Genomic DNA, 57,671 nt, shown 5'->3' with positions numbered 1-57,671 from the left:
CGGTAGTAATCAGAAAAAAGTATGTACAAAGGATAGTTTATCTGTCGGTATCTAAATTTTTATATTAAAAAATTAATATTTTCATTATGTTATATTCTTGTGACTGGTTTGGTTTATATTTATGGCTGCCTGCTTGAATCTGTCTGAAAATAAAACCTTTAGTTGAGCCAAACTTAAAAAGAATACCCTCTGAACCGGCAAAATTATATAGAATACCGCATGTGCAGCAAAAATGCTGGGTATGAATGTAGAAAGGAATGAAATATGAGTTTACCTGATGTAGCCTCAGCGCATCGTGAAGAATTGCAGGATTTTGAACGTGCAATTTTAGCCAGTCAAACACAGATTGAATCATGGTTTCGTGCTCAATGGCGACATCACCACGCTCCTTTTTACGGTTCTGTGGATATTCGTAACAGCGGATATAAATTAGCCAGCATAGATATGAATCTGTTTCCGGGCGGATTTAATAATCTGAATCCCGTTTTTCTTCCGCTGGCATCAGTAGCAGCACAGGATGCCGTAGAACGTGCCTGTGCAGATGCACAATCAGTTTTACTGATCCCCGAAAATCATACGCGCAACACTTTTTATTTACAAAATGTCTATGCGCTGTATTCTATCTTGCGCCATGTCGGATTAGATGTTCGTATCGGAACCCTGAATCCTGAGATTACAGAGGTTACCACGCTGGAAACAGCGCTGGGTGATCACATTACGCTGGAACCGGTACAGCGACAGGGCAATCTTTTACAGCTGGCCGACGGTTTCACCCCTTGCATGATTCTCCTGAATAATGATTTATCTGGCGGTGTGCCGGAAATATTGCAGGGTTTGGAGCAAACATTATTGCCTCCGTTAAAAGCAGGGTGGACTACAAGGCGTAAAAGTACACATTTTCAGGCCTATAATCAGGTAGCTTCTGAGTTTGCACAATTAGTAGGTATAGATGAGTGGACAATTAATCCTTACTTCGAAGTATGCAGTGGCCTGGATTTTACCAGTCATGAAGGAGAAAACCGGCTGGCTGAAACTGTCGAAAGATTATTGCAGCGTATTCAGCACAAATACGATGAATCAGGTATTCAGGATAAACCATTTGTTATTGTTAAAGCCGATGCCGGTACTTATGGTATGGGTGTCATGAGTGTGCATTCTGCTGAAGAAGTACGCGGTTTAAATCGTAAAAAACGCAATAAAATGGCTAAAATCAAAGAGGGCCTGGAAGTAAGCGAAGTAATCGTACAGGAAGGAATTTATACTTATGAAACGCTGAATGGCGCAACAGCCGAGCCAGTGGTATATATGATGGACCGGTTTGTTATTGGTGGTTTTTACCGGGTACATCAGGATCGCGGACCGGATGAAAATCTGAATGCTGTTGGTATGCATTTTGTACCATTACAATGCAATATTGCTTCTCTGGATACTCAGAGCGCGGAAGAAGCAGCCAGTAAACGGGAATTTAAACCATGGGAACAGCTGGGCATACCGCAAACAGAAAATGTCACTCAGGCCAGAGATTGCGAAAGTATCCGTTTATATGTTTACGGAGTGCTGGCCAGACTGTCACTTCTGGCCGCTGCCATTGAGTTGGAAAATATGTCTGAACCGGCGGTTTAATTTATCCGGATTGATTATATGATTTGCTGAATGTTAAAAGTATGAAAACCGGCTTCAGTATTAATAAAAATTTATTTTTAAAGTAAGTGTTTATAATGAAAAAAATTCGTGTTTTAACTGGTGTAACACCAAGCGGAGTTCCGCATCTGGGTAATTATGTAGGGGCAATTCGTCCGGCAATACAAGCAAGTATGAATTCAGAAGTAGAATCTTTTCTGTTTTTATCTGATTATCATGCGCTGATTAAATGTCATGAACCTGAAAAAGTACATGAATCTACCAAAGCAGTAGCAGCAACCTGGCTTGCCTGCGGTCTTGATCCGGAACGGACAACTTTTTACCGTCAGACGGATATTCCTGAAGTAATGGAATTGAACTGGATACTTACCTGTAATACAGCCAAAGGCCTGATGAACCGTGCACATGCCTATAAAGCTGCGGTACAGGAAAATGCAGAAAAAGGGCAGGAAGATCCGGATCACGGAGTTGAAATGGGGCTGTTCTGTTATCCGATGCTGATGAGCGCGGATATATTGATGTTTAATGCGGATAAAGTACCGGTAGGGCGTGATCAGATTCAGCATCTTGAAATGGCGCGTGATATTGCCGGACGATTTAATCATCGTTATAAACCGTTATTTACGTTACCGGAAGCTCAAATTGATGACAACGTTGAAACTCTGGTAGGGCTGGACGGCCGGAAAATGAGCAAAAGTTATGGCAATACCATTCCATTGTTTGAGTCTGAGAAAAAGTTGCAGAAAGCTGTTAATAAAATTGTTACCAATCTGAAAGAACCCGGTGAAGCCAAACAACCGGATGAAAGTCCGCTGTTTGATATTTATAAAGCATTTGCAACACCGGCAGAAACTTTACAGTTTACTCAGATGCTGGCTGACGGGCTGGCCTGGGGTGAGGCTAAAAAAATTCTGGCTGCAAAAATTAATGAAGAACTGGCTGAAAAACGTGAACGTTTCGAGCAGCTTAACGCACAACCATCCTTAATTGAGGATATTTTGCAGGCTGGAGCAGTAAAAGCACGTCAGACAGCAAAACCTTTGCTGGAAGCGGTACGTGAAGCTGTGGGTATCCGTTCACTCAAATAAATAACGTGGTAATTATCCGGACGGGAATAATTTTATCCTGGCCGGATAAAATTCTAACAGGTAAATTCAATGAAAATCTTATTTATTGCAGACCCGATGGCGAGTTTCAAGACTTATAAAGATACGACTTATGCCATGATGCGCGAAATGTCTCAGCGGGGCTGGAAACTGTTTCACACCTTAGCGGGTGACTTGAGTGTGCAAAATGAGTATGTGACAGCAAAGACAGATGAATTTGATTTTATTGGAGCAAAAGATAAATATGACCATGCATGGTTTAATGTTTTATCTCAGCAGCAATGTACCTTAAATAGTTTTGATGCAGTAATCATGCGCACAGATCCGCCTTTTGATATGCAGTATCTGTACGCAACTCATTTGCTGACACTGGCTGCTACTCAGGGTGCGCATGTATATAACAGTGGTCAGGCTATGCGTGATTTTAATGAAAAACTGGCTATTCTGAATTTTCCTGAGCTTACCGCACCAACACTGGTTACTACCCGCGCTGCAGACATACGTGAATTTTTAACCCGGCATCATGACATTATTATTAAGCCTCTGGATGGTATGGGAGGAATGGGTATCTTTCGTCTGACGCTAAGTGATCCCAATATCGGCAGTATTCTGGAAATGCTGATGCATCTGGATAGTCGAACTATCATGGCACAACGTTATATTCCGGAAATTGTGCATGGTGATAAACGTATATTGGTTATTGGTGGAAAAGTCGTTCCGTATGCGCTGGCTCGTATTCCTCAGCATGGGGAAACGCGCGGAAATCTGGCTGCCGGCGGAAAGGGTGTGGCTCAGCCATTGAGTCAAAGTGATCAGCAGATTGCAGAAACACTTGCTCCGGAACTCGTACGCAGAGGAATTTTACTTGCCGGCCTGGATGTTATTGGTGATTACCTCACTGAAATTAATGTAACCAGCCCGACGGGTTTTCAGGAAATTACCAGTCAGACTGATTGTAATGTACCGGCACTTTTTGCTGATGCAGTGGAAGAAGCCGCCCGCTTATATGGCTCTCCGGTTTGATACTTAAAAACTCAATTAAAAATTCAATATAACAAGGATAATATTTGATCATGCCTGAAAATAATCAATCGTTTGCAACATCGATTAAAGGTAAAAAGGGCTTGCGCCGTATATTCAATGCCTATGGTTATTCTCTGGCGGGTTTGAAGGCTGCTTGCAGTGAATCGGCTTTTCGCCAGCTGCTGGCATTAAATAGCGTATTGATTGTACTTGTATTTGTGCTGGATTTTGGTAGTCTGACACGAATGGTATTAATCATGGCATCGTTTTTAAGCTGGATTGTGGAATTATTTAATACTGCTATTGAAGCTGCAGTAGATCACACTTCGCTGGAAAAGCATCCTCTGGCAAAGCGAGCCAAAGATACGGCTTCAGCAGCTCAATTGTTAACCATGCTATTGCTGGCTATATTATGGTCAATGGCATTGTGGCGCGACTATTTTGTAAACTGGTTATAAGTCACAATTAAATTTAGGATCCGGGCAGAATAATTACATAATAATGACAGCCTGATTCTGAAAAATATTGCCAAACTATTTACATTTTCTTCATATAGCAGAATATATACATATCTGGCAGATATACTGAGAAGGAAAGGGCAGACAATGCATTTTTTGCTGATTTTATTACCGGTGTTTGGTATTTTCGTCACGGGTTTTATCGCTCAGAAGACATTGAAATTTGATATTGCCGGTTTATCAAAAATGTCTTTGTATATTCTGTCTCCCTTTCTGGCTTTCAAAACTTTCTATAATCACCCGCTAACCAGTGCTTATGTTTATTATGCTTTTTATGTTCTGGCATTGTGTGTCGGGCTGATTATACTGGTTTATCTCTGGTCGGCATTTTATCATTATAAAAATCAGGATAATTGTGCTCTGATTCTGGCTTCATGCTTTATGAATAACGGTAATTATGGCACTCCGGTAATTCTGGTATTTTTTGGTAGTGCCGGTTTTGATATTGCTGTTATTCTGATGGTATTACAGCAATTTATTATGAGCACCATCGGCACTTATTATGCTGCTAAAGGCAGTAGTGATGTTGATGGTATTAGCCAGAATACCGTACTGAAAAAAGTCTTAAGAATGCCGATTATTTATGGCGCATTGTTCGGATTAATATTTCAATTACTGCATATTCCTTTAAGTAAGGAAATTATGCTGGCAGTGGGCATGATCGGGGATTCATCTATTCCGGTAATTATGCTGATTCTGGGCATGCAGCTGGCTACATTGCATATCAGGCAGATTGAAACAGCCAAAATCAGTTTTGCGCTGGTTATCCGATTACTGATTTCACCTGTGTGGGCAATGCTGCTTGTATATTTTATGCCAATAGATCTGATGGCTAAAAAAGTGCTTATAGTGCTGGCGGCAATGCCTACCGCGGCTAACACTACATTACTGGCTGTCCAGTTCAATACCAGACCACAGCTTGTATCTACAGCTACCTTTATCAGCACGGTTTTAAGTTTAATTACTTTGCCTGTTGTTCTGATGCTGGTTCAGCCTCCGGTTATGCATTTATAAATAATATAAATAAAATTCTTACAAATGCTTCTGGTTGGGATATCTGTATTTAATAACAGTTATTACCTGATGTAATAACTGTTATTACGGCTGCTGTAATGCACTTTTACCTGAGAACTGCTATAAAAATAAAAAATTTAATACTGAATCAGGTTTAATGATATGAAAGTCAGTCAGCTGCAAAATTATAAAAGTATCTTGTATTTATTAATCACGGTTGCAGGCTGGGGAATTATGTATCCTGCCTCAAAACATGCTGTTTCTTCTGGTATTGATGGTTATTATCTTACCTGTATTCGCTATGTGCCTGGTGCCCTGCTGGTTAGTCTGGTATTGATTATTCAGGAAGGAAAACAGAGTTTTCGTACAGAAAATAAAACTTTGCAGCTTTGGTTTTTCGGTAGCGTCGGTTTTGCCGGATTGAATTTTTTTACATTTATCGGTATAGGATTCTCATCAGCTGAACATGCAACGATTATTCTGGCTTTAATGCCTTTATTATCCCTGATTTTATTTTCAATAATTCATCGCATTTTGCCGGATTTTCGCACAATCATCTGCATGCTATTGGCTTTTACTGGTATTGTTTTGGTTATTACCGATGGAAATTTTAACCATTTACTTGCCTCATCAAGTTTTATCGGCGACATATTATTACTCACAGCAACTGTTTGCTGGGTAATATATACTTATTTTGCCAATACGATGATTTCAAAATATGATTGGAGTGCATTGCGTATAACCGCTCTGAGCTCTTCATTAGGAATGTTAACCATCATAGCAATAACTATAATTGCGACTTTGCTGGGATATGCCGGCAGGCCGGAAATGAAAGCCATATTAGCAAGCAGGCTGGATATTTTTATACTGATTATCACTGCGCTGGTTATCATTAGCTGGAATGCCGGTATTAAAGGTCTGGGTGCAGTTAATGGTATTTTATTTGTTAATCTGGTACCGGTTATTTCGTCTGTTATCGGTATTTTTCAGGGGCATAAAATTTCTGCAGTGGAAATGTGCGGTATGGCTATAACTTTGGTCGCGTTGGTGCTGAATAATATTTTTATGCGAAATAATCAACAGACTAATGATTAGATTCAAATGATTTAAAGCATTATCAGAATGAAAAAACGTTTAAAAAGCATGCATATAGCTAGTCTTGAATTGTTTTTGACGGCTGCTGAAAATGAAAATTTTTCTACAGCTGCACAATATCTGAATATTACACCGGCAGCAGTCAGTCGTTCAATTAAGCGTCTTGAGGAAAGAATAGGGGTTGAATTATTTAGTCGCAATACCCGTAAAACTAAATTAACGCCAGAAGGACGAATTTATTATAAAAAATGTACTGAAGTTCTGGAGTCATTAATCAGTACCGAAAAGGCACTGAAAGTAAACAAAGAGGCAATTTCCGGTAAATTGAAAATAAGCGTTCCGGAAACTTTTTTTAATTATAAAATAATACCCTATGTAAAATGCTTTTGTGCACAGTATCCGCAGCTTAAACTTGACTTTCATGTAACAAACCGCAATATTGACTTTGTAACGGAAACTTATGATATTGCTGTAAGACTGATTCAGCCGGATACCAGACTGGAACCATTTTTAGTTAAAAGGAAATTATATTGTGCCACATCCGGTTTGTTTGCCAGTCCTGAATATTTGTCTGAGAATAATATAATATATGAACCGGCTGATATTCAAAATCATAAGTGTATCAATTTCAGTATCAGCCAGAATAATAAAAAATTTTCATGGAAATATATAGATAAAAGCACAGCACACAGTAATGGAACTGATCAGATACACGTATTTGACAGTATGCTGGCAACAAAATTTCTGGCCATTAATGGCAATGGTATTGTTCAGCTTTTTCGATTTGCTGTTCAGGAAGAGTTACAATCCGGCAAGCTGGTCGAAATATTACCGGAATGTTCTCAGGATAATCAATGGGAGTTTTGTTTTCTTTATCCGCAAAGCAATAAAAATTCGGCAAAACTACGGGTTTTTATTGATTATTTCAGTAAACAAATAAAATAATCAGTTTTTCTGCATAATTTATATAAACAGATTTATTTATCTGGATAGGTTCTGTTTGATAAATTGACAAAATCTTTTGCTGCTGTTTTCTCTTGCCGGCAAAATAATCGGACTATTTGGGTTAATTGTAAATAAAATAGCTGGTTTAGTGATCATTAACGCCTGTTTTCAAGATAATTGTATTTTTTCCGGATAAAGATATTTGCTAATTAGTTCAGTGCAGAACTTATCGTTACGGTGATAAATCGGTATCATAGCTGCTTAAACCAGTTGTGATGACAGACTGAATGGCATATGACTAAACTAAAATTTACTAAAATGCATGGTTTGGGTAATGATTTCATGGTGATAGACGGAATTAGCCAGAAATTTTATCCGGATACAGCACCAATCGCTGCATGGGCTCAGCGCCATACAGGGGTGGGATTTGATCAGCTTCTGCTGATTGAAGCACCGCAGACACCGAACGCTGATTTTCGTTATCGTATTTTTAATGCAGATGGCTCCGAAGTAGAGCAATGTGGTAATGGTGCACGCTGCTTCGCCCGTTTTGTTTATGATAAAGGATTAACCAGCAAAAAACAGATTGTGGTAGAAACTGCCGGCGGAATAATTGTGCCGCGATTGAATGAAGATGGGCTGGTAACAGTGGATATGGGTATACCGCTGTTTGCACCGGAACAGATTCCGTTTGCGGCTATTGATGAAAATGATGCCAAGAGTATCAGCCATGAACTGGTTGTCGGAGCTGATACCGTTAGTGTGACCTGTATCAATATGGGTAATCCGCATGCAGTGATGGTTGTAGAAGATATTAATCATGCGCCTGTGCACCGGCTTGGTGCAGCAATTGAAAGTCACAGACAGTTCCCTCAGCGGGTTAATGTCGGATTTATGCAGATAAAAGCGCCACGAGAGATTTATTTGCGTGTGTTTGAACGAGGTGTCGGAGAAACACAGGCATGCGGTACCGGTGCCTGTGCTGCGGTTGTAGCCGGAATCAGTCTGGGCTTACTGGGTGATGATAAACCGGTACAAGTGAATTTACCCGGCGGACAGCTATCAATAAGCTGGCAGCAGAAACCTGATGCGCATGTCTGGATGACCGGGCCGGCAGAGACTGTATTTGAAGGAGAGATAAATTACTTATGAGTATTAAGGAAGCTGAAGTACTAAAATTTTTACATGCACAGCCACAGTGGTTATACGAGCATGCTACTGAATTTAATCTGCGTCCGATTGAAAGCAAAATATTGTCATTTCAACAGGGAAAAATGCAGGTAATGCAGCGGAAAACTGAAAAAATGGCCTCACAGCTTATTCAAATGCTGGGCGATGCTGATGCTAATCATACGTTAATGGCCAAATTTATGGCGTTTACTCAGCGTCTGCTTATCGTCAATACTCTGGCACAATGGCAGCGAGCCATCAGTGATGGATTAAACGATGAATTTACTTTACCTTATCATGCACTAATCATCACTGCAGATATTCCTAAAAATGTTCGTGTACCTGTAAATTTACATGTGAGTGAGAAATTTAAGGTTATTGGTCAAAAATTAACTGCTCCTGCTTGTGGCACTTTACCGGTTGCTGCTCTACTGGAATTATTGCCTGAACAACCGCGACTGGAAAGTTTTTTGCAATTACCTTTACGCTGGAAAGAACAGACGCTGGCTATTCTGGTAATTGGGCATGAAGATGAAGCACATTTTTCCCCTGATATGTCTACTGAATGGGTCGCAGCTATAGCTGATAATATGGCGGCTGTGCTTGCACGTTTGCTGAAACTGGTGCGTTAATGGGTACGCTAATCAGTTATGCAGTTGTATTGGTATATACAGGAGTATTTGTCTGGCAATGCTATAAATACCGTATTTATGGCTGGCTGGTTGTTTCACTGGTACTCTGGATAATTCTGGCCGCAATGAGTAGCCTGATATTACCGGGTATTGCTGATTTATTTAAGCCACTAAATCTGTATTTGATGCCAGTGTATATCTTACTCGGTTCATGTTTTGCTCTGCATCGGCGCGATCAGCTGAAACAAAGTGCATATTTAACTGCGTTGCTGTATGGTGGCTGGTTGCAGTTTAGCGCCTTGGTTGTTTGTTTGGTTTTGGTATTATGTTTAGTGAAAAATGTTATCCTGCAAATTCCATTACTGGTCACTTTATTCCAGATGTTTGTCTGGCAACCGGTTTTCTGGATAGGAAGTCAGTGGATAATAATGCTTCTGCTATTTTTACGCACTACAGAAACTGAAAAACCTCTCTGGAGTGTACGAACTGTATTATTTTTCTGTTTATTTGAACAGTTGTTATATTTGATGATGAGTTTCAGAGGCAAACTGTAAAAAAATTTTAATCAATACAGGTTGCTTGAATAACTTTATTATATTACTCGATACAATTAAGCAACAAAAAAGCCAGACTTTCCAGTCTGGCTTTTTTGATTTCTTGTGCTTAGTTAGAAGCAGCAGAAGCTTCAGAAGCTACAGCAGGAGCAGAAACTTCAGATGCCGGAGCTGGAGCAGGTTCAGAAGCCGGAGCTGCTTCAGAAGCTGTAGCAGGAGCAGAAACTTCAGATGCAGCAGACGCAGCCGGAGTTTCATTTTTATCATTGCAGGCAGCCAAGAACAAAGACATCAGAGCTGCAGCAACTAATAAAGATTTTTTCATGATTATGTACCTTAACTTGTATCAAAAAGTATTACTTTAGTGATGGAAATCCAGTTTTTGCACACTATATCATTCGTCAATAAACAGCTATAGTGCGCATAACTTGTGCAAAGCGAATTATGCCCCGCCTTGCAAACTAATGCAATCAGCCAAGTGTGTATTTTCGTTAAATAAGTAGTTTCTTTGATACATGTATATAGTCTATATAGTCGAAAACATGGATTGATAGTGTATTTACTTCTACCCGCGCCCATAGAAAGATGTTGAAATTTAAAATATAAAGTATTGATAAATTTTAATAAAAATAAATATTAGGCAACAATATTGTTATTAAAAAGTAATTATGTGATTAAATTATTAGTAATCGAAAAAGTTGCTTTTTTACAACAAATTTACATGTTTGTTGTTTTATATACTCAATATCTGATTAGCGTTTACTAACAGTGGTGATATTTGATGAAAAGTAATAGAAAAAATCAGCTATATATTACTGAGGGGTTTAATTTATACATAACTATATAATATTTATATTTTTTATTTAAATATAAATTATTAATATTGTTGTGACTGTAATTCTACGATGGATAATTTACATAGATTGTTGAAGAGCATATCTGATAACAGATATATTTTGTTTCTTTCTTGAAGGCTTGAAGGGCTGATTAATTTCTTGCTGTTATATTTATAGTTTTTACGGTTTTTATTGTGAAGTATTAATTGTTAGCACTGATTTAAGTCGTTTAAACTTTTTTAGGTAGAGTAAAAAACGACTTCCAAATCAACAAAACTTACATTAAATACTTTTATAAGATAGTAGTAACTAAGGGTAAGTTTAATTTACCTGCTTCATCAATATTTATTATTTGATCAGAAGTGTTCGAAATTAATTCTATATATAATATTTTGTTTGCTTGATTACTAAATTAATATATAAATTCGTTAATCAGTGTAGTCGATATATCTAGTCATTGTTCGATATAATGCCAGTTTTTATTATACGGTATATGTATATTGTTTATGTCTGCCGTAGATTTAGTTATCATTGTTTCAATGCAGGAAATCGACCATGACAGAATCCATAGAACGTGAAAGCATGCATTATGATGTAGTGATTGTTGGTGCCGGACCGTCTGGATTAGCTGCTTCCATACGATTAAAACAACTTGCAGCTAAAGAGCAACGTGACATTAGTGTATGCATTGTCGATAAAGGTTCTGAAGTGGGGGCGCATATTCTTTCAGGAGCCGTCATTGATCCGCGTTCATTATCTGAACTGATTGAAAACTGGCAAGAAAAAGGCGCACCTTTAACCTGTGCAGTTAAAGAAGACCGGCTGCTGTTTCTGACTGAAAAAAAAGCTTATCGTTTACTTACTCCGTCCAGCTTTAATAATCATGGTAATTATATTATTAGTCTGGGGTTGTTTTGTCGCTGGCTGGCTCAGCAGGCTGAGGAAATGGGGGTAGAGATTTATCCCGGTTTTGCAGCTGCAGAAGTTCTTTATCATCCTGATGGTTCCGTACGCGGAATTGCTACCGGTGATATGGGACTGAATAAAGACGGACAACCGGGAAGTAATTATCAGCAGGGTATGGCGTTACTGGCAAAACAAACTATATTTGCTGAAGGATGTCGGGGCTCGCTTACCAAAACTTTAATCCGGCAGTTTCAGCTGGATAAAGATTGTCAGAATCAGACTTATGGAATTGGTATCAAAGAATTATGGTCTGTTGCCCCGGAAAAATCCAAACCGGGCACAGTCATTCATTCAATTGGCTGGCCGCTAGACCGGAAAACTTATGGTGGTTCATTTCTTTATCACTTAAATGATAACAAAGTTGCTGTCGGGTTTGTGGTCGGACTGGATTATCAGAATCCATATATGTCACCGTTTTCTGAAATGCAGCGCTATAAAACCCATCCGGCTATCCGGGAGCTGCTTGAGGGTGGTACCCGTATTGCTTATGGGGCACGTGCATTAAGCGAAGGTGGATTGCAAAGTTTACCTAAACTGACTTTTCCGGGTGGAGTGCTTGTCGGTGATACTGCCGGTTTTCTGAATGTTCCCCGAATCAAAGGCATTCATGCTGCAATGAAGTCAGGTATGCTGGCAGCAGAAGCTATTGCTGAGGTGTTAAAAGAGGAACATGTCAGTGATGATAGTAATACTGAAGCAGTGAAATATAGTGAATTGTTTCGAGACAGCTGGCTGTATCATGAGTTACATAAAGTACGAAACATCCGTCCGTCATTTAAATGGGGGCTGTTTGGCGGTCTGGCCTATAGCGGACTTGAAGAATACATTTTCAGAGGTAAGGCACCGTGGACGCTACGTCATCGGAGTCCGGATTATGCATCTTTACGCAAAGCACAAGAATGCCGGCCTATTGATTATCCTAAGGCGGATGGTAAATTAACCTTTGACCGTACGAGTAGTGTTTATCTTGCCAGTATCAGCCATGATGAGAATCAGCCCGTACATTTAAAATTGAATAATCCTGAGCTGGCGATATCTGTCAATTATCGTGAATATGCCAGTCCGGAAACACGCTATTGTCCGGCTGGTGTTTATGAAATTGTAGATCAGGCCGGTGAACCGCATTTACAGATTAATGCGCAAAACTGCGTACATTGTAAAACCTGTGATATCAAAGACCCTGAGCAGAATATTAACTGGGTTTGTCCTGAGGGGGGAAGCGGACCTAATTATGCAGAGATGTAAGAAAATAATAATTTATTTTAACTGAATCTATTTAATTAAACAGGCTGGCAATTATGCTATTGCCAGCCTGTTTAGGTTTAATGTTCACGTTCGTGAAAAAATGCATAAGTGGCATCGTGAAATAATTCTACTTGCGGATTTTCCTCATACTGTAATTCCGCAATTTCATTATCAAAAGCCGCGCGTATGGATTCAGTAGCCAACTCAGCTATGTCTGCAGGCAGCGCACGCAGCAGACCTTTAATTGCGGTGGCCAGCACCCGGTTTTGCATAATCAGAGCCTCATTGCTTTCTTCCAGAAACTCTATTCGCTGTTCAATGGTACTCATGTTTTATTCCTAATTTAATTGAACACTATGTAGTTTATTTTAGCATTTTAACCTATAAAAGTTGCTATAATTACTCAGATATGGCTTACATAAAAATATGCACAGCCAGTTAAAATATACCGGACTGATCAGAAGTGGGGGCATGGTGAAAAATCAGTATGAACAACAAAATCAATTTGTTTTTACTTTGAGTGATGATCTGCCTGAACAGCAATCTGTCGCTAATTCAACTGTCAGCCCTGCAAAAATGGCTACAGAGACTATGCCCGAATGGGAGCGAAGTCTTGAGCAGTTGCGCCAGCACAAAAAAAAGCAAGATAGCCGGTCAAATCGTCAGGAAGAAGTCATATCAGATGCACCGCCGTTATCTATACCTAAAACCAGAAGACGCCCGCATGATTTCAATGTGCCTCCGATAGTTACCAATACGATTAAAAATCGCAGCAGACAACCTGAGCCAGAGCCTAAAACGGTATCCACATCCCAGTCTGCTGAAGTTTTACTTGATCCTGTACAGCGTGAGCGGGTTTATCGGGCTTATCTGAAACAATGGCAGCAGCAAAGTACACTAGAAGTGCAAAAGCAGGAGTCTGCATTAAATGATACAGCCTTGCTGATTCAGGAAGACTGGCTGGCCGCACAAAACTGTTTACAAAGCGCTCCTGTTGATGAAAATCTGCCTTCAAGCTGTACTATCCAGCTAAAAGGCAAACAATCTGCTGTTATACCAACAGAAGTAAGCCGGCAAAATACAGAAGATGAGCTTTCTGCTACCAGCGATAATGGCCAGCCAATTATTCATGTACATATGCATGTCATAGAACCGCGTGGTACAGCTAACAGGGCAGTAACCTGTATTTCCGAGCAGGCTTTACTGCAACAGTTAACTGAAAAATTACGTCCGCATCTTACTGATGTATTAGCAGGTATGGTTCGTGTTGCAGTACAAAAGCATACAGCCGGTCTGGTAACCACTTTACAACGTGAATTAATGGCCGAAGTACCCGGAGCAGTAGAGGATGTACTGCAGCATAATCTGACACAGGTTATGAATAATTTTAAGAAAAAACAACGCTAACTCAGGCCTTACTTTAATCTAATATTTATTGATAATGTAACTGAGTACACTAGCCATTCGAGTGTACTCAGTTTAATAAGCTAGTTACAAATCCAGAAAATTTAAATAGTTGCACCTACAAAGTATATACATAAGTATTTATTTCTGTTTTACTAAATCAAATATTTTATTGCTCAAATAAACGCATTGCCAGCAAACCATGTGCCATGGTTGCGCCTGCTTTTACAGAAGCTGAAATTGAAATTAATTCTGCTAATTCTTCTTCACTTACTCCTGCTTGTTTTGCTCCTTTAATATGAACATCAATACAATATGCACATTGCGTAGTCAGTGCTACAGCTAAAGCAATTAATTCTCTTGTTTTTATCGGAATATTTCCTTCACTGCGTTTGGTGGTTTTATGGTCAAAATCTATAAATGCCTGTGTTTCTTCGGGTGCATATTTTAATAATGCAGCAGTGTATTTAAAATCATTGCTTGATTGATATTGATTAGTCATTTTATCTCCCATTTTAAAATTAAAACTAACATTTCTGATAAATTCTCTGCGAAAAGAACAAAGCTATTATGTTGTCTATAAATTATTGAATTTAAATTTTTTATAAATTAATTTTTTCTTTTACCATTAATCTGGCACGGTGTAAGCGACTTTTAACTGCTTCAACTGTGATGCCAAGCTTTTCAGCAACTTCCGGCGTGGAATACTCCTGAATATCCCGCAAAATCAACACCTGCCGGTAAATCAAAGGTAAAGAAATAATTGCATTAGTTAGATCTATTTTAAGATCGATATCTGCAGAAGATGCAGACAGCTTATCAATATCTGCCCGGGCTTCAATGTTTTTGGATTGTCTGACTTTAAATAAACGATAACATTCTCGTTCTATAATTCGAAATAACCAACTTGTAAAAGAAGAGATAGTTTTCAGCGTACCGATTTTTCTATGTAACTGCCATAATGTGAATTGCACAGCATCTTCAACATCTTCTGTTGTAGAACATGTTCGTCTGGCAAATCTTCTGATGTCTGGCTGATATACTAACAATAACTGATTAAGTGCATGTGTATCACCCAGACAGGCATATTTAATAAGTTGTTCTCTGTTTTGTTTCATTTTTTATCCACTGCTTCCGGCTTAAAATTAATGTTGAATAAGCCTGAATAAATATCTATTTTTATCAACACATCTGAATAGAGTGCTAAATATACAGAATGGATTCAAAATATTTGATTAAATTTATAGAACAAAGTTTATTATTCAGACTGAATTGGAAAAATCTAAAATTGAATGAACATTGATTATTAAAAATTTTTTATAAATATCAATAAATTTAAGAGAAGATAATTGATTATGTGGTTTGACCGAAATAAGGCTAATATCAATTTTTAAATCTTCTATTAATTTATTGAGATACAAAAATTAATCTCGAAAAAGAAAATAAAATATAAACTATTTTAGTTAAAATCCGAATATTTTTTATATTCAATTCAATTATTAAAAAACCTATGAAAAATTTCAGGTATAGATCGCAGAAATAACTTGAGGCTCAATTAAACAGATATTATATTTATGGTCAAAATTATTATATTAACAAATAAATAAAATTGGATAGCAATGGTGAGTATAAAGCGATTATGCTATACTGCGCGCCATTCAGAGTATTCTGAATTGGAAGCCAGTATAGCTCAGTTGGTAGAGCAGCGCACTCGTAACGCGAAGGTCGTAGGTTCGATTCCTATTACTGGCACCATAAAATAAAATTAAATCAATTAGATACAAATATTTTGTCCCTAACTTGTGACTACTAGTCTATTCACAGCAGCTACTTTTAAACCTAATTGTTTCAGCTTATGGTATATCTATATTTTTGATTTATGTCATTGTATCAAAATCAAGTAAATACGATATTTGCAGCATTATTGAGTGATTTGATGTAGATAGATTAAGTGCCAGCAAATCTTATTGCTAGCACTATGATACAGAGATTATAAAAAACCAAATAGCAAGCCTTATTAGAAATAAAACCTACACTCGAAGGTAATCTATTCCTTTTTATTCAAACGTGCATAGCGTTGTGCCAGTACTGCACAGATCATTAGTTGTAACTGATGAAAAATCATCAGTGGTAATAGCATAATGCCTACTATGCTGGCAGGAAAGAGTACATTGGCCATGGGTACGCCATTTGCCAGACTTTTCTTAGAGCCGCAAAAGACAATAGTAATTTCATCAGCACGGTTAAAGCCCAATGAACGGGCAACCAGTGTATTAATGCTGATAACCAGAAACAGAATCAACAGACTCAGAATCACAATCATACCAATTGAGCCTAGATTAACTTTGTGCCATAGTCCTTCAACAACAGCATCACTGAATGCTACATAAACGACTAAAAGAATCGAGCCCCGGTCAGTACGGTTTATCCATACTTTATGTTTATGAATCCAACTTGCAATTAATGGTCTGGCCAGATGGCCTAAAACAAACGGCAGCATTAGTTGTAATAAAATCGATTCGATAGCTGCTGTTGTATCGACACTATTGCCACTGGTGGGCATCATTAGACCAACCAGTACAGGTGATAGGAAAACGCCCAGAATACTGGAAGCAGATGCACTGCATACTGCTGCTGCGACATTTCCGCCGGCAACAGAAGTAAAAGCAATTGCGGACTGTACTGTAGCCGGTAATGCGCACAAATACAGAAAGCCCAGATACAGTTCGGGAGAGAGCCAGTGGGGAACCAGAATACGCAAACCTAAACCGATTAGCGGAAATAAAATAAATGTGCTGCAAAATACAACTAAATGTAATCGCCAGTGTCTGATACCTTCTGTAATCGCCTGCCGTGACAGCTTTGCACCATGCATAAAAAATAGTAAGGCAATGGCAACTGTGGTCAGATAACTAAAAAATGTTTTTGTGCTGCCCTGACAAGGCAAAACAGTAGCTGTACCTACAACAGTCAGCATTGCCAGTAAAAAGGGATCTATATAAAATTTTTTAAGCAGGTTATTCATTGGCAACAACCAGTTTATGCTGAGTTTGTAACAAAAGTCATCATTTTAGCTTAAATGGTTGAATAAAAAACAGCCGGTGATTAAGTTAAAAAATTTAATCTGATTTTAAAATTACTTTTTAAATTTAAGAAATCTGGAAAAATAGTATTAAAAGAAATTTAATAACGACTATTTGTAGTGTCATTCAAAACAGAGTTAAATTTATTCTATAAAATCCGGGAAAATTTACATTAGACAATCGCTTTAGTCATAATAAAACCGGATAAGCATATTTATCCGGTTTCATTAAGATAATTGTAAATTTAAAAAAATGAATTGAGTCCCAAAAATATCAATACAGATAAAACTGCAGCAGAGGGCAGGGTTATCACCCAGGCCAGTGCAATTGGTTTCATCAATTTCCAGTTAGCATTACGATTAACCAGTCCGATACCCAGAACGGCACCAACCAGAATATGTGTACTGGATACCGGCAGCCCCATCAGTGTAGCCAGCATCACAATGGCTGCAGAGGAAAGCTCTGCTGTGAAGCCGGATGCAGGATGCATTTTGGCCAGATTGGTACCAACAGTCTGGATGACTTCTTTGCCGATAAACCATAAACCAACAATCAGTGCCACACCAAATGTTATCATCACTGGTGCCGGAATCATGGCATTGGCGTCTATACCAATATCACCGGTACGGATAATATCCATAATGGCGGCAAACGGACCAACTGCATTGGAAATATCATTAGCGCCGTGACTAAAAGCAAAGCCGGCAGCAGTAAATACCTGCATCCAGCTGAACATCAGAAAGGTGGATTTGCTTAAATCTTTGCGCCTTAAGGTTTTTGCGTAAATGAATGTGGCCATCCAGATTAGCGCGCCAATCATGATGATTAACAGGAAATTGGTAATCACAGATAAACCAAGATGCAGATTAGTCAGTCCTTTAAATAACATCATAGCGGTAATCATCATGCCGCCACATGCTGAAATTAAGGGTACCCAGCTATGCAGTGCCTTAAATGCGTCGATGTTATTTTTACGGCTTTCGATATCTGCCAAACCTTTATAGTAATCTGATTCGAGCTCTTCGACGCTATAATCAGGATCACTGTAATTTTCGGCGTCACGGGCTATAGCAGAGGAAATGCGAATTTTTTCGGTTTCACTTAGTTTTTCAAACCAGATTTTGTGTTTTTCTTTATATGCTTTTTTTTCCTGCTTAATTTCTTTCAGTGCTATAACCATCCGGTCGTTGTAGTCCAGTACATGCTTTTTTATCTGGCTGAACAGGATATAAGAAAACGCACCTCCTAAAACAGGTGAGATAACCCAGGACAGACCAATTTCTGCCATTTTGTTCCATTGAATTAAATCTAAAGCGCTGCCATTACCCGTTATCAGATATCCTAGACATAATCCGCCACCTACCAGTCCGCCTATCAGAGAGTGCGTCGTTGAAACCGGTAAACCTTTTTTGGAGGCAATTAACAGCCAGATTGCCGCCGCCAGTAATGCTGCCAGCATGACATTAATACATTGTGAAGGTGTTAAATGCATGGCACCAAGGTCTATAATGCCGTGACGAATTGTTTTTGTTACTTCTCCGCCGGCAATGACCGCACCAGAAACCTCAAAAACGGCCGCTATACCCAATGCCTGCGGTATTGTAAGGGTTCCGGCGCCTACACTGGTACCAAAGGAGTTGGCAACATCATTGCCACCGATATTAAATGCCATGAAGGCGCCAAACAGAGTGGCAATAACAAATAATAATGGAGAATGATGGTTGGTATATCCAAGCCCCCAATAAATAAAGTATGCAATTGTGCCGAATAATAATGCAGCAAAAGTATAATTAACCCGGGTGATCAGGGGAGAGCGAACAGAGGATGCGTCTGAGGCCATAATATATTTGTAAAAGTGGAAAATTCAGTACAGACATCCGCAAACATTATTGTGTGTATGCAGTGCTGCGTGAAAAAACTATCATTATAAAGATTTTTATTTCAAAAGGAATATTTTATGTATGCAAATTCGTTTTTACCTATAGTTGCTCCGCTGAAATTCTATACTGTTGTTCCTACTGCGGATTGGGTAGCGCGGATGGTCGATGCAGGGGCCAATACTGTGCAGCTGCGTAATAAAACTCTGATTGGTTCAGCATTGTACCGTGAAATTCAACGCAGTGTCGCTTATGCAAAAGATACACCTACACAACTATTTATCAATGATTTCTGGTGGGAAGCCGTAGATTGCGGTGCGTATGGGGTGCATCTTGGACAGGAAGATCTGGATAGTGCTGATTTAGTAATGATTCAGAGTTCAGGGTTAAGACTGGGGGTAAGTACACATTCGCCAGCGGAACTGAGTAAAGCATTAGCAGTTAAGCCAAGCTATGTAGCCTGCGGGGCAATTTTTCCTACTACAACCAAAACTATGCCTACTGAACCTCAGGGATTGGACAAATTAAAGCAATACGTGATTCAAGCCGGAAATACACCTACAGTTGCTATTGGTGGAATTGATTTAAATAATGCACGCGATGTACTGGCTACCGGTGTAAGCTCTCTGGCTGTAGTTCGTGCTGTTACTGAATCATCTGATCCTGAAAAAGTAGTAAAAGCCTTTCAGGCGCTTTGGGATAAATAAAGATTTACCAGTCTTTTGAAAACTAAAGTAGTTTTATCAAAATGAGCAGGGGATTAGGTTAAGCACAGATAATCGCTGGATCAGGTCTGTTGCAGAGGTAATGCCTGATGTCAGTAAAGTATATAACTGGTGAAATTGCTAACAAGCAGAAGATATAGGCTATACTCGCAGTACTTTTATCTGATTGACTGATAATCGATTGCTGCCAAATATTATGTCAAAAATTTTTCTTTCTGAACCAAAAACTTCTAAACTGGCAATTGGTGTTTTATTGCTGAATCTTGGTACACCTGCTGCACCTGAACCTCAGGCTGTACGCCCGTATTTACGCGAATTTTTATCCGACCAGCGTGTAGTCGAATTACCGCGTTTTTTATGGCAGTTAATATTACGCGGGATTATTTTGCCTGTTCGCGGACGTAAAAGTGCCCACGCGTACAGCACCATCTGGCAGGAAGCCGGTTCCCCTTTATTGACTGGAACACAACTGCTTAGTGCTTCTTTAGCCAGTACTATGCCAGACGATGTTATTACCCGTTTTGCTATGACCTACGGACAGCCCAGCGTAGTTAATGTTATGCAGGAAATGAAACAGCTTGGCGTGCAGAATTTGCTGGTGTTGCCGTTGTATCCGCAATATGCGGGTTCCAGTAGTGGTGCTGCACTGGATCAGGTATGGCGGGTGATGCTTAAGCAGCGTGTACAAATGGCAGTACGAAGTATCACCGGCTTTTATGCAGATAACAATTATATAAAAACACTGGCCAGACATATTCAGACATACTGGCAAAAGCATGGCAGAGGACAGTGTTTATTAATAAGCTTTCATGGTATACCAGAGGCTCAGCATCAGGCTGGCGATAGTTATGTTGAGCATTGTAAAACCACGACCCGTTTACTCACAGAAGAACTTGGTCTGCAAGAAGATGAATACCGGCTGGCATTTCAGAGCCGCTTTGGCTATGCGCCCTGGGTCGGACCAAGTACTCAGGATTTGCTTATCCAGCTTCCTCAGGCCGGAATCAGCAGACTTGATGTCATATGTCCGGGTTTTGTTACCGATTGTCTGGAAACACTTGAAGAAATCAATATTCGTGGTAAAGCAGACTTTCTGGCGCATGGCGGAAAACAGTTTCAGTACATTCCCTGTATGAATAGTGAGCATGAATGGGTTGAAATACTGGCTCCGCTTGTGAAGCAGCATTTACAAGGCTGGCTGTAAAGTACACAAATATCAGAAACGGATAATAAAAAAGCCATAGTGTAATATCACTATGGCTTTTTCAGCAGCTTATTTAATTAGCTTCTGCCTGGGGAATAATTCGTGCAATCAGGGCATTATCTTTGCCGAGCATCTGCGGAATTTTTACTTCAATTCCGTTTCCGGAAGCCACTTCTACCGGATAGCCCTTACGTGTCATTGCTTCAAGTCGGATAATCTGATTACCGCTCGGATGAATAATTTCCAGCTGGTCACCAAGGCTGAATTTATTTTTTACCTCAATGGTTGCCCATCCTTCAGAATCAACAGCCGTAACTTTGCCTACATACTGACTTTGTTTTGATAAAGAATGTCCGGAAAGGTAATTCTGGTACTCTTGTGTCTGATGCCGTTCCAGAAAACCAGTGGTATAACCCCGGTTGGCCAATCCTTCGAGTTCTGCCAGTAGGCTATAATCAAAAGGTTTACCTGCAACTGCATCATCAATAGCACGCCGGTATACCTGCGCTGCCCGCGCTACGTAATAGACTGATTTAGTCCGGCCTTCAACTTTTAAAGAATCTACACCGATTTCTGCCAGTTTGGCGACTTGTTCTACTGCACGTAAATCTTTGGAATTCATGATATAGGTGCCATGCTCATCTTCCATTATGGGCATCATATCACCAGGCCGGTTTGCTTCTTCAATCAGATAGATTTTATTTGCCAGCGGGTGACGTTGCTGGTCATTTAAGCCGTATAATGCGTTATCAGCGAGACTTTTCGCCTGATTAAAGTCAAAATCGGGTAATAATTGAGCATCGCCGCTGTCGCTATCAGCCGTATTATGTACTTTATAATCCCAGCGGCAAGCATTAGTACAAGTACCCTGATTAGGATCACGATGATTAAAATAACCGGAAAGCAGGCAGCGGCCTGAATAGGCAATACACAAAGCTCCGTGAACGAATACTTCCAGCTCAATATCCGGGCATTGCTGCCTGATTTCGGCAATTTCATTAATACTGAGTTCGCGCGACAGAATAATACGTTCTATGCCGATACTCTGCCAGAACTGCACACCCCATGCATTGGTGGTATTAGCCTGAACGGATAAATGAATCGGTATTTCCGGCCATTTTTCACGCACTTTCATAATAAGACCCGGATCAGCCATAATCAGCGCGTCTGGCTGCATAGCAATAATCGGTTCCATATCGGCGAGATAAGTTTTCAATTTTGCGTTATGTGGCAAAATATTACTGGCCAGAAAAAATTTCTTTCCTCGTGCATGTGCTTCAGTAATACCCTGTTCCAGTACTGGCAGATGTGCAAATTCATTATTACGTGCGCGCAGAGAATAACGCGGTGTGCCGGCATAAACAGCATCTGCGCCATAATCAAAGGCTGTGCGCATCCGCTCCAGTCCACCAGCGGGCAATAATAATTCTGGTGCTTTCATGGGTATTTAAACTTTCCTGATTATTTCGAATACATTCAGGCAGCCGGCTTTAAAATAGCCGGCTGCCTGAAAAATATAGTCTATATTGTTAATAGAATTATCCGCTTTTTCCTGTACATGGTCAATTGCATGCCATAACCGGCTATAATTGAAAAATCTACATCTGACATAAAACGGCTATGTCTAATAATCGCATCAATCATCAACCTGCTTTTTTGCTTACCTCCCGTCCATGGAGTGAAAGCAGTCTGCAAATTGAAGTATTTTCCCGGGATTATGGCAGAGTAGTGATGCTGGCGCGCAGCGCGAGGCGCCGGCAAAGTGAATTGCGAGGTGTACTCGTTCCTTTCGTGCCGCTACATCTATCCTGGTATGGGAATAATGAATTGAAAACTCTGCACCGGGCAGAATGGATAGGCGGCTGGCCTCAGCCTCAGAATCAGGCGTTATTCAGTGCCATGTATGTAAATGAGTTGGTACTAAAACTAACAGCCCGGGAGGATCCATTACCTGATATTCACGCGGCACTACATACCGTACTACAACATATTTCATACGGCGAACACTTATCTGCACTGCGTTATTTTGAGTGGTCATTACTGCGTGCTTTAGGTATTGCTCCTGATATTAGTCAGGATAGTCAGGGGAAGGAGATCATTAATCATGAACGCTACTGGCTGCGCGCCGAACATGCTCCTGTTTTATTGATGCAGGCACAGATCACAGCGCAGGAAAATGGTATTGTTGTTCACGGACACACTCTGAATGCATTAAATAACCGCTCACTAGCTGAACAGCCTGAATGGCATACCGAGGCCATACGGCTGACACGTATGCTTCTGGATTTTCGTCTGCCTGAAGGTATTCTTAGCCGGCGTGTATTAAAACAATTGCAGCAATATACTGGATAAAATGCAGGTTATAGATGGTTTTGATTTGATCCGCTTATTTCAGATGTGTGGAAATTATAAATTTTTACAAGGGTTTTTGTTATGTTGACAAAAGGGTGGATTTAAAGTTTGAAATAAAAACAACACTAATTAACTGCAAAGCCCGTGCACTATTTTCAAATTATATTAAATCATTTATACTAAATTTAGCTAAATATTTACATTTGTTTGATTTGCTAAATCTATTTGGCTTACTAAAGCTATCTGAGCTTTGGGCATATTGTTTCAATGTCAAGTGGTAGTGTTACTACCACTGACAGCAGGGCGGTGATTTTCTTCATCACTTTGCCTCCTATAAACAATATCATTAAACTTATTTCATATAGTGCGGTCTTTTTATAAATTGCATTCGTGCAATTTCAATGTGGTGGGGGGGCAGTAGTGATGGACCAATCTTAGCCCCCATCCCTTGATTTTGAATTTCATTCTGCAGTTTATGTATACCTAAAATGCTAAAAAAACATAATCCATATAATAAAACATTTTTTTCATGGTTTAAAGACAGGTCGTATTTACATTTTGATAAACCTTTAACTAAACCCGTATTGCGAAGAAAAAAAGATGTTTATCAGTTGCAAGAAGGTGTATTAAAAAAGAATAAAAGTATACTTAAAAAAATTTTTAATTCTTATATTGGTGCAGATATATCCACTAGTCAGAATAATTATTCAAAAAAAGTTGCAAAGCATCAATTTCTTCCGTTTATTCAATACGAAACTAAAGTTCGGAAAGCATATTCACTACCTGAGAATAAGTCCGTTATTTGTCGTAAAGACAAAATCAGATATATTGCATACGCATCGCATTTAGATAGTTTTATCTATTCTTATTATGCTGATTTATTGAATAAAAAGTACGAAGATTTCCTCGAAAAAAATAAATTGTCCGAAAACGTATTAGCTTTCAGAAAAATAGAAATAGCTGGTAGTGCAGGTGGTAAATCCAATATTAATTTTGCAAAAGAGGCTTTTGATGTAATTAAGAGCTTTAAAAATTGCTCTTGTTTATGTTTTGATATTAAAGGCTTTTTTGACAATTTAGATCATGCCAAGCTTAAACAGGCCTGGCAAAAGCTTTTGGGCGGGAAAAATTTACCAGATGACCACTATGCTATTTTTAAAAGTATTACACGTTATTCTTATGTAAAGCTGGATGATGCTTTATCTAATTTAAATATTTCTAAAACTATGTTCAGGAAAAAGAAACGAAAGGTTGAGGGTAAATATACTGATTCCAGATTATTGTCACTTTGTTCAAATATGGCAGAATTCAGAGAAAAAATTGTCAAAAATAATGCAATAAGGGTTAATTATCATAAAGGAATTCCTCAAGGTTCCCCGATAAGCGGAATTGTATCTAATCTTTATATGAGTGATTTCGATCTGGCATGTAAAAATTTTTTGAATGAGAAAGCTAAATATTTTCGATATTGTGATGATATATTAATTATAGCTCCCGAAGATAATTTAGAACTGGTAGAAAATATTGCTAATTTTGTAAAAGAAAAGATTTGGGAACTTAAACTGGAAATTCAGGATAGTAAAACCGAAAAATTGATTTTTAATACTTGTGCAGACGGAACGCTTAAAATTCAGTCTGTTGATAATAGCGGAAAAGGATATCTGCAATATTTAGGATTTATTTTTGATGGACAAAAAACACTAATTCGTCCAAGCTCTATATCAAGATATTATAAAAAACTAAGGAAATCTCGTCGATTAGCTGAAAAATCACAATTAAAAAATAAATCAACGATTCTATTCAGAAAAAAACTATACGAGCGGTATTCACATTTAGGTAAGGAAAATTTTATTTCATATACTTATCGTGCTTCAGAAATAATGGATGAAACCAGAATTAAAAAGCAGGTGAGAAGACATTTCAAGTATATAAGTAATAAAACCGATATAGAAAAAGTTAATAGAATAAAAACAGATGATTAAATAAAATGGGTGGATGATAATTTTGTTTAAGTAATCAATTGGCAAAAAATTAGATAGATCACTGTATTTTTCATGCAAATAAAAAAGACTTAGAAATTTTTCTAAGCCTTGATTTCATTGGTCGGAGTGAAAGGATTCGAACCTTCGACCCCTTGCACCCCATGCAAGTGCGCTACCAGACTGCGCCACACTCCGACTTTGTAAAGGAAGCGATTATAAAAGTAATCGTATTACTTAGCAAGTACACTATTCAGGTTATCTACTACTTTTTCAATTTGCTGACGGGTTTCCAGTGCATTAATGACAGGGTTACCATCAGCATCTACCTGATTACGTGTAAATGAGTCTATATATGGTGTAAAGCTGTCGCGCAATTGTCTGACTTTAATCACATCAGCACGGGTATAGTGCTTACCGCCATAGCCTACAATAATGCCATGTGTCTGTTGCCAGACAGAGAATTGCTCGGCACTGATGTCTGCAAGGCGGCATAGCTCTTCGAGGGTAAAATACCGCTGTGCTGGTATGGGTAACAACTGCTTAGGCTTGTTTTCCATTATAGTGATCAACCATACCCTTTAATTTTTGTGATGCGTGGAAAGTAACAACGCGTCTGGCAGAAATAGGTACTTCTTCTCCAGTTTTTGGATTACGTCCCGGGCGTTGCGGTTTATCACGCAACTGGAAATTACCAAAGCCGGAAATTTTAATTTGTTCGCCCTTTTCAAGAGTACTGCGAATTTCTTCAAAGAATAGTTCAACAATTTCTTTGGCATCATGTTTGCTCATGCCGGCAACTTTTTCAACCAGGATATCAGCAAGTTCAGCTTTTGTCAGCGTCATATCAGAATTTCTTTCATTAAAGAGGGCATTATTATCCCTAAATTAGTTTTTGTTTTCAAGTATGTAAATTTTTAAGCCAGGCAAATTGCCCAGTTTGAATTTTTTAAGTACGTAATTGTGCACCAATTGTGGCTGCTGTATCAATGAGTTTTGTCATTATTTCTTCAACTTCTTCATCAATTAAGGTTTGTTCTGTACTTTGTAAAATAATTTTGACCGCCAGACTTTTCGTATTTTCCGCCATGCCTTTACCGCGATAAACATCAAAAACAGATATTTCCTGAATGGCTGGATGTTTCACTGCAGACAGCACATTGATCAGCTCTTCAGCAGTAGTTTGTTCGGAGATGATAAAGGCCAGATCACGCCGTACTGGTTGGAATTTAGATACTGGCTGATAAGTAATCCTGGCTTGTGCCAGAACAGCACTTAAATCAAGCTCAAATAAAACAGGCGACAAGGGCAGGTCGTATTTTTGTGTCCAGCGCGGATGCAATTCACCAATAACACCAACTACTTTATTATCAATGATAATCTCAGCAGTTCTGCCCGGATGAAGTGCAGGGTGCTGTGCTGCACGATAATTTACTTTATGCGCACTTAACAGGCCTGCAACATCATTTTTGACATCATAGAAATCGGTGTTGCGAGTGGGTACTGCCCATTGCTCAGGAAAGACAGAACCATAAGCCAGACCGGCAATTTTTGTGGTTTGTGTATATTGCTGATTTTGTTTTTGAAATACACGTGCTACTTCAAATAATCTTACTCTGTTTTGTTTACGGTTCAGATTATTGTGTAATATTTCAATCAGACCGCCAAACAGAGTAGAGCGCATAACGCTGAGCTGACTGGCTATCGGATTTTGTAAACGAATCGGATCAGTATTACCGGCCAGATCGCGTTCCCATGCTTCTTCTACAAATGCATAGCTGACTACTTCCTGATAGCCGCTATTTGCCAGTTGATGGTAAACACTAAATAGTGGTTTTTGTGTTTCCGGCAAAGCTACCATGTTCAATTTGCCATTGGTATGATCATTGGGAATATTTTCATAACCATACACGCGGCCAATTTCTTCTATCAGGTCGGCTTCGATTTCAATATCAAAACGGAAGCTGGGTGAGGTAACGATAAAGCCATCTTCACAAGCTTGCGGCTCCAGCCCTAAATGCTGCAGAATGGTGGCAATTCTGGCTGAATCAATGGCAACGCCTAATACTTTTGCTACTCTTGCTGTACGTACTTTTACCTGTTTAACTGCAGGCAGATTACCGGTTGCTTCTGTAATTGCACCAATTTCACCACCACAGATTTCTTTTATCAGCGTAGTTGCCCGTTCAATGGCTTGTAGTTGTAAATTAAAGTCTACTCCGCGTTCAAAACGGAATGATGAATCAGAACCGAATCCATACTGCCGTGCTTTTCCGGCAATGATATCCGGGGTAAACCATGCGCTTTCAATCACGACATTACGCGTGCTGTCTGTTACTGAGCTGTCAACACCACCCATTAATCCGGCAATACTCAGAACTTGTTTTTCATCAGCTACTACCAGTGTGTTACTGCTTAGAGTCACGGTTTTATCATTGAGGCATTCTAGTGTTTCACCTTCATGCGCACGCCGCACGATCAGTTTGCCGGAGATTTTATCTTCGTCAAACATATGCATTGGCTGGCCCAGCTCAAGCATGACATAGTTACCTATATCAACCAGAGGATTAATGCTGCGCAGGCCACTGCGTTCGAGCCGCTGTTTTAACCATGCAGGCGTTACAGCATTAATATTAATTCCGCGAATTATCCGGCTGATAAAACGGCCACAGTCTTCCGGTGCTTCGATGGTGACAGGCTGGCTGGCATCCAGTGTTGATGGATTATTAACAATCTCTATTGGATTTTGTGGTTTCTGGGTTAAAGCACCTACCTCACGGGCTATGCCTTTTATACTCAGGCAGTCTGCTCTGTTAGGTGTGATTTTTAAGGTTTGCAGAGCATCATCCAGATTGAGATAATCGCGGATATTATTGCCGACTGGTGCGTCGGCAGGCAGAATCAGTAAGCCGTTTACTTCATCTTGTAAACCTAATTCTTTGGCAGAACACAGCATTCCGTTAGAGACTTGTCCGCGCATTTTTGTTGGTTTGATTTTGAAATCACCCGGTAAGACAGCACCAGCTAATGCACAAGGTACTTTGATTCCCGGTTGTACATTAGGGGCACCGCAAACGATTTGTATCAGTTCTCCTGTACCGGCATCAACCTGTGTAATATTGAGACGGTCTGCATCCGGATGTTTGATTACAGATTTAACTTCGGCGATGACCACCCCATGAAATGGTGGGGCAGCCAGGGTGGTTTCTTCTACTTCCAGTCCGGCCATTGTTAATAAATGTGCCAGCTCTTGTGCAGATAATTCAGGGTTAATCCATGAATATAACCAATTTTGAGAAAATTGCATGATGCTTCCAGTATATATTCTGTTTCGGTTTAATCCAAAAGTTCGGAGGCTGATTCAGGCATGCTCAGTGACACGATTATAAATCCTTAAAACGCTTTTTTTACTTTTGGAATTAATATCTTTGATTAATGAAATTAGTTCAGGTTACTTAATTGGACTAAATAATTTTCTGGCAGTTTCCGGTCGGTTAAATCTGAGAAATTCATTTTCAGTGAGCTATCCGGTATTCTGTACAATCAGTTATTGATAACTGGCTGAATGTAAAATCTAACTACTTAGCCGCTATATTTACGGGATTTAGTCCGCTCAGTATTACCTGTCAGTTACATGATCAGTAATCTTAATCCTGAAATTGTTTAAGAAAATTCAGGTCATTATCAAAAAACAGGCGTAAATCATTAATGCCATAGCGAAGCATGGCAAAGCGATCCAGACCAATGCCAAAGGCAAAACCTGTATATTTTTCTGCATCTATATTGACATTTTTTAATACATTGGGGTGTACCATGCCGCAGCCGCCTACTTCCAGCCAGCCGCGTTCGCCCATGATGTCAATTTCTGCTGAAGGTTCTGTAAACGGGAAGAAGGAAGGGCGAAAACGTACCTGTAAATCATCGCGCTCAAAGAAACGGCGGATAAAGTCTGTAAAGACTGCTTTCAGATCGGCCATAGTAACGCCTTCTTCTATCCATAATCCTTCAGCCTGATGGAACATGGGAGAATGTGTTGCATCTGAATCGACGCGGTATACACGTCCGGGAGCAATAATGCGAATCGGAGGCTCTTTTTTATCCAGCATGTAACGAATCTGGATAGGAGATGTATGGGTGCGCAGTACGTTACCATTTTCTACATAAAAAGTATCCTGCATAGCACGAGCCGGATGATTTGGCGGAATATTTAAAGCCTGAAAGTTATGAAAATCATCTTCTATTTCCGGTCCGTCTGCTACAGTAAAACCCATGCTATGAAACAGTTCTACTATACGCTGTAAAGTAAGGGTAACCGGATGCAATCCTCCGAGATTTTGTCCGCGTCCGGGCAGGGTAACATCCAGCGCTTCTGCCGCCAGTTGCTGCTGAAGTTTTGCTTCATTTAATGCATCACGTTGTCGATTGTATGCATCCTGAAATTGGTTTTTACACTCATTGATATGTGCGCCAGTTGTTTTGCGTTCTTCTGGCGACATTTTACCCAATGTTTTTAATAAAGCATTCAGTTCACCTGTTTTACCAAGATAGCGGGCTTTTACTAATTCTAATGCAGGTAAATCAATGGCTGAATTAACAGCAGCGATGCCTTCGGCAACGATGCGGTTGGCATTTTCCATAACAAGATTCTTTACTTAAAATATAATGAAAAAATGTTTTGATGCTCTTTAGTTTTGCTGAATATGGCAGCTGTATTTTATCGATTACCGTATATCAGATCTTAAATGAGCTATATAACAATTTATAATAAAATATGTACTAAAAGATTATTTTAGCGCGAAATTCATCTGTTCAACAATGCTAAATATTGATGGAACAATAATGGAAATTTTTTACTAAAGCAGAAATACAAAAAAAGGAAACCGAAGTTTCCTTTTTGCTAAGCTTTTTATCTGTTAGGCCAAAGCAGCTTTTGCCTGTGCTGCTAATTGAGCAAATGCAGCCTGATCGAATACAGCCAGATCAGCCAGTACCTTGCGATCAATAACAATGGCAGCTTTTTTCAGGCCATTCATGAATTTGCTGTAAGACAAACCATTCTGACGGGCTGCTGCATTAATACGAACGATCCACAACTGACGGAACTGACGTTTACGCTGACGACGGTCACGGTAAGCATACTGACCGGCTTTCATTACTGCCTGTTTGGCAATACGATAGACGTTTTTACGACGACCACGATAGCCTTTGGCTAACGCTAAAACTTTTTTATGACGTGCACGAGCGGTAACACCACGTTTTACGCGAGGCATAGTTTAAACTCCTTAAGCGTAGGGTAACATTTTATGAACAGAAGCCATATCGCGTTCATTCACCATAGAGGTGCCACGCAATTGACGTTTGTTTTTGGTGGTTTTTTTCGTCAGAATGTGACGTTTGAACGCATGAGCGCGTTTTACACCACCGTTACCCAATACTTTAAAGCGTTTTTTAGCGCTTGATTTGGATTTCATTTTCGGCATGGGAAAACTCCATTGTTGTTTGATCAGGCGAGGGGTGGCTGAATTCAGCACTTTAACCCGCACACCACGGTTTTTGCCGCTTAAAATTTGATTCATGCACAGCGGCGATGCACAAGAAGCGGATTATAATATACCTGTACTGCTAAGACAATATAGCGATAATAACTTATGACCAGATATACCCGGATTTGTTAAGTTATTATTTGTGTTTTTAATAAAATGAAAAGTCTCATTTTACTGAGATAAAATGAGACTTTTTTAAGACAGGCTGAAATTCCGGTTAATGATTATTTTTTCTTCGCTGCAATAATCATTACCATCTGGCGACCTTCCATTTTTGGAAACTGCTCAACGGTACCAATTTCGATTAAATCAGCCTGAATACGCTTGAGTAGTTCTGCGCCCAGATGCTGATGTGCCATTTCGCGTCCGCGGAAACGTAAGGTAACTTTTACTTTATCACCGTCAGTCAAAAAGCGAACAATGTTACGCAATTTAATCTGATAGTCACCTTCATCGGTACCAGGCCGGAATTTAATTTCCTTAACCTGTACCTGTTTCTGCTTTTTGCGTTGCTCGTCGCGTTTTTTGGATTGCTCGTATTTGAATTTACCGAAATCCATTAATTTGCAGACGGGCGGTTTGGCGGTGGGGGCAATTTCCACCAGATCCACATCGTGCTCTTCGGCCAGTTTCAGGGCTTGCTGAGTCGATACTACACCCAACTGTTCTCCAGTTGGACCAATCAAACGCACTTCTTTAATGGTGATTTCACCGTTGATGCGTGCTTCGCGTTCTTGAGCGATGGTCGTACTCCTTATTCACGGTTTAATGAAGAGACAAGGCTTCTTGTTTCAGCTGGCTAATGAATGTTTCAATATCCATCTGACCCAGATCTTCCCCGCCGCGTTTGCGAACGGCAACCTTGTTGTCCTGTTTTTCTTTCTCGCCTATAACCAGTTGATAGGGTAGGCGTTGCGTACTGTTATCTCGGATTTTGTATCCAATTTTCTCATTACGCAAGTCTAAATGCACGCGGAATCCTTCTGCGGTTAATCGCGTGGCAAGTTGCTGACAATATTCGGTTTGTGCTTCAGTAATATTCATGATTACCATTTGTACAGGTGCCAGCCACAGTGGAAATGCACCTGCATGATGTTCAATCAGGATGCCGATAAAGCGTTCCAGTGAACCCAGAATGGCGCGATGCAGCATTACCGGACGGGCTCGTCCGTTTTCTTCTGTTACATATTCTGCACCCAGACGCTCCGGAAGAACGAAATCCAGCTGAATGGTACCGCATTGCCATGAGCGTCCTAATGCATCCTTAATATGGTACTCTACTTTAGGTCCGTAGAAAGCGCCTTCTCCGGGCAGCTCTTCCCAGGTTACACCACAGGCTGTCAGTGCATCACGCAGTCCTTGTTCAGCTTTATCCCAGATGGCGTCAGAACCTGCGCGCTTTTCCGGACGCAAGGATAATTTAACCGCTACATCATTGAATTCGAACTGACGGTAAATACGCATTACCAGCTCATTGAATGCTTTTGCTTCACTGACAATCTGATCTTCGGTACAGAATATATGGGCATCATCCTGAGTAAAACCGCGTACGCGCATCAGACCATGCAGGGCACCGGAAGGTTCATTACGATGACAAGAGCCAAACTCAGCCAAACGCAGCGGTAAATCACGATATGAGCGCAGCCCCTGATTAAAAATCTGGATGTGACCAGGGCAGTTCATGGGTTTTACAGCATAAACACGTTTTTCTGATTCAGTAATAAACATGTTTTCTTTGTAGTTATCCCAGTGACCGGATTTTTCCCATAATGTACGATCCATAATCATGGGTGTTTTGATTTCCTGATAGCCGGCAGCAGACAGTTCGCGACGCATATGCTGTTCAATAACCTGCCACAGTGACCAGCCTTTGGGATGCCAGAATACCATACCCGGTGCTTCATCCTGCAAATGGAATAAATCCATTTGTTTTGCCAGTTTGCGGTGATCGCGTTTTTCTGCTTCTTCAATACGTTGGATGTAAGCATTCAGATCTTCTTTACTGGCCCAGGCTGTGCCGTAAATACGTTGCAGTTGTTCATTTTTAGCATCGCCGCGCCAGTAGGCACCTGAAAGCTTGGTCAGTTTGAAATTCTTGAGGAAGCGAGTATTAGGGACATGTGGTCCGCGACACATATCTACATATTCCTGATGGTAATACAGACCCATAGCTTTTTCATCGGGCATATCTTCAATCAGGCGCAGCTTATAATCTTCATGACGCTGCTTAAATACATTAATTACCTCTTCGCGCGGGGTAACTTTTTTAATTACATCATAATTTTGTGCAATCAATTCTTTCATGCGAGTTTCGATTGCAGCAATATCTTCGGGTGTAAACGGACGCTCGTACCAGATGTCATAATAGAAGCCATCTTCAATTACCGGTCCGATAACCATTTTGGCTTCCGGATATAATTGTTTAACGGCATGACCAACCAGATGTGCACAGGAGTGACGAATGATTTCGACACCTTCTTTATCTTTGGCTGTAATGATGCTGACTTGAGCATCTTCTGTTACCTGATCACATGTATCTACCAGTTTGCCGTTAATCTTTCCGGCAATTGCGGCTTTGGCTAAGCCTGCACCTATGGAAGCGGCAATGTCAGCTATGCTTAATGGCGCTTCAAACTGACGGACAGAGCCGTCAGGCAGGGTGATGTTCAGCATGCATACTCCACAAACAACAGACCAGACTCGCTTAATACAAGTGAGAAAATCAAATGGCTGCTTTTGATTATATTTATTAAGGGTAAATAGAAGCCAAAGTTACTTTAGTGCACTTTTGCTTCTGTTAAATTATTTATTTTAGCGATTTGGATTTTGCTTGGCAATGCTTGGTCAGCGAAATGTGGTGGTTTAGGCTATAATGATATATTCTGTCATAATTTTTGCCTCTGAATTATTTAATATGCTGAAATTTTCGTTAAAGCGCACGGATGGCTTTGCGCGTCGTGGTACTCTGGAGTTGAATCATGGTACGGTGGAAACACCAGTATTTATGCCGGTAGGAACATACGGTTCAGTTAAGGCTATGTCGCCGCGTAATCTGGAAGAAATCAAGGCACAGATTATTCTGGGCAATACTTTTCATCTGTGGCTTAGACCCGGACTCGATGTTATCCGTGATTTTGGCGGATTACATGATTTTATTGGCTGGAACAGGCCAATACTGACAGACTCCGGTGGTTTTCAGGTATTTTCACTGGCACAAATGCGTAAGTTAACGGAAGAAGGCTGTACTTTCCGCAGTCCTATTAATGGCGACAAGCTGTTTTTGTCTCCAGAAATTTCTATGCAGATTCAGACGGTACTCAATTCAGATATTGTCATGCAGCTGGATGAATGTCCTGACGGAAATGTAGGTGCCAGAGAAGCTGAAAAATCCCTGCAAATGAGTTTGCGCTGGGCTGAACGCAGTAAAAATGAGTTTGAACGCCTGAATAATCCGAATGCTTTATTCGGTATTGTTCAGGGTGGAATGTACGAGGATCTGCGAGAACAATCACTGGCCGGACTGGAGGAAATCGGTTTCCCGGGATTATCTGTAGGCGGGCTGTCTGTGGGTGAGCCAAAACCTGAAATGTACCGTATTTTGCGTGCCATCGGGCCTAAACTTCCGGCACATAAGCCACATTATCTGATGGGAGTAGGTACACCCGAAGATTTGGTATACGGTGTGGCATGCGGTATTGATATGTTTGATTGTGTTATGCCTACCCGCAATGCGCGCAACGGCTGGCTGTTTACCCGTTTTGGTGATGTAAAAATCCGAAATGCCATATACCGGCATGACCAGCGTCCGTTGGACGAAAGCTGTGACTGTTACACATGTCGCAATTTCAGCAGGGCTTATCTGCATCATTTACAGCGTGTGGGTGAGATTCTGGGTGCACAGTTAAATACGATACATAATTTGCGCTATTATCAGATACTGACTGCAGAAATGCGTCTGGCTATTGAAGCTGGTAAATTCGAAGATTTTCAAACACGCTTTCATGCTGAGCGTGCCCGGGGTGTATTGTGATCAGAAAAAGCACGGTAGCGACTATTGTCTTTAAATGACAGAGGCAAATGATGTCAGGCTAGTGGTTATAATCTGCAGTTAGTATATTTTTTGAATATTGTTGAGTTATAGTGGAGAGCAAGTATGAGTGAAAAAGCCTGGTCAGGCCGTTTTCATGAACCGGTAAGTGAACTGGTTAAACAGTACACAGCATCAATAACTTTTGATAAACGTTTGGCACAGTTTGATATTCAGGGTTCTCTGGCGCATGCACAGATGCTGCATCAGTCTGGGGTGCTTAGTGCAGAAGATCTTGCAGCAATTAAAACCGGTATGCAGGAAATCCTGGCAGAAATTGCTGCCGGTAAAATTGACTGGTCAGTAGATCTGGAAGATGTTCATATGAATGTGGAACATTTACTGACTCAGAAAGTAGGGGATGCCGGTAAACGTTTACATACAGGACGTAGTCGTAATGACCAGGTTGCTACGGATATTCGTTTGTGGTTGCGTGATGAAATAGACAGTATTGTTCTGTTAATTAAAGATTTACAATCTGCTTTGGTTGATCTGGCAGATAAAAATGCAGAAGTGGTGATGCCGGGCTTTACTCATATGCAGGTAGCTCAGCCTGTAAGCTTCGGCCATCATATGCTGGCATATGTGGAAATGCTGGGACGTGATAGTGAACGGATGCTGGACTGCCGTCATCGTGTAAACCGTATGCCATTGGGTGCGGCTGCTTTAGCCGGAACGACATTTCCTATTCAACGCGAGATAACTGCTCAATTACTTGGTTTTGAAGAGATTTGCCAGAATTCTCTGGATGCAGTATCTGATCGCGATTTTGCCATTGAGTTTACTGCTGCAGCATCCATTCTGATGGTACATCTTTCCCGTCTGAGTGAAGAGTTAATTTACTGGATGAGTCCGCGTTTTGGCTTTATTGACATTGCCGACCGGTTCTGTACAGGTTCCAGTATTATGCCGCAGAAAAAGAATCCCGATGTACCTGAGCTTGTACGTGGAAAAAGCGCAAGAGTTGTAGGACATCTGATGGGGCTGATTACTTTAATGAAATCACAGCCACTGGCATACAACAAAGATAATCAGGAAGATAAGGAGCCGCTTTTTGATACAGTTGATACTTTGACAGATACTTTGCGTATTTACGCAGAGATGATGCGAGGTGTTAGCGTTAAACCTGAAAATATGCGTGCGGCAGTGTTGCAGGGCTTTGCGACAGCAACAGACCTGGCTGATTATCTGGTTAAAAAAGGTTTACCTTTTCGCGATAGTCATGAGGTCGTTGCACGTGCTGTCCGACTGGCAGAAGAGCAGCAAAGGGAATTAAGTGAGTTACCGCTGGATATATTACAGTCTTTCTCCGGCTTGATAGAAGAAGACGTTTATCAGGTACTTTCTCCTGAGGGCAGTCTTCATGCCCGTAATCATATTGGCGGTACTGCGCCGGCTCAGGTACGCGCACAGGTTGCTCGCTGGCGTCAGTATTTGCAGGCGGTTTAGCGTTTGTTAAACCAGCTTAGCTGGTTATGAGGATATTAAAAAAAACGGGTCAGATATTTTTGTCTGATTTATATTATTGGATTTAAATTCAGATTATCTCCTCTGAATAATTTGTCAGGATCAAACAGCCGGTATGCAGTGCATACCGGCTTAAAGTATTAGTTCAGATAATTATATTTTTTTGGCTCTGAATACTATCGGTATAATTATTTTTATTGGTTTGTTTATATTTTTGATTTCTATTTTAATCTTAATACGATAGCTTGTACTAATGAATTTTCCGTTTGAATCAAAATAGAAATCGCTTACCATTGGAAGAAATTGATATTCGAATTGATCTGAGTTATTTATAAAAAAATTATTTCTATCAGATAATGAAGCAGCTATATTCTTTACAGCAGCGTCTAACTCAGGTTTATATTTACTATCAGGATATGCTTTGTATAACCTTTCTTTTAATATCGTAGAAATATTCAAATTATCAAGATATGTAGTATTATGTTTCAAGCTTGCAATATTATCTGTATTCAGCTTGAGCTGATATGTTGCCTTTAGCCTTTTGCCGTACTTGTCAACATTTACCTTTTTGAAAGCACTGGGATTAATTGCTGCATAACTGTCATGAATATTTACTTTTTTGAAGACACCTCGATCGGCGGCGTAGCTATCAGATGTATAATCGGGTAAATTTTTTAATAAATCTGATACAGAGATATCAGATATGGTTTCCTGTGATATTGGTGGTTGAATATCCTTGTTATTTATTGTTTGTTTATTGTCAGTTATGGTATCTGATAAATCAGTAGACGGCTTATTATCCGGTGAGTTTTCAGTAAAGTGGCTACAGGCTGTAACAATGGAAACCAGGAAGATTAAAACTATTTTAAAAAATTTAAGCCGCATACAAACCTTTAAATTGAAATTTTATTTTTTTATTTGTGTTTTAATTATCATCATACAAACATATGTTTTTAAAATCCGTACATTTATGTATTATCTTGATATTCACAAAATTTTTAAAGTATATTAAATTATATGTTATCACGTAAGATAATGAAATAATCAGCTTAGTACATTTATATATGAAATTATATTTGTACATTATATTCACTAAAAAATTATTAAAATAAAATAGCCAGTATGTTTTAGTATACTGGTTAAAAATACCTGAAACTGATAAATTGAATTTTAATTAATTGAGTTCAGGTCGGGACATTATATCAATTGAATTCTGCGGCGTAGGTGGCTGCATAGTAAATTTAGGGTTTGTTGTGTATTTCAGGTGGATTTTGGTATCTGTTTTTACTGTTCCAGCTATACTTTCTACCTCCTTAGGAAATGCTAGCTGTTCACGGATACCTATAATTCTTCCTTTTAAATCAAAGTAATAATTATATTGTATAGGAATTTGATTATTTTTGAATTGCTTTATAAGTCCAAAATAGGGATTTTTAAAAACACCGCTGTCATCATCAGAATCATGTTCATCAAAAAAATAAGAATTAAAAGTAGAAGTGAATTCGTCAATTAGATTTTGTAATGCAGCATATTCCTCAGGTTTATATTTACTATTCTGATCAGCTTTGTCTGCAGCCTCTTTTAAAGCCTTTGAAAGGCTTTCAAGCATTGTATTATCAATTTTCTGCATTAGAGCGTAGTCTACATTCAGGTTAACCTGATACTTTGCTTTCAGGGTTTTTCCATACTCATCAACGGTTACTTTTTTGAATGCATCCGGTTCAATTGCTGCATAACCATCATCAATTGATTTTGGTAAGCTTTTTAACAGATCGGATAAAGGCATATTTTTTATTTGAGATTCTGGTACAGCTAATTGTAAATATTTGTCACCAATTACCATTCTAGTATGAGGTATTTTATCTAGCAAGTGTGTAATAGCTGAAACATCTGCGTATAGAGATAGATTTTTGAAGTCTATATAGGTAGGAAATTTAAAAGAAATCAGCACATTTTTATTTTCATAACGAACTTCCGGAATTATTTCCATTTGCCCTTTTCGGATATCTATAGCACCGGAAAAGGGTACTGAAAAGGATTGACTGAATTGCTCAAAAAAAGGTGCCAGAGAATTTTTTGGTTTTGATTCATCATCATCATCTGCTTCTGTTTGAGGTAGTGATTTTGATGCAGTATTTAGAAGCTTATTATGTGTTTCATTAGTTTTGTTTATTTCAGATGTATCGGAAGAAATTTCATCTTCATTGTTTGTATTAGGATTAATATGATATTCTCCTTGAAAAGAACCACTGAAGTTCAAGCGGTTATCTTTTAAAATCATTTGCTGGACACCAGTCCGCACCATCTTATCCGGCGAATTGTCATTTATGTGGCTGCATGCTGAAACTATCCCGGCTACAGTCAATGTTAATATTATTTTTGTAAAATTTAACCCCATAAAATTTCCTTTAAATTAACCGATTTTTTGTTAGTTGTTATTTTATTTGCAAATATATTAACTTATGTTTACCAAATATATACTGTTGAGCTTATAGTATCTGTATTTGCAGGCAGTTTGGTATACATCAAATGAGAAGGTAATTTTTATGACAATATTATAAAATTCACTCAAGGTATACTTGTTGTGATTAATTTTGTCAGGATTTATGTTTTTGAATTAACATATAATAAATAACTTATCAATGAAAAAGCCAGTATGTAAAACATACTGGCTAAAAAATTTAAATCAGATAAGAAAATTAATCATTACCAACCAAGACGAGCCCCTATATTGATTGAGTTTTGTGGTGTAGGCTGCATGGTGAATTTAGGGCTTCCGGTATAATCCATCCGAAGTTTATAATCTATTCTGATTGTTCCTTTTGGTTCTTCCATACCTGTTATTGCCATTGGAAGGTCAGTCTTAACGCGTACACCTATAATGCGACCTTTTGAATCAAAGTAGAAATTATTTACTATTAGATTAGATTTATTTTTGAGCTGCTCCAAATAAGCACCCATAGGAGTATCTGCAAGAACATTATCATTATTGGAATAAATTGAAGCCAAAGCTTCAATTATATTTGCCAGTAAAGTGTAATCTTCAGGTTTATATTTATTATTCTTATCAGCCTTGGCTGCTGTCTCTTTTAAAGCATTAGAAAGACTTTGCAAAAATACAGTATTATATTTAAGGCTTGAAGCATAGTCTGTATTCAGATTAACCTGATATTTTGCTTCCAGCGTTTTTCCGAATGCGTCGACATCTACTTTTTTGAATGCACTGGGATCAATCGATGCATAACCATTATCTACAGATTTAGGTAAGCTTTTTAATAAATCTGCAACAGGTAAGTGTTGTGCTTTATCCTGCGGTACAGTGAATTGCATATATTTGTCACCAATTACCATTTCATTGTCAGGCATAGTATCTGACAAATGTGTAATTGCAGAACCATCGAGATATAAGGACAAATTATTAAAATCTAAATAGGTAGGAAATTTAAAAGAAATCAGTACGTTTTTATCTTCATAACGGACTTCAGGAATCACTTCCATCACCCCTTTTTTCATATCTACAGCACCAGTGAAAGGTACGGAAAAAGATTTACCGAATTGTCCTAAAAATTTCCCTATAGATTTATTATACAAATCCATTTGTTTGCGGTGATACTCTGTTAATTCTGAAGTATCATCATCATCATATTCTTCTTCTGATACAGAGGCTTCAGGTGCAGAAACTTCAGATGCAATTGTTGGTTCAGTTATTTCTGAAGAACTTTTATTTTCATTATTTTGAATAATAAATTCTGTCTGATAAGAACCACTAAAATTAAATTGATTGTCTTCTGTCATTATGCGCTGAATACCACTGCGCACCATTTTGTCAGGTGATTTTTCTATTTTTTGTCCGCATGCTGAAACCAATCCGGCAACAGCCATAACCAAAATCATTTTTGTAAATTTCAATTGCATGAAAACCCCTTAAAATAAAACTAGTTGAGATTATTGTTAATAATTGTAATTTAATTGTTGGTAGATTACCAGAAAAATATTGATAAATGGTTTTTATTGGTTTATTTAAAATAAATACTTTTCTTGCAAAAAACTGGATTCCAGATTTAGCTTTATTTATTTTATCCATATTATATTTTGTAAAATAATATATATTTTATTTATAAATTTATCTTATAATTTAACATTGGTAATACATTTAAAAAAAGGTATTTATGAAAGAATACAAAGTTGTTATTTATCAGGAAGGTGCTTTGGCATCTATGTTTTTAGGTGCGGCAAATGCAGATCCTGTAAAATTTTCAAATTTCTTAAACCGAAATGCTAAAGAGGGCTGGCGTGTAGTGACTATGCAAAAAGATATGCGTCGACTTTTTTTATTTTGGGCAAGAGAAGCTTATGTAATTATTATGGAGAGAGACGTTGATTAAAAAAGCCGGATTAGGATGCCTTTATATTTTCATATTCTGGTGTGCTTTACTAATGCTGGAATTATGGTGGGATATTTTTTCTGCTGAAACTTTTCTAAAAATATCTGTATCATTAGCGATTTTATTCTTTGCTTTGTTAGCTATAGCTGTGGTTCTTGATCAGCTGAACTCAGATAAAAAGCTTAAAGATAAAAATTATTTAGAATAATATTTATTTTGGATATATATTTGAAAATCCAAGTTTAATATTAAATAAACTAGTTGAAAATTTAAATGATTTCGAATCTTTTAAATTAAGTATAAATATTAGGTGATTTATTATTTCACTTGGTTGATCTTTTTCGAAGTGGGTTAATATTTTTGTTTTAAAATTAAATAACTTTGTCATTTAATTTAATTAAGCTTATAAAGTGTTATTCATTTGCACAGCATATATCAAGTTGTGAACAGTTTTTTATTACTTCTTCAATAAATAAAAACAAAATTTCTGGATTTATAATCTCTTACTCTATACAAAGCAGAATAAACAAAAAATTTTTTATCCACGCGGATGATGCTGATGCACAATCTGTTTCAGACGTTCATTGGCAACATGTGTATAAATTTGTGTTGTGCCGATATCAGCGTGTCCCAGAAGCAATTGCACTACACGTAAATCTGCACCATGATTCACGAGATGCGTAGCAAAAGCATGACGCAAACCATGCGGGCTAAGATGATGGATGCCGGCTGCACTAGCATATTTGGTCACAATCATCCAGGCCAGCTGCCGAGTGATGGCTGTTTTTTTCTGACTGACAAATACTGCATCACAAGCACGTCCTTTAAGTAAAGCAGGGCGGGCATCCGTAAAGTAATTTTCCAGCCAGTCGGTTGCTTCTTCCCCTAATGGAACCATGCGCTGTTTATTTCCTTTTCCGATGGTACTTAACAGGCCGTTTTGTAAATCGATTTCATTGATTCGTAAGTTAACAGCTTCACTAACCCTCAATCCAGTAGCGTACATAAGTTCCAGTAAGGCTTTATCACGCAGACCCAGAAAGGTTTTGGTATCCGGGGCTGCCAATAAAGCATCTATCTGTGTTTCGGAAATAATATCCGGCAAGTATTGCCCTTTTTTAGGCATTTGCAGCTGTTCGGTTGGTATATCCTGACGGCGGTTATATTCATGCATCCAACTGAACAGACGTTTACAGGCTGATAATGCCCTTGCCTGTGAAGATGGTTTTTCACTGGGGATAAATACAGCAGATGCAAGTGACAAAGGGTCTACATTCAGCCAGTTCAGATGTTCGGCTTGTATGCGACGAGCAATTTTATTCAAATCCCGCCGGTAACTTTCCAGTGTATTGAATGCCAGCTGTTCACTAAGCCAAAGATGTTCGAGCAATGACTCGATTGGTTCGAGTAGTTCTGCCGGTAAAGTATCATTTACCATGTTGCTCCTTCGTGTTTAAGCAGCCAACGCTTTATATTTAGTTCAAAAGCATTAGTACTGAGGCTGAACCCTCCCAGACCACTGGCTGATACAACCCGATGACAAGGAATAATAATTGGTAACGGGTTTTTACCACAGGCCTGACCTACGGCTCTGGGTGAACTGTTTAGCACACGCGCGATATCTCCGTAAGTGGCAATCTGACCATAGGGGATATCGGCAATAACCTGCCAGACTTTTTGCTGAAATGTAGTGCCGTCAGTGGAAGGAGGATAGTTAAATTTTTGCAGGCTGCCATTAAAATAGGAGTCAAGCTGTTTTGCCCAGAATCCAGTCAGGTCAGGTAAGGCTTCGGAAAAGGGTGTTTGCCAATGGATAGCCTTTAATTTTTGCTCAGGACTGAAATCCAGTTTTAATGAGCAGCAGGGCGCTTGATATGAGTAACTAGGCATGCTGTTGCAGTGTATTTAATACGATCTGGGCGTGACCGGCCGCTTTAACTTTACGCCATTCCTGTGTAATTTGCCCGTCCTGATTCAGGATAAAGGTACTTCTTTCAATACCGAATACTTTTTTACCATACATGTTTTTCTCTTTAAGTACATCAAATTGTTTGCATACTGTTTCTTCACTGTCTGAAAGCAGGGTAACGTTGAGTTCATATTTGCAGATAAATTTATGATGGCTTTTCTGACTATCACGGGAAATACCAATCACGTTATAGCCCAGTTGTTTGAATTGGGGCAGTAAAGCACTGAATTCCTGCGCTTCAGTTGTACAGCCCGGTGTGCTGTCTTTCGGATAGAAATAAACCACAGCAGGTAAATGTTCTGCAATATTAAAGTTATTGCCTTCGGTATCCGGAAGTGTAAACAGCATAGAATGAGACATTATTTATTTTCCTTTGTATATATATTGAATACTTTGATTTAATCGCGAATAAAAGCCGTAATCAGAGGAACATCGCCAATTAGACGGCTGCAGTGTCCATGAATATTTGAGTCGAAGGTAATGCCTTCAGGTAAAGTGTCGGCAGAATAAAAATGCTCTCCGGCACTAAAGCAGCGGGTACTACCATCGCGCAGTCCGATTTCCATCACCCCTTGTAATACTATCAGCCATTGTGGTTTACCAGTGCAGTGAAAATCACTTTTAAAACCCACCGGACTGTAACGTAATTGTAACCCTTCTGCATTAAACCAAGGTGATAACTGGCTTTTTTCATTACCTTCGTTTAATTCAATTTTTTCTTCTTTGAAGCGGGCAAAACCATCACTTCCAGTATATAAAATTACTTTAGTAAATGTTGTCATAATTTCTACTCATGGCCTAATGGTAAAAAATCAGTGCAGAGATATATATATCTGCACTGAAAGAATAATAAATCAGCCTATAACACCAAGATTGTCATCATTGGACGGGGTATTATTGTGTTTGGGAAGCAGCCATAAAGTAGCAATGATGTCCAGAAGATAAATAGATGCCAGCAAACATAAGGCAACATAAAATGACCATTCTTTGACCAGAAAACCGATAACCAGCGGCCCTAATCCGCCAATGCCACGACCCAGATTAAATAATACATTCTGAGCAGTTGCACGCACATGCGGGGGAAAGTTATCAGAAATCAGTGCTCCATAGCCGCCAATCATGCCATTGACAAATAAGCCCATAATGGCACCGCATATCAGTAATGCAGTGGGATCCTGCAACTGTGCATATTGTGCCACCATGATAAAAGAACCTATCTGGTAAATCAGAAAGATTTTCCAGCGGGCAAAATGGTCTGCCAGAAAACCGAACAGCCAGATACCGATGATCATGCCAATAACGGTGACCGCAGTCCAGTTGCCGGAATCTGTAAGGCTGAATCCGAGTTTTTTGGCAAGATAACTGGGCATCCAGATCATTAAACCGTAATAACCGAAATTTTGTACAGCGCAAAGGATAAATATACCCAGACTGGTTTTAGCAGTCTGCCGGTCTTTAACCAGTAATTTAAGACGTGCAGAAAATGATAACTCACCATTTGCTTTATGTTCGCGGGTAAATTGTTCCGGTTCGTTGGTATCATGACGAATAAAATAGGATACGATTGCCGGAAATAATCCTACGACAAACATGCCGCGCCAGCCGATATGCTGAAGCAGGAATGGTGTAATAAAGGTAGCCGCCAGTACGCCCAGCTGCCAGCCGATCCCGACGAAGGCTGATGCGCGATTACGTTTTGATGCAGGCCATACTTCTGCAATCATTGCCATACCGATACCGAACTCTCCGCCCAGCCCCATACCTGCCAGAGCCCGGTAAATAAGCAGGTCGTAATAACCTTGTGCAACCGCACACAGACCAGTAAAAACGGCAAACATGAGAATGGTTAGCGATAACATGCGTATCCGGCCGAAGCGATCACTTAAATGTCCGAAAACGATACCGCCGACAACAGAACCGATTAATGTCCATGTTACCAGTGAACCTGCCTGAGAAGGATTCAGTCCGAGATCAGCACTGATGGCGCTGAGCATAAAACCGAGTATCAGCAGGTCAAAACCATCCATGGCATAACCACTGATAGCGGCAACCATAGCTTTTGCAGGAGTTAATTTTTTTCTTGGTTGTTTCATAAGGGGACTTACTATCGAGAATCTAAAATGTTAATAACAGTTTTGCCTGCACCGGCAGGCTGATTAATATCACCGGTCTGTGCTGGTGTTGTAATTGGAGAAAAATGTTCACGGTCAAAAGCAATATCGCCGCCATGTGGTAGTTGTTGTCCGCGTTGCAAGCCGGCAAAATTGAATAAATGATAATCAGCCAGATGCGAGGGTACGATGTTTTGCATGGCCGAAAACATAGATTCAATGCGCCCGGGAAACTGTTTGTCCCATTGCCGGAGCATATCTTTGATAACTTGCCGTTGCAGGTTGGGCTGTGAGCCGCACAGGTTGCATGGAATAATGGGAAATTCCAGCATTTGTGCATACCGGATCAGATCTTTTTCTTTAACATAGGCTAATGGTCTGATGATGATATGCTCACCGTTATCTGACAGTAGTTTGGGCGGCATGGCTTTAAGTTTGCCTCCGTAAAACATGTTCAGAAACAGGGTTTCCAGAATATCATCGCGATGGTGACCTAAAGCAATTTTGGTACAGTTATTTTCTTTGGCTACCCGGTATAAAATACCGCGTCGTAAACGGCTGCACAGACCACAGGTAGTTTTGCCTTCATCAATTACCCGTTTGACTACGCTATAGGTGTCTTCTTCAATAATTTGAAACGGAACGCCAAGACTTTGCAGATAATCCGGCAGTATATGTGCAGGAAAACCCGGTTGTTTCTGGTCGAGATTAACTGCAAGAATTTCAAATTGTACTGGTGCAGATTTTTGTAATCTGAGCAGGATGTCCAATAATGCATAGCTGTCTTTACCACCGGAAAGGCAAACCATGATTTTGTCGCCGTCTTCAATCATCTGAAAATCATTAACAGCAGCGCCAACCTGATGACGAAGTCTTTTAATCAGTTTATTGTTTTCGTATTCGCGTTTTGGTGTATGAGACATGGATACAGCACTAATTTATGCAAATACCTGCAATTGTACAATAATTAAAGGCCGGCTGATGTGACTTAGCCGGCCTGTGTTAATTTTTACATGAATTAAAAAGGAGTTTTCAGCCTTTTTTTATTGGTTCTTTATCAAGCTCAAACACTTGGTGCAGTACACGGGTGGCCAGCTCCAGATATTTTTCATCAATTAACACAGACACTTTGATTTCAGAAGTAGAAATCATCTGGATATTGATATTTTCTTTAGCCAGAGTACGGAACATGGTAGAAGCAATGCCAACATGTGAACGCATGCCCATGCCGACTATTGATACTTTACATACGGTATCATCGCCGCAGACTTCACGAGCTCCTATTGTTTTCTGCACTTCATGAAGAATATCCAGCGTATTCTGATAATCACTGCGTGGTACGGTAAAGGAAAAGTCTGTGGTTCCTGCTGAGCCGACATTCTGAATAATCATATCCACTTCAATATTGGCATCGGCAACAGCTCCCAGTATCAGTGAAGCCATTCCCGGCGTATCCGGTACCCCGCGCACATTAATTCGTGCCTGATTTTTATCAAAAGCAATACCGGATACTGCCGCATGTTCCATCATATTCTGATCCTCTTCAAATGTGATTAATGTGCCATTACCGCTGTTTTCCAGACTGCTTAATACACGCAGCCGCACTTTATATTTACCGGCAAACTCTACTGAGCGGATTTGTAATACTTTACTGCCCAGACTGGCCAGTTCAAGCATTTCTTCAAATGAAATGGTATTGAGACGGCGCGCTTCCGGTACGACACGCGGGTCGGTGGTGTATACGCCATCCACATCAGTATAGATCTGGCACTCATCTGCTTTCAGTGCTGCTGCCAGTGCTACTGCTGAGGTATCCGAACCGCCGCGACCCAGAGTGGTAATATCATTGTTGGCATTAACACCCTGAAAACCGGCTATGATAACAACTTTACCGGCATTGAGATCTGTGCGGATGCGTATCTCATCAATCGCATCAATGCGTGCTTTGGTATGAGCACAATCGGTTTTAACGGCTACCTGCCAGCCTGTATAGCTCTTTGCGTCTACACCAATGCTGTGCAAAGCCATGGCAAGCAGACCGATAGTGACCTGTTCACCCGTTGATAAAACAACGTCCAGTTCACGCGGATTGGGCTTTTCCTGAATTTCATGTGCCAGTGCAACCAAACGGTTGGTTTCTCCGCTCATAGCGGATACAACCACTACTACATCATCACCATTGGCTCTGGCTTGTGCTACACGACGAGCTACATTTTTTATACGTTCAACTGTTCCAACTGATGTACCGCCGTATTTCTGTACGATTAACGCCATAATACTGCTTGCTTTCCGGGTTGTTATAATGTCAAAAAAGGACAGGTTGTGTTAACCCTGCCTGCTTAAATATCCTGTCGGACATTCTTTTTAGCATTTTTATCATGCAAAAACAAGCTGCTGAGTGAGTATTTTGTCAGGTTCAGGCAGCTTGTTTTAAATAATGTTTAAATTCGGAAAATAGATGATTGTATTTTTGTGAATTAATTTTCAGCCAGTGCTTGTTGCTGAGCAGCAAGAATTTGGTTAATTCCTTTTTGTGCCAGGGTGATTAAATCATTTAACTGACCGATACTGAAAGTAGCTCCTTCGGCTGTACCCTGAATTTCAACCAGCTGCTGTGAGGCGGTCATCACTACATTAATATCCGCATCACAGGAAGAATCTTCCGGATAATCCAAATCGAGCAGTAGATTACCGTCAATCATACCGACAGAGATAGCAGCTACAGCTTCACGAATCGGATTTTCACTGATCAGGCCTGTTTCCAGTAATTTTCTGACTGCCAGAGCAAGAGCAACATAAGCGCCGCTGATGCTGGCGGTGCGTGTGCCTCCGTCGGCCTGTATAACATCACAGTCAATCAGTATCTGGCGGCTGCCCAGTTTTTCTAAATCTACGACTGCCCGTAAGGAACGGCCAATCAGGCGCTGAATTTCCTGAGTTCTCCCCGATTGCTTTCCTGCTACTGCTTCGCGGCGCATACGGCCATTGGCAGAGGCGGGCAGCATGCCATATTCTGCTGTTACCCAGCCACGACCCTGATCTTTTAAAAAGCCGGGTACATTTTCATCAATAGTTGCTGTGCAAATTACTTTAGTATTACCACAGCAAATCAGTACAGAACCGTCTGCCTGTGCGAGGAAATCAGGCACGATACTAAGATGACGTGGCTCATCGTCAGCACGTCCGGAACGATTGGATATAGGTGTGTTTTTCATACTTAGAGACTTTGTCGGGAGATGAATGCAGAATTATATAACCAGTGTGTTGCGATTCATATCAATTAAACCTTTTAAGGATTAAGCCGTTTTCGTTATACTTGATTTAATTGCCAGTTTGAATATAACCCGGCAGGAATAAACGGTTTAAGGAAAATATATATGTTATACAGTATGACTGGCTATGCAAATGCTTCAGAACAATGTGGAAATCGCCAAATCAATGTTGAGCTCAGAGCAGTTAATCATCGTTATCTGGATATCCAGTTTAAAATTGCAGAAGAATTACGTCCGTTTGAAGGCAAGATGCGTGAATTAATCAGTTCTCAGGTGGCACGGGGTAAACTGGAATGCCGTATTCAGATTCAGACTCTGCCCAGCGAAAGTACTGATGATTTACCGGTTAATCACAAACTGGTAGAACAACTGGCATCATTTAATCAACAGTTGCGTCGCAAGTATAAAGATCTAGGTAAATTAACTGTTGCAGATATTTTGCATTTCCACGGTGTCATTGTGGCGCCAACGGAGGACGAGGAAATATTACATAACGGTGTACTGACTTTACTGGGACAAGTACTCACCGAATTTAAAGCAGCGCGTGCTCGTGAAGGTGAAAAACTGCAGCAGCATTTGCTGGATCGTCTGAATGATATGACAGATATCGTGGCAGCTATGCAGCAGTTGTTCCCGCAATTATTGCAGGACTATATGAATAAGGCTGAAGCCCGTTTGCGCGAGGCAGTGGCTCAGGTAGATGCAGAGCGCCTGAAACAGGAATTCGCATTGTTTATGCAAAAAGCCGATGTAGATGAAGAACTGAATCGTTTAAATACGCACATTGCCGAAGCACGACGTCTGATAGAAGAACATCGGGGCAGCGTGGGTAAACGTCTGGATTTTCTGATGCAGGAACTAAATCGCGAGGCCAATACACTTGGCAGTAAAGCAATCGCCATTGAATGTACGCAGGCATCAGTAGGGCTTAAAGTACTGATTGAACAAATGCGCGAGCAGGTACAGAACGTAGAATAAACAATAGCTGTTTATGCCATACTATTAAAAACCAGAATTGCTTTTAAAATTGAAACCGGCAATTCTGGTTTTGTTTTAATTCCATTATCTGTTTGAAACCAATTCTAAAAAGCCAGTCTGACCATACGATTGGCAGCTTCAATACATTCTTCGACACTGGATACCAATGCGATCCGCACAAAGCCTGCTCCGGAATTACCGTATGGTGTATTACGGGCAAGATAACGTCCCGGTAATACTCGAATTGCTGCTTTTTGCCATAATTTCTGTGTAAAGGCCAGATCATCACAATCGGGAACATTCAGCCACAGATAGAATGAAGCATCAGGTTTATGCAGAGCAAATTTTTGCTGTAATATCGGAATTACTTTATCAAATTTTTCCCGATACAGATTACGATTGGCAATGACGTGTTCTTCATCATTCCATGTTGCAATACTGGCGTATTGTGTGGGCAGACTCATGGCACTGCCATGATAGGTGCGGTAGAGCAGAAAATCAGCCAGAAGTTTACTGTCACCTGCTACAAAACCGGAACGCAGACCGGGTGCATTAGAACGTTTTGACAGGCTGGTAAACATAATCAGACGGTCGAATGTCCGGCCTAACTGAGTAGCAGCCTGTAATGCACCCAGAGGCTTATTATCATCATCAAAGTAAATTTCTGAATAGCATTCATCTGACGCAATCACAAATCCGTATTTGTCCTGTAAGGCAAATAGTTTTTTCCATTCGTCCAGATTCATTACCGCGCCACTGGGGTTGCCCGGAGAACAAACGAAAACCAATTGTACCTTTGGCCATGTATTCTGATCGATTTCCTGCCATTGCGGCATAAAATGCGGAGCGCGGCAATTGACATATTCTACCCGCGCGCCAGCCAGCAAGGCTGAACCTTCATATATCTGATAAAAGGGGTTCGGGCTGACAACTACAGGCTGATATTCAGTACTGCTGTCAATTATGGTTTGAGTAAATGCAAATAATGCTTCCCGGCTGCCCAACACGGGTAATACTTCAGTATCAGGATTAATTTTTACCCCTGAGTAGCGGCGCATAAGCCATTGAGCACAAGCCTGACGAAGCTCAGGAATGCCGGCAGTAGCCGGATAGGCTGCAAGTCCGTCCAGATGCTGAATCAGCGCATCAGTTAAAACCGACGGGGTAGGGTGTTTGGGTTCACCAATATGTAATGATATAGGCTGGAGATCAGCCGGTGGTTCCAGACCATCCATTAATTTACGTAATCTGGCAAAAGGATAGGGCTGTAATAATTCCAGTTTCGGATTCATAATCGTAAATACAAATTATTGTAAATGCTTTGATACTACCACCATTCAAATTACTGCGGCAGTAAGTATTCATTTTTAGCTCCGGAAAATACCGGTTACAGACAAATAAAAAGCCACATGCATGCATGTGGCTTATGAAATTGTTCAGCAATTTCAGGCAGATTTCTGGACAGCCTGAATTTCGCCGGTCAGTAAATATTCAATGGTTTCTTTAACAGTGCGCATAGCTGAACCGAATGGCAGCGGATCTTTACCACGGAAAAATAAACCTTTATCAGTTTCTCCGCGCCAGGCTGCAGCAAGTTTCAGATCAATACAGAATTGTCCGACTTTTTCCAGACCATCTCGTAAGCCGCATACAGACAAACAGTTAATCCCCTGCGTACAGCGCCGCGGGTCTGCTTTGGCATTAGCCTGTAATACGCTTTCACGTTTCAGATAGCTATCCAGAAATTTAGTTTTAACGCCACGTGCCGGCAAGCCGGCTACCGACATGAATTCTACAATTTGTTCGCCTTCGGCACCGGCGAGAGTTTTCTTGAAATTGATATGTGCATCACCTTCCTGAGTCACAGCAAATGCTGTACCGATTTGTACAGCAGCAGCACCCCATTCTTGTAAGGCTACGGTGATTTTCTGAAAATTAGCCATCCCGCCAGCAATAATCAAAGGAATTTTTTCCCGTTCCAGATCAAGTTTTTTAAATAATTCGAATGTTTCAGTCAGTACCCGTTTAAATTCAAAACGTTCATCATTAACACCGGCAACTGTTGCTGCTCCAAGATGCCCGGCAGCATGAGCGGGATGTTCGATTACAATTGCATCAGGCAGACGGTTCTTTTTCATCCAGCGTTTAAGCACAATACCAATACCGCGTGATTCAGATAAAATAGGCAGTAAAGCAACATCAGGAAAATTTTCAGTCATATCCGGTAAGTCCAGCGGCAGACCGGCTCCCATTACAATTGCGTGTGCACCGGATTCACAAGCCTGCTGTACCATCGCATGATGGTCTTTAACCGCTTTCATCACATTAACTGCGATCATTCCGCGTCCTTCAGACTGGGCAAGTGCGGATTTAATTTCACGATCAAGTGCAATCCTGTTTAAGGTATCGTATTTTTCCTGAGTAGGATTTTCTTTGGACTGCTCAAGTAAATCGGGATGCAAATGACGTAAATCCACGCTTGCAATCGTTCCTACCCCATTTTCCCTCGCTACTGCACTGGCCAGACTTGAGGCGGAAACACCTACGCCCATACCGCCCTGAACAATCGGAATGAGATGATGATTGCGAATAACTAGTGGTGCAAATTCCTGCATATTGCTTCCTGTATATTAATTAGTAAGCGATGCTTTAAAGTATTTCTTCAAATAAAAGATTGTAATTACAGTAAAAAATGCTAGAAAGCATTTTAATCCGGCTAGCTTTTATCAATTAGTGCTTCTACTCTATTCTTGCACAAGGACACTGTCAAGAGATTAAAACTTCTCGGAGCGATATGGCTTTCTCAAAGTGGTAAAATTTGTATGATTTGTACGACAAGGTTAGTTAATGTAATGATTGTCATTTAAGCCTTAATGCTTAGAGAAATTATTACCAACTCATGTTATATTCACTTTGTAAGCATGATTCAGGTAATCACACAGGGTAAATAACTAATGGTTACATGTAATGCACAGCGGCGTGCTGTTTTAGGTGCGCTTGTTTTATTTCTTTCTGCCTGCAGAAGCAGTAGTCGAAAAATAGTTCAGTCTGGTACTCAACCCCGTCTGACTCCTATTCGGATTACTAAAGTCAGTCATCAGGCAGGGAGTCAGGAATTGCTGTTGCATAGCATGAGTCTGATAGGTACACCCTACCGTTATGGCGGCAGTAGCCGGGGTAGCGGATTTGATTGCAGTGGTATGGTGCAATACGTTTACCAGCAGGCATTGCAGGTAAATCTGCCTCGTACCGCACGTGATATAGCAGCTGTTTCCGCCCCGATCCGCACCAAAGATTTGCAGGTTGGGGATCTGGTGTTTTTCAACACTTCGGGACAGGCTTATTCACATATGGGGCTGTATATTGGCAACGGTGAATTTATTCATGCGCCTTCCAGCAGTGGTGTTATCCGCACCGCCAGACTGGACCAGCCTTATTTTAGCCAGCGTTTTACAGGTGCACGCACGCTGTTTGCCCGCTGAATAAAATTAATTATTCATTTTGAATTTAATAATCACGATATAACAGGACAACAACATGAGTGAGCAGGATTTAGTATTGGTACTTAACTGTGGCAGTTCTTCAGTAAAAGCCGCAGTCATGGATTTAGCCGAAAAAGAAGTTTTAATGAGCTGTCTGGCTGAAAAAGTAGGTAATACTGATGCTTTCATCACCTTTAAAATCAATGGTGAAAAACATAAACACGCCTTAACCGGCAATCATGATCACGTTGCAGCTGTAATGGCTTTGCTGGAACAGTTAAAAGATCTGGGCTTATATGACCGTGTCAAAGCTATCGGCCATCGTGTCGTACATGGCGGCGAACGATTTACCCAGTCTACAGTGATTACTCCTGAAGTAATGCGTGATATTGAAGCCTGTATTGTACTGGCTCCATTGCATAATCCTGCTCATATTCTGGGCATTCAGGCAGCACAGCAGGCGTTTCCCGAGCTGCCGCAGGTAGCAGTATTTGATACAGCATTCCATCAGACTATGCCACCGCATGCTTATCATTATGCTATACCGTCAACACTGTATACCCGTTACGGTGTACGCCGTTATGGTGCGCATGGTACCAGCTACCGTTATGTTGCTCAGGAAACCGCAGCATTTTTGCGCCGTGATATTAATGAAATGAGCATGGTGATTGCTCATCTGGGTAATGGCGCCTCTATTACCGCTGTTAAAAACGGTCGTTCACAGGATACCAGCATGGGGCTGACTCCGCTGGAAGGTCTGGTTATGGGTACCCGTTGCGGCGATATCGATCCGAGTATTTTCTCTTTCCTGGCCGCGAATGCCAAAATGAGCATTGATGAAATTACCGAAATGCTGAACAAAGAAAGCGGTATGCTGGGTTTATCCAATCTCTCCAACGATTGCCGTATGCTGGAAGAAGCTGCTGCTAACGGACACAAAGGTGCCGAGCTGGCTCTGGATGTATTTGCCTATCGTCTGGCTAAATATGTGGGCGGTATGATGGTTGCCTGCGGCAGTCTCGATGCATTGGTATTTACCGGTGGTATTGGTGAAAACTCAACTACAATGCGCGAAAAAGTAGTTAATTATCTAAATGTATTTGGCATGATTCTGGATCATGATGCCAATATGGAAGCCTGCTTCGGTACACCGGGTGTGATTAGCACAAAAGACAGTAAAGCAGCAGTTTTGGTTATTCCGACTAATGAAGAGCTGATGATTGCTCAGGATACTGCCCGTTTAACAGGGATGCATGTGTAAAGAAATGAATTCGAAACAATAAAATAACTGTGAGATATTCTTAAGACTTTTAAAACAGGCTTTGTATGATTACAAAGCCTGTTTTTTTGAGTATTGAAGTTGATACTAATTTTTTAAACCTGATTTATAGAATACTTCTAATATTTTTAAATAAATATTTAATATATATAATTATTTTTCTTTAATGGATTTAATCTGTCAAATTATTATAAATCCTAATTTATAAATTCAATACAATAAATTTACAGACTATTTTTGTTGTCATAATTTACATATATGATTTTTAATGAATTATAATTTCTTAATCCAAAAATTTATAATATTGACTATTAATATATGATTAAATAGAAATTGGCAGAAGATCAGATTGAATAAAATACAACATATTTAAGTAATTACAGACATAAAATAAAACAAAAGATATAATCTCGAAACATAAATTATCAATATTTAATACGATAAATAATAAAATTCAATGAAATAAAAAGTTTTTAAATTATTATGTAAAATATTGATTTTTAATAAACAAAATATTAAGAGATATGTCTGGTAAATATGTTATTTAAATTGCAAAGGTATTTATTTGCAACAACCTATAAGGAGCTAGAAATGATTAAAACTGTTAAAAATATACAAACCGGGAGCGACTGGACAAAAGATCGCTATGTTTTCCAGCCGGGTCATGGTCAGAGCATCATACAAGATAAAGGTAATGAATATGATATATCTCAGTACAATGATCTTATTTTTCAGCAGGCTAAAGCAGCTAATGCTATTTTCACCCGCTCCGGTAATGATCTGGTAATCAAAGCATATGATGCAACAGATGCTGTTATCCTGCCGGATTATTTTAATACTGATAATGCTGATAGCCGTGCTTTCAATTTTATCTTTGCCGATAAAGTTTTATATCGCAATGATATCGCAGCGATGACATTCACACTGGATGGCACTAATGGCGATGATGTCCTGCATGGGTGGGATAGTAACGATATTATTAATGGCGAAGCTGGTAATGATATCCTGTATGGCGGGAACGGCGACGATACCCTTAACGGTGGTACCGGTAACGACAAACTATATGGCGGCAATGGTAACGATATTCTTAATGGCGGCGATGGCGACGACTATATCGTTGGCGAACATGGTGATAATGTACTTATAGGCGGCAACGGTAACGATATTCTGCTTGGTAGTGATGATGGCTATGATGTACTGATTGGCGGGACTGGTAATGATGTTCTGGCTGGCGGTGAAAGTAAAGACCTTTATATCTTTCAGACAGGCCACGGTAATGACATTATCTACGATAAAAGCTCGTCCTCTGATAGCAATAGTTATAATGATGTTAAGTTTGAAAAAGCCTTTGCTGCAGATACCAGATTCAGCCGTTCAGGAAACGATTTAGTCATACAGGCTTATGGCAATAATGATTCAGTTACTCTTAGCGATTTCTTTATCACTCATAACTCATATACACGTTCATTTAATTTTATCTTTGAAGATAAAACATTAACTGCAGTCGATATTGCAAAAATGACATTTATCATAAATGGTACTGACGGTGATGATGAACTGCAGGGCTGGGACAGCAACGATATCATTAATGGCGGACTTGGTAATGACAGGCTGTACGGCGGATATGGAAATGATATTCTTAACGGCGGATATGGAAATGACTTTCTTAGCGGTGATAATGGTAATGACTATTTAGATGGTGGAGACGGTGACGATTATATCGATGGCGGCGATGGAAATGACATTCTTATCGGCGGTAATGGTAACGATACGCTGATTGGCAATGCCGGATATGACATTCTTAACGGTGGTGCAGGTAATGATATTCTGAATGGCGGTGATTGGGCAAAAGATCGTTATATTTTTCAGTCAGGACACGGTCAGGACATTATTAATGATAAAGGTTATGAAGACAGAAATCATGAAAAGTACAATGATGTTGTATTTGAAAATGCGTTCATTAAAGATGCCATTTTCAGCCGTTCAGGAAATAATTTAATTATCAGAGCCTATGGTAATCAGGATTCGGTTACTCTCACAGACTTCTTTAAACCAGATAGTACAGACACACGCGCTTTTAATTTTATCTTTGCAGATATCACTCTTCCGGCTGAAGCAATTGCCCAGATGACATTAGTTCTGAATGGTACCGATGGTAATGATGTATTACATGGCTGGGATAGTAACGATATTATTAATGGCGGGCTGGGTGATGATATTCTGTATGGCGGCAACGGCGACGATATTCTCAACGGCGAAGCCGGTAATGACAAATTATACGGTGGCAATGGTAACGATATTCTTAATGGCGGCGACGGTGACGATTATCTGGAAGACACCCAGGGAGATAATATTTTTGTTGGCGGCAATGGTAACGATATCCTGCTGGGAGGAGACGGCTACGATGTTATGATTGGCGGGACTGGTAATGATGTTATGGCTGGCGGTGAAGGTAAAGACCTATATATCTTTCAGACAGGTCACGGTAATGACATTATCAATGATAAAAGCTTGTCTTCCGATCGCAATAACTATAATGATGTTAAATTTGAAAAAGCTTTTGCTGCTGATGCCAGATTCAGCCGTTCAGGAAACAATTTAGTTATACAGGCTTATGGCAATAATGATTCAGTTACTCTTACTGATTTCTTCATCTCCGGTTATGCAAATACACGTGCATTTAATTTTATCTTTGAAGATAAAACAATAACTGCAAATGATATTTCAAAAATGACATTTGTACTGGAAGGTACTGATAATGATGATGTACTTACCGGCTGGGACAGTAATGATATTATCAATGGTAAAAAAGGGAATGATATTCTTTATGGCGGTAAGGGCAACGATTACATTTATGGAGGGCAGGGCAACGATACTCTTTATGGCGAAGAAGGTAACGATTCACTTTTTGGAGAAGAAGGTTACGACATACTGAACGGTGGAGCCGGCGATGACTATCTTTTTGGTGGTAACTTTGAAAGAGATTTATATGTTTTCAATGCTAATCACGGCAGAGATGTTGTTGAAGATATAGCAATAAACCGACAACAAGGCGATATTCTTGCCTTCAGAGACTATAGCAGCAGAGAATTATGGTTTAGTCAAAACGGAAATGATTTAATTATCAGTCATATCGGTACTTCTGATCAGGTTACAGTAAAAAGCTGGTTTGTTTCTGAATATAACCGTCAGTATAGTATAACCACTGCTGATGGTAAGGAAATTTATGCTTCGCAAGTTGAACAGTTAGTAAATGCCATGTCGAGCTTTACTGCGACTATTCATGATATTGCCACTACTGATAATCAAAAATTGCAATTTAACCAGCAGGCAATTATTTCTTCATATTGGGGAAATTAATTGATAAATATATATATTATTTGTAAATAATATCTGCTTTAAAAGGAATCCATTTCTGGATTCCTTTTTCTGCTTTTCAAGCTTAAATAATAAATAAATAGAAATTTATATAGCTTCTAAGCCGGATATTATTACTGTTTGTTGATAATATTACGTACTTCTTCCAGAGAAATGGTTTGATCCTTAAAGACAAAATTTTCTATTGTATAGTAATCATAACTACCATAGAAAAAGTTCTTGATCCGGATTGAATCATTTTCGTTGTAGCCGTAAATAATTAAATCATAGTTTTCTTTCCTAAATTTTACTTCAGAAAAATTAACATCAGTAAACTGAATGGTATCATTACCGCTAGCTTCATCAATAGTG

General features: G+C 39.7%; 53 protein-coding genes and 2 tRNA genes. 25 read left to right on the top strand and 30 right to left on the bottom strand.

The genetic code is table 11. The features are described 5' to 3' along the window. The first annotated feature begins 264 nt into the window (after positions 1–264). The 10 genes from gshA to GYY70_RS07330 all read left to right on the top strand — a co-directional run bounded on the left by gshA (position 265) and on the right by GYY70_RS07330 (position 9,698). A complete protein-coding gene (gene gshA / locus GYY70_RS07375; protein WP_174831931.1) occupies positions 265–1,623 on the top strand; it encodes a glutamate--cysteine ligase in 1,359 nt (452 codons plus the stop codon). A gap of 95 nt (positions 1,624–1,718) precedes the next feature. Then, on the top strand, positions 1,719–2,729 hold the full coding sequence (gene trpS, locus GYY70_RS07370; RefSeq protein ID WP_084562248.1) for a tryptophan--tRNA ligase: 1,011 nt from the start codon (positions 1,719–1,721) through the stop codon (positions 2,727–2,729). A 69-nt stretch (positions 2,730–2,798) separates the two neighbouring features. Beyond that, entirely contained in the window at positions 2,799–3,770 is a 972-nt protein-coding gene (gene gshB / locus GYY70_RS07365; protein ID WP_174831929.1) for a glutathione synthase, read from the top strand. Positions 3,771–3,820: 50 nt separating this feature from the next. After that, positions 3,821–4,228 carry a diacylglycerol kinase gene (locus tag GYY70_RS07360; RefSeq protein ID WP_084553459.1) on the top strand — a complete coding sequence of 136 codons (408 nt, stop codon included), beginning with the start codon at positions 3,821–3,823 and terminating at the stop codon, positions 4,226–4,228. 147 nt (positions 4,229–4,375) lie between these two features. After that, a complete protein-coding gene (locus GYY70_RS07355; RefSeq protein WP_174831927.1) occupies positions 4,376–5,302 on the top strand; it encodes an AEC family transporter in 927 nt (308 codons plus the stop codon). A gap of 162 nt (positions 5,303–5,464) precedes the next feature. Further along, a complete protein-coding gene (locus tag GYY70_RS07350) occupies positions 5,465–6,397 on the top strand; it encodes a DMT family transporter (RefSeq protein WP_174831926.1) in 933 nt (310 codons plus the stop codon). Between the two features lie 27 nt (positions 6,398–6,424). Then, positions 6,425–7,342 (top strand): LysR family transcriptional regulator, encoded by a 918-nt coding sequence (locus tag GYY70_RS07345; protein ID WP_174831924.1) that lies wholly within the window; start codon positions 6,425–6,427, stop codon positions 7,340–7,342. A 294-nt stretch (positions 7,343–7,636) separates the two neighbouring features. Further along, the gene (gene dapF, locus GYY70_RS07340) at positions 7,637–8,494 is read left to right on the top strand and encodes a diaminopimelate epimerase (RefSeq protein ID WP_174831922.1); all 858 of its coding nucleotides are present in this window, start codon (positions 7,637–7,639) and stop codon (positions 8,492–8,494) included. Continuing rightward, on the top strand, positions 8,491–9,144 hold the full coding sequence (locus tag GYY70_RS07335; RefSeq protein ID WP_174831920.1) for a DUF484 family protein: 654 nt from the start codon (positions 8,491–8,493) through the stop codon (positions 9,142–9,144). The genes dapF and GYY70_RS07335 overlap by 4 nt, the downstream gene beginning before the upstream one ends. Then, positions 9,144–9,698, top strand: a complete 555-nt coding sequence (locus GYY70_RS07330) for a hypothetical protein (RefSeq protein ID WP_174831918.1) — start codon at positions 9,144–9,146, stop codon at positions 9,696–9,698. Before GYY70_RS07335 ends, GYY70_RS07330 begins: the two co-directional genes overlap by 1 nt. 109 nt (positions 9,699–9,807) lie before the next feature. Here GYY70_RS07330 and GYY70_RS07325 read toward each other — a convergent pair whose 3' ends face one another. Further along, entirely contained in the window at positions 9,808–10,023 is a 216-nt protein-coding gene (locus tag GYY70_RS07325; protein ID WP_025330962.1) for a hypothetical protein, read from the bottom strand. A gap of 1,066 nt (positions 10,024–11,089) precedes the next feature. Between GYY70_RS07325 and GYY70_RS07320 the strand changes: the two genes are divergently transcribed. Continuing rightward, the gene (locus tag GYY70_RS07320; protein ID WP_174831916.1) at positions 11,090–12,745 is read left to right on the top strand and encodes an electron transfer flavoprotein-ubiquinone oxidoreductase; all 1,656 of its coding nucleotides are present in this window, start codon (positions 11,090–11,092) and stop codon (positions 12,743–12,745) included. A 77-nt stretch (positions 12,746–12,822) separates the two neighbouring features. Here GYY70_RS07320 and GYY70_RS07315 read toward each other — a convergent pair whose 3' ends face one another. Beyond that, positions 12,823–13,074 carry a hypothetical protein gene (locus tag GYY70_RS07315; RefSeq protein WP_078474237.1) on the bottom strand — a complete coding sequence of 84 codons (252 nt, stop codon included), beginning with the start codon at positions 13,072–13,074 and terminating at the stop codon, positions 12,823–12,825. 142 nt (positions 13,075–13,216) lie between these two features. On the opposite strand from GYY70_RS07315, the gene GYY70_RS07310 reads away from it, so the two are divergent. Next, positions 13,217–14,152, top strand: coding sequence for a hypothetical protein (locus GYY70_RS07310; RefSeq protein ID WP_174831914.1), 936 nt, complete (start codon positions 13,217–13,219; stop codon positions 14,150–14,152). A gap of 166 nt (positions 14,153–14,318) precedes the next feature. Here the strand turns inward: GYY70_RS07310 and GYY70_RS07305 are convergent, their stop codons facing one another. Together GYY70_RS07305 and GYY70_RS07300 are read right to left on the bottom strand one after the other, a co-directional pair. After that, a complete protein-coding gene (locus GYY70_RS07305) occupies positions 14,319–14,651 on the bottom strand; it encodes a carboxymuconolactone decarboxylase family protein (protein WP_096765958.1) in 333 nt (110 codons plus the stop codon). A 100-nt stretch (positions 14,652–14,751) separates the two neighbouring features. Further along, positions 14,752–15,267 carry an RNA polymerase sigma factor gene (locus tag GYY70_RS07300; RefSeq protein WP_084553443.1) on the bottom strand — a complete coding sequence of 172 codons (516 nt, stop codon included), beginning with the start codon at positions 15,265–15,267 and terminating at the stop codon, positions 14,752–14,754. A 561-nt stretch (positions 15,268–15,828) separates the two neighbouring features. On the opposite strand from GYY70_RS07300, the gene GYY70_RS07295 reads away from it, so the two are divergent. Then, positions 15,829–15,904, top strand: a tRNA-Thr gene (locus GYY70_RS07295). Positions 15,905–16,196: 292 nt separating this feature from the next. On the opposite strand, the gene GYY70_RS07290 is transcribed toward GYY70_RS07295, so the two are convergent. Further along, entirely contained in the window at positions 16,197–17,174 is a 978-nt protein-coding gene (locus GYY70_RS07290) for a bile acid:sodium symporter family protein (RefSeq protein WP_174831912.1), read from the bottom strand. A gap of 302 nt (positions 17,175–17,476) precedes the next feature. Next, positions 17,477–19,072 carry an inorganic phosphate transporter gene (locus GYY70_RS07285; RefSeq protein WP_174831911.1) on the bottom strand — a complete coding sequence of 532 codons (1,596 nt, stop codon included), beginning with the start codon at positions 19,070–19,072 and terminating at the stop codon, positions 17,477–17,479. Between the two features lie 117 nt (positions 19,073–19,189). Between GYY70_RS07285 and thiE the strand changes: the two genes are divergently transcribed. Together thiE and hemH are read left to right on the top strand one after the other, a co-directional pair. Beyond that, positions 19,190–19,816: a thiamine phosphate synthase gene (thiE, locus tag GYY70_RS07280; RefSeq protein ID WP_174831909.1), complete on the top strand. Its 627-nt coding sequence runs from the start codon at positions 19,190–19,192 to the stop codon at positions 19,814–19,816. Between the two features lie 214 nt (positions 19,817–20,030). Next, entirely contained in the window at positions 20,031–21,038 is a 1,008-nt protein-coding gene (hemH, locus tag GYY70_RS07275; protein ID WP_174831907.1) for a ferrochelatase, read from the top strand. A gap of 73 nt (positions 21,039–21,111) precedes the next feature. Here the strand turns inward: hemH and yegQ are convergent, their stop codons facing one another. After that, positions 21,112–22,479 carry a tRNA 5-hydroxyuridine modification protein YegQ gene (gene yegQ, locus GYY70_RS07270; RefSeq protein ID WP_174831905.1) on the bottom strand — a complete coding sequence of 456 codons (1,368 nt, stop codon included), beginning with the start codon at positions 22,477–22,479 and terminating at the stop codon, positions 21,112–21,114. Positions 22,480–22,658: 179 nt separating this feature from the next. On the opposite strand from yegQ, the gene recO reads away from it, so the two are divergent. Together recO and drt2 are read left to right on the top strand one after the other, a co-directional pair. Further along, on the top strand, positions 22,659–23,390 hold the full coding sequence (gene recO / locus GYY70_RS07265; protein ID WP_174831904.1) for a DNA repair protein RecO: 732 nt from the start codon (positions 22,659–22,661) through the stop codon (positions 23,388–23,390). A 488-nt stretch (positions 23,391–23,878) separates the two neighbouring features. Next, positions 23,879–25,372 (top strand): antiviral reverse transcriptase Drt2, encoded by a 1,494-nt coding sequence (gene drt2 / locus GYY70_RS07260; RefSeq protein ID WP_174831902.1) that lies wholly within the window; start codon positions 23,879–23,881, stop codon positions 25,370–25,372. Between the two features lie 118 nt (positions 25,373–25,490). Here the strand turns inward: drt2 and GYY70_RS07255 are convergent. From GYY70_RS07255 to thrS, 9 genes are all read right to left on the bottom strand, one after another. After that, positions 25,491–25,567 (bottom strand) — tRNA-Pro (locus GYY70_RS07255). 35 nt (positions 25,568–25,602) lie between these two features. Beyond that, a complete protein-coding gene (locus GYY70_RS07250; protein WP_025330517.1) occupies positions 25,603–25,929 on the bottom strand; it encodes a hypothetical protein in 327 nt (108 codons plus the stop codon). Further along, positions 25,913–26,215 carry an integration host factor subunit alpha gene (locus GYY70_RS07245; RefSeq protein WP_025330518.1) on the bottom strand — a complete coding sequence of 101 codons (303 nt, stop codon included), beginning with the start codon at positions 26,213–26,215 and terminating at the stop codon, positions 25,913–25,915. The genes GYY70_RS07250 and GYY70_RS07245 overlap by 17 nt, the downstream gene beginning before the upstream one ends. 103 nt (positions 26,216–26,318) lie before the next feature. After that, complete coding sequence (gene pheT, locus GYY70_RS07240) at positions 26,319–28,676, bottom strand: phenylalanine--tRNA ligase subunit beta (protein WP_174831899.1); 2,358 nt, start codon at positions 28,674–28,676, stop codon at positions 26,319–26,321. Between the two features lie 340 nt (positions 28,677–29,016). Then, positions 29,017–30,006 (bottom strand): phenylalanine--tRNA ligase subunit alpha, encoded by a 990-nt coding sequence (gene pheS, locus GYY70_RS07235; protein WP_078474578.1) that lies wholly within the window; start codon positions 30,004–30,006, stop codon positions 29,017–29,019. A 276-nt stretch (positions 30,007–30,282) separates the two neighbouring features. Further along, positions 30,283–30,639, bottom strand: a complete 357-nt coding sequence (rplT, locus tag GYY70_RS07230; RefSeq protein ID WP_025330521.1) for a 50S ribosomal protein L20 — start codon at positions 30,637–30,639, stop codon at positions 30,283–30,285. A gap of 12 nt (positions 30,640–30,651) precedes the next feature. Continuing rightward, positions 30,652–30,849, bottom strand: a complete 198-nt coding sequence (rpmI, locus tag GYY70_RS07225; protein WP_025330522.1) for a 50S ribosomal protein L35 — start codon at positions 30,847–30,849, stop codon at positions 30,652–30,654. A 287-nt stretch (positions 30,850–31,136) separates the two neighbouring features. Further along, positions 31,137–31,655, bottom strand: coding sequence for a translation initiation factor IF-3 (gene infC, locus GYY70_RS07220; RefSeq protein WP_100116503.1), 519 nt, complete (start codon positions 31,653–31,655; stop codon positions 31,137–31,139). A 22-nt stretch (positions 31,656–31,677) separates the two neighbouring features. Beyond that, positions 31,678–33,585 (bottom strand): threonine--tRNA ligase, encoded by a 1,908-nt coding sequence (gene thrS, locus GYY70_RS07215; protein WP_025330524.1) that lies wholly within the window; start codon positions 33,583–33,585, stop codon positions 31,678–31,680. 241 nt (positions 33,586–33,826) lie between these two features. Here thrS and tgt point away from each other — a divergent pair, with 241 nt between their 5' ends. Together tgt and argH are read left to right on the top strand one after the other, a co-directional pair. Next, entirely contained in the window at positions 33,827–34,942 is a 1,116-nt protein-coding gene (tgt, locus tag GYY70_RS07210; protein WP_037392985.1) for a tRNA guanosine(34) transglycosylase Tgt, read from the top strand. Between the two features lie 123 nt (positions 34,943–35,065). Further along, entirely contained in the window at positions 35,066–36,448 is a 1,383-nt protein-coding gene (gene argH, locus GYY70_RS07205; RefSeq protein WP_174831898.1) for an argininosuccinate lyase, read from the top strand. Positions 36,449–36,619: 171 nt separating this feature from the next. On the opposite strand, the gene GYY70_RS07200 is transcribed toward argH, so the two are convergent. The 3 genes from GYY70_RS07200 to GYY70_RS07190 all read right to left on the bottom strand — a co-directional run bounded on the left by GYY70_RS07200 (position 36,620) and on the right by GYY70_RS07190 (position 40,381). Further along, positions 36,620–37,351 carry a hypothetical protein gene (locus tag GYY70_RS07200; protein WP_174831896.1) on the bottom strand — a complete coding sequence of 244 codons (732 nt, stop codon included), beginning with the start codon at positions 37,349–37,351 and terminating at the stop codon, positions 36,620–36,622. A gap of 289 nt (positions 37,352–37,640) precedes the next feature. Next, a complete protein-coding gene (locus GYY70_RS07195; RefSeq protein ID WP_174831894.1) occupies positions 37,641–38,864 on the bottom strand; it encodes a hypothetical protein in 1,224 nt (407 codons plus the stop codon). Positions 38,865–39,172: 308 nt separating this feature from the next. Next, positions 39,173–40,381 (bottom strand): hypothetical protein, encoded by a 1,209-nt coding sequence (locus GYY70_RS07190; protein WP_174831892.1) that lies wholly within the window; start codon positions 40,379–40,381, stop codon positions 39,173–39,175. Positions 40,382–40,635: 254 nt separating this feature from the next. Here GYY70_RS07190 and GYY70_RS07185 point away from each other — a divergent pair, with 254 nt between their 5' ends. Together GYY70_RS07185 and GYY70_RS07180 are read left to right on the top strand one after the other, a co-directional pair. Then, positions 40,636–40,851 carry a DUF4177 domain-containing protein gene (locus tag GYY70_RS07185; RefSeq protein WP_174831890.1) on the top strand — a complete coding sequence of 72 codons (216 nt, stop codon included), beginning with the start codon at positions 40,636–40,638 and terminating at the stop codon, positions 40,849–40,851. Next, positions 40,844–41,059, top strand: a complete 216-nt coding sequence (locus GYY70_RS07180) for a hypothetical protein (RefSeq protein ID WP_174831888.1) — start codon at positions 40,844–40,846, stop codon at positions 41,057–41,059. Before GYY70_RS07185 ends, GYY70_RS07180 begins: the two co-directional genes overlap by 8 nt. Before the next feature lie 330 nt (positions 41,060–41,389). Here the strand turns inward: GYY70_RS07180 and xerD are convergent, their stop codons facing one another. The 8 genes from xerD to rph form a co-directional block, all read right to left on the bottom strand. Further along, a complete protein-coding gene (gene xerD / locus GYY70_RS07175) occupies positions 41,390–42,289 on the bottom strand; it encodes a site-specific tyrosine recombinase XerD (RefSeq protein WP_041880396.1) in 900 nt (299 codons plus the stop codon). Further along, positions 42,283–42,741, bottom strand: coding sequence for a methylated-DNA--[protein]-cysteine S-methyltransferase (locus GYY70_RS07170; protein ID WP_174831886.1), 459 nt, complete (start codon positions 42,739–42,741; stop codon positions 42,283–42,285). Before GYY70_RS07170 ends, xerD begins: the two co-directional genes overlap by 7 nt. After that, positions 42,734–43,180, bottom strand: coding sequence for a peroxiredoxin (locus tag GYY70_RS07165; RefSeq protein WP_174831884.1), 447 nt, complete (start codon positions 43,178–43,180; stop codon positions 42,734–42,736). The genes GYY70_RS07170 and GYY70_RS07165 overlap by 8 nt, the downstream gene beginning before the upstream one ends. A gap of 38 nt (positions 43,181–43,218) precedes the next feature. Continuing rightward, a complete protein-coding gene (locus GYY70_RS07160) occupies positions 43,219–43,602 on the bottom strand; it encodes a hypothetical protein (RefSeq protein ID WP_174831882.1) in 384 nt (127 codons plus the stop codon). A gap of 72 nt (positions 43,603–43,674) precedes the next feature. After that, positions 43,675–44,913: an MFS transporter gene (locus GYY70_RS07155; protein ID WP_025330935.1), complete on the bottom strand. Its 1,239-nt coding sequence runs from the start codon at positions 44,911–44,913 to the stop codon at positions 43,675–43,677. Between the two features lie 11 nt (positions 44,914–44,924). Continuing rightward, entirely contained in the window at positions 44,925–45,854 is a 930-nt protein-coding gene (ttcA, locus tag GYY70_RS07150; protein WP_174831880.1) for a tRNA 2-thiocytidine(32) synthetase TtcA, read from the bottom strand. 109 nt (positions 45,855–45,963) lie between these two features. Continuing rightward, positions 45,964–47,205 (bottom strand): aspartate kinase, encoded by a 1,242-nt coding sequence (locus GYY70_RS07145; RefSeq protein ID WP_041880385.1) that lies wholly within the window; start codon positions 47,203–47,205, stop codon positions 45,964–45,966. 203 nt (positions 47,206–47,408) lie between these two features. Beyond that, complete coding sequence (rph, locus tag GYY70_RS07140; RefSeq protein WP_037392971.1) at positions 47,409–48,146, bottom strand: ribonuclease PH; 738 nt, start codon at positions 48,144–48,146, stop codon at positions 47,409–47,411. 162 nt (positions 48,147–48,308) lie between these two features. Between rph and GYY70_RS07135 the strand changes: the two genes are divergently transcribed. Continuing rightward, positions 48,309–49,181 (top strand): YicC/YloC family endoribonuclease, encoded by an 873-nt coding sequence (locus GYY70_RS07135; RefSeq protein WP_037392972.1) that lies wholly within the window; start codon positions 48,309–48,311, stop codon positions 49,179–49,181. A 104-nt stretch (positions 49,182–49,285) separates the two neighbouring features. Here GYY70_RS07135 and dapC read toward each other — a convergent pair whose 3' ends face one another. Together dapC and GYY70_RS07125 are read right to left on the bottom strand one after the other, a co-directional pair. Beyond that, positions 49,286–50,473 carry a succinyldiaminopimelate transaminase gene (gene dapC, locus GYY70_RS07130; RefSeq protein ID WP_174831878.1) on the bottom strand — a complete coding sequence of 396 codons (1,188 nt, stop codon included), beginning with the start codon at positions 50,471–50,473 and terminating at the stop codon, positions 49,286–49,288. Positions 50,474–50,626: 153 nt separating this feature from the next. Next, the gene (locus tag GYY70_RS07125; RefSeq protein ID WP_025330929.1) at positions 50,627–51,796 is read right to left on the bottom strand and encodes a nitronate monooxygenase family protein; all 1,170 of its coding nucleotides are present in this window, start codon (positions 51,794–51,796) and stop codon (positions 50,627–50,629) included. A 339-nt stretch (positions 51,797–52,135) separates the two neighbouring features. Between GYY70_RS07125 and GYY70_RS07120 the strand changes: the two genes are divergently transcribed. The 3 genes from GYY70_RS07120 to GYY70_RS07110 all read left to right on the top strand — a co-directional run bounded on the left by GYY70_RS07120 (position 52,136) and on the right by GYY70_RS07110 (position 57,302). Next, the gene (locus GYY70_RS07120) at positions 52,136–52,663 is read left to right on the top strand and encodes a C40 family peptidase (RefSeq protein WP_174831876.1); all 528 of its coding nucleotides are present in this window, start codon (positions 52,136–52,138) and stop codon (positions 52,661–52,663) included. 55 nt (positions 52,664–52,718) lie between these two features. Then, complete coding sequence (locus GYY70_RS07115) at positions 52,719–53,924, top strand: acetate kinase (RefSeq protein ID WP_025330927.1); 1,206 nt, start codon at positions 52,719–52,721, stop codon at positions 53,922–53,924. Between the two features lie 609 nt (positions 53,925–54,533). Further along, a complete protein-coding gene (locus GYY70_RS07110; protein WP_174831874.1) occupies positions 54,534–57,302 on the top strand; it encodes a calcium-binding protein in 2,769 nt (922 codons plus the stop codon). Between the two features lie 131 nt (positions 57,303–57,433). Here the strand turns inward: GYY70_RS07110 and GYY70_RS07105 are convergent. Then, positions 57,434–57,671 (bottom strand): calcium-binding protein (locus tag GYY70_RS07105; protein WP_202984455.1); only part of this gene is annotated, 238 nt, incomplete at its 5' end.

The sequence above is a fragment of the Snodgrassella sp. ESL0324 genome (assembly GCF_013344955.1).
Classification (GTDB): domain Bacteria; phylum Pseudomonadota; class Gammaproteobacteria; order Burkholderiales; family Neisseriaceae; genus Snodgrassella; species Snodgrassella alvi.
This window is presented reverse-complemented; position numbering and strand designations above follow the sequence as displayed.

Excerpts from the sequence above, each read along its gene's own strand:
- gshA (WP_174831931.1), top strand. The coding sequence starts at position 265 with ATGAGTTTACCTGATGTAGCCTCAGCGCATCGTGAAGAATTGCAGGAT.
- trpS (WP_084562248.1), top strand. The coding sequence starts at position 1,719 with ATGAAAAAAATTCGTGTTTTAACTGGTGTAACACCAAGCGGAGTTCCG.
- gshB (WP_174831929.1), top strand. The coding sequence starts at position 2,799 with ATGAAAATCTTATTTATTGCAGACCCGATGGCGAGTTTCAAGACTTAT.
- GYY70_RS07360 (WP_084553459.1), top strand. The coding sequence starts at position 3,821 with ATGCCTGAAAATAATCAATCGTTTGCAACATCGATTAAAGGTAAAAAG.
- GYY70_RS07355 (WP_174831927.1), top strand. The coding sequence starts at position 4,376 with ATGCATTTTTTGCTGATTTTATTACCGGTGTTTGGTATTTTCGTCACG.
- GYY70_RS07350 (WP_174831926.1), top strand. The coding sequence starts at position 5,465 with ATGAAAGTCAGTCAGCTGCAAAATTATAAAAGTATCTTGTATTTATTA.
- GYY70_RS07345 (WP_174831924.1), top strand. The coding sequence starts at position 6,425 with ATGAAAAAACGTTTAAAAAGCATGCATATAGCTAGTCTTGAATTGTTT.
- dapF (WP_174831922.1), top strand. The coding sequence starts at position 7,637 with ATGACTAAACTAAAATTTACTAAAATGCATGGTTTGGGTAATGATTTC.
- GYY70_RS07335 (WP_174831920.1), top strand. The coding sequence starts at position 8,491 with ATGAGTATTAAGGAAGCTGAAGTACTAAAATTTTTACATGCACAGCCA.
- GYY70_RS07330 (WP_174831918.1), top strand. The coding sequence starts at position 9,144 with ATGGGTACGCTAATCAGTTATGCAGTTGTATTGGTATATACAGGAGTA.
- GYY70_RS07325 (WP_025330962.1), bottom strand. The coding sequence starts at position 10,023 with ATGAAAAAATCTTTATTAGTTGCTGCAGCTCTGATGTCTTTGTTCTTG.
- GYY70_RS07320 (WP_174831916.1), top strand. The coding sequence starts at position 11,090 with ATGACAGAATCCATAGAACGTGAAAGCATGCATTATGATGTAGTGATT.
- GYY70_RS07315 (WP_078474237.1), bottom strand. The coding sequence starts at position 13,074 with ATGAGTACCATTGAACAGCGAATAGAGTTTCTGGAAGAAAGCAATGAG.
- GYY70_RS07310 (WP_174831914.1), top strand. The coding sequence starts at position 13,217 with ATGGTGAAAAATCAGTATGAACAACAAAATCAATTTGTTTTTACTTTG.
- GYY70_RS07305 (WP_096765958.1), bottom strand. The coding sequence starts at position 14,651 with ATGACTAATCAATATCAATCAAGCAATGATTTTAAATACACTGCTGCA.
- GYY70_RS07300 (WP_084553443.1), bottom strand. The coding sequence starts at position 15,267 with ATGAAACAAAACAGAGAACAACTTATTAAATATGCCTGTCTGGGTGAT.
- GYY70_RS07290 (WP_174831912.1), bottom strand. The coding sequence starts at position 17,174 with ATGAATAACCTGCTTAAAAAATTTTATATAGATCCCTTTTTACTGGCA.
- GYY70_RS07285 (WP_174831911.1), bottom strand. The coding sequence starts at position 19,072 with ATGGCCTCAGACGCATCCTCTGTTCGCTCTCCCCTGATCACCCGGGTT.
- thiE (WP_174831909.1), top strand. The coding sequence starts at position 19,190 with ATGTATGCAAATTCGTTTTTACCTATAGTTGCTCCGCTGAAATTCTAT.
- hemH (WP_174831907.1), top strand. The coding sequence starts at position 20,031 with ATGTCAAAAATTTTTCTTTCTGAACCAAAAACTTCTAAACTGGCAATT.
- yegQ (WP_174831905.1), bottom strand. The coding sequence starts at position 22,479 with ATGAAAGCACCAGAATTATTATTGCCCGCTGGTGGACTGGAGCGGATG.
- recO (WP_174831904.1), top strand. The coding sequence starts at position 22,659 with ATGTCTAATAATCGCATCAATCATCAACCTGCTTTTTTGCTTACCTCC.
- drt2 (WP_174831902.1), top strand. The coding sequence starts at position 23,879 with ATGCTAAAAAAACATAATCCATATAATAAAACATTTTTTTCATGGTTT.
- GYY70_RS07250 (WP_025330517.1), bottom strand. The coding sequence starts at position 25,929 with ATGGAAAACAAGCCTAAGCAGTTGTTACCCATACCAGCACAGCGGTAT.
- GYY70_RS07245 (WP_025330518.1), bottom strand. The coding sequence starts at position 26,215 with ATGACGCTGACAAAAGCTGAACTTGCTGATATCCTGGTTGAAAAAGTT.
- pheT (WP_174831899.1), bottom strand. The coding sequence starts at position 28,676 with ATGCAATTTTCTCAAAATTGGTTATATTCATGGATTAACCCTGAATTA.
- pheS (WP_078474578.1), bottom strand. The coding sequence starts at position 30,006 with ATGGAAAATGCCAACCGCATCGTTGCCGAAGGCATCGCTGCTGTTAAT.
- rplT (WP_025330521.1), bottom strand. The coding sequence starts at position 30,639 with ATGCCTCGCGTAAAACGTGGTGTTACCGCTCGTGCACGTCATAAAAAA.
- rpmI (WP_025330522.1), bottom strand. The coding sequence starts at position 30,849 with ATGCCGAAAATGAAATCCAAATCAAGCGCTAAAAAACGCTTTAAAGTA.
- thrS (WP_025330524.1), bottom strand. The coding sequence starts at position 33,585 with ATGCTGAACATCACCCTGCCTGACGGCTCTGTCCGTCAGTTTGAAGCG.
- tgt (WP_037392985.1), top strand. The coding sequence starts at position 33,827 with ATGCTGAAATTTTCGTTAAAGCGCACGGATGGCTTTGCGCGTCGTGGT.
- argH (WP_174831898.1), top strand. The coding sequence starts at position 35,066 with ATGAGTGAAAAAGCCTGGTCAGGCCGTTTTCATGAACCGGTAAGTGAA.
- GYY70_RS07200 (WP_174831896.1), bottom strand. The coding sequence starts at position 37,351 with ATGCGGCTTAAATTTTTTAAAATAGTTTTAATCTTCCTGGTTTCCATT.
- GYY70_RS07195 (WP_174831894.1), bottom strand. The coding sequence starts at position 38,864 with ATGGGGTTAAATTTTACAAAAATAATATTAACATTGACTGTAGCCGGG.
- GYY70_RS07190 (WP_174831892.1), bottom strand. The coding sequence starts at position 40,381 with ATGCAATTGAAATTTACAAAAATGATTTTGGTTATGGCTGTTGCCGGA.
- GYY70_RS07185 (WP_174831890.1), top strand. The coding sequence starts at position 40,636 with ATGAAAGAATACAAAGTTGTTATTTATCAGGAAGGTGCTTTGGCATCT.
- xerD (WP_041880396.1), bottom strand. The coding sequence starts at position 42,289 with ATGGTAAATGATACTTTACCGGCAGAACTACTCGAACCAATCGAGTCA.
- GYY70_RS07170 (WP_174831886.1), bottom strand. The coding sequence starts at position 42,741 with ATGCCTAGTTACTCATATCAAGCGCCCTGCTGCTCATTAAAACTGGAT.
- GYY70_RS07165 (WP_174831884.1), bottom strand. The coding sequence starts at position 43,180 with ATGTCTCATTCTATGCTGTTTACACTTCCGGATACCGAAGGCAATAAC.
- GYY70_RS07160 (WP_174831882.1), bottom strand. The coding sequence starts at position 43,602 with ATGACAACATTTACTAAAGTAATTTTATATACTGGAAGTGATGGTTTT.
- GYY70_RS07155 (WP_025330935.1), bottom strand. The coding sequence starts at position 44,913 with ATGAAACAACCAAGAAAAAAATTAACTCCTGCAAAAGCTATGGTTGCC.
- ttcA (WP_174831880.1), bottom strand. The coding sequence starts at position 45,854 with ATGTCTCATACACCAAAACGCGAATACGAAAACAATAAACTGATTAAA.
- GYY70_RS07145 (WP_041880385.1), bottom strand. The coding sequence starts at position 47,205 with ATGGCGTTAATCGTACAGAAATACGGCGGTACATCAGTTGGAACAGTT.
- rph (WP_037392971.1), bottom strand. The coding sequence starts at position 48,146 with ATGAAAAACACACCTATATCCAATCGTTCCGGACGTGCTGACGATGAG.
- GYY70_RS07135 (WP_037392972.1), top strand. The coding sequence starts at position 48,309 with ATGTTATACAGTATGACTGGCTATGCAAATGCTTCAGAACAATGTGGA.
- dapC (WP_174831878.1), bottom strand. The coding sequence starts at position 50,473 with ATGAATCCGAAACTGGAATTATTACAGCCCTATCCTTTTGCCAGATTA.
- GYY70_RS07125 (WP_025330929.1), bottom strand. The coding sequence starts at position 51,796 with ATGCAGGAATTTGCACCACTAGTTATTCGCAATCATCATCTCATTCCG.
- GYY70_RS07120 (WP_174831876.1), top strand. The coding sequence starts at position 52,136 with ATGGTTACATGTAATGCACAGCGGCGTGCTGTTTTAGGTGCGCTTGTT.
- GYY70_RS07115 (WP_025330927.1), top strand. The coding sequence starts at position 52,719 with ATGAGTGAGCAGGATTTAGTATTGGTACTTAACTGTGGCAGTTCTTCA.
- GYY70_RS07110 (WP_174831874.1), top strand. The coding sequence starts at position 54,534 with ATGATTAAAACTGTTAAAAATATACAAACCGGGAGCGACTGGACAAAA.